The sequence below is a fragment of the Streptomyces paromomycinus genome (assembly GCF_003865155.1).
GTDB classification, from domain to species: Bacteria; Actinomycetota; Actinomycetes; order Streptomycetales; family Streptomycetaceae; genus Streptomyces; species Streptomyces chrestomyceticus.
This window is the reverse complement of record NZ_BHZD01000001.1, coordinates 7,208,207-7,265,877: the sequence shown is the minus strand read 5'-3', so window position 1 is coordinate 7,265,877 and position 57,671 is coordinate 7,208,207. Positions and strand designations below refer to the sequence as shown.

The window sequence follows — 57,671 nt, the reverse complement described above, 5'->3', positions numbered from 1 at the left end:
CGGCCGTTGTCCACGTCCAGGCAGGGGATGACTCGGACCGCCAGGGTCATGTGCTCGTGGCCTCTCTGAATGCTTCGAGTTCGACTTCGACCAGTACGCGCGAGTCGGCGAAGCCGGAGACCACGACCAGGGTCGCGGCGGGCCGTACGGCGTCGAAGAGTTCCTTGTGGGCGCGGGCCGCCTCGTCCACGTCCCGCGCGTGGGTCAGGTACATCCGGGTGCGGATGACCGAACCGGCCCCGAGCCCGAACGGCTCCAGGGCCACCAGCGCGTTGGAGAAGGCGACCTTCGTCTGTTCGTACGGGTCGCCCTCCCCGTACAGCACGCCGTCGACCAGTGGCATCGTGCCGGCGACCAGGACGCGGTCGCCGGCCGCCACGGCGCGCGCGAAGCCGATGATCTCTTCCCAGGGACTGTCGGTCTGCGCGCGCTCGATGGTCATGACGACACGGCCTCCAATGCCTCTTCCAGGGTGAACGCCTTGGCGTAGAGCGCCTTGCCGACAATGGCGCCTTCGACGCCTTCCGGTACCAGGGTGGCGATCGCGCGGAGGTCGTCAAGGGAGGAGACGCCGCCGGACGCGACGACCGGCTTGTCGGTCGCGGCGCAGACGCCCCGCAGCAGCTCCAGGTTGGGGCCCTGGAGAGTGCCGTCCTTGTTGATGTCGGTGACGACGTAGCGGGCGCAGCCCTCGGAGTCCAGGCGGGCCAGCGTCTCGTAGAGGTCGCCGCCGTCGCGGGTCCAGCCGCGGCCGCGCAGCGTGGTGCCGCGGACGTCCAGGCCGACCGCGATCTTGTCGCCGTGCTCGGCGATGACCTTGGCGACCCACTCGGGGGTCTCCAGCGCGGCCGTACCGAGGTTGACCCGCTTGCAGCCGGTGGCCAGCGCGGCCTCCAGGGAGGCGTCGTCGCGGATGCCGCCGGACAGTTCGACCTTGATGTCCATGCTCTTGGCGACCTCGGCGATCTGCGCGCGGTTGTCGCCGGTGCCGAACGCCGCGTCGAGGTCGACCAGGTGCAGCCACTCGGCGCCCGCCTGCTGCCAGGCCAGCGCGGCCTGCAGCGGATCGCCGTAGGACGTCTCGGAGCCGGACTCGCCGTGCACGAGGCGGACCGCCTGGCCGTCGCGGACGTCGACGGCGGGGAGGAGTTCGAGCTTGCTCATCGCGGAGGGTCCTAGAGGGTCTTGGTCCAGTTGGACAGCAGCTGGGCGCCGGCGTCGCCGGACTTCTCGGGGTGGAACTGGGTGGCCCACAGCGGGCCGTTCTCGACGGCGGCCACGAACGGCTCGCCGTGCGTGGCCCAGGTGACCTGGGGCGCGCGCATGTTGGGGTTGCCGACTTCCAGCTCCCAGTCGCGTACGGCGTAGGAGTGCACGAAGTAGTAGCGGGCGTCGGCGGGCAGGCCGTCGAAGAGGCGGGTGCCCTCCGGCGCCTGCACCGTGTTCCAGCCCATGTGCGGGACCACGTCGGCCTTGAGCGGGCCGACCGTGCCGGGCCACTCGTCCAGGCCCTCGGTCTCCACGCCGTGCTCGATGCCGCGCGAGAAGAGGATCTGCATACCGACGCAGATGCCCATGACGGGGCGCCCGCCGGACAGGCGGCGGCCGATGACCCAGTCGCCGCGGGCCTCGCGCAGGCCCTTCATGCAGGCGGCGAAGGCGCCCACGCCGGGGACGAGCAGGCCGTCGGCGTTCATGGCCTTGTCGTAGTCACCGGTGATCTCCACGTCGGCGCCGACGTGGGCGAGGGCGCGCTCGGCGGAGCGGACGTTGCCGAAGCCGTAGTCAAATACCACGACCTTCTTCGCGGGCGCGGTACTCAATTCCACACATCCAGACGGAGAATGCCGGCGACCAGGCACATCGCCGAGCCGATGCCCAGCAGGACGAGGACGCTCTTGCCCATGCCCTGCTTCCAGAAGGAGTAGAGCCCGCCGAGCAGGAAGAGGCCGAGGACGATGAAGACGGTGGACAGACCGTTCACAGCGCTCCCTTGGTGGACGGGAGGATGCCGGCGGCGCGCGGGTCGCGCTCGCTGGCGTAGCGCAGCGCGCGGGCCAGCGCCTTGAACTGGCACTCCACGATGTGGTGGGCGTTGCGCCCGTACGGGACGTGGACGTGCAGGGCGATCTGCGCCTGCGCGACGAAGGACTCCAGGATGTGCCGGGTCATCGTGGTGTCGTACGTGCCGATCATCGGCGCGATGTTCTCCGGCTCGGTGTGCACCAGGTACGGGCGGCCGGAGAGGTCGACGGTCACCTGGGCCAGCGACTCGTCCAGCGGGACGGTGCAGTTGCCGAAGCGGTAGATGCCGACCTTGTCACCGAGGGCCTGCTTGAAGGCGGCACCCAGCGCGAGGGCGGTGTCCTCGATGGTGTGGTGGGTGTCGATGTGCAGGTCGCCGTCGGTCTTGACCTTGAGGTCGAACAGACCGTGCCGGCCGAGCTGGTCGAGCATGTGGTCGTAGAAGCCGACGCCTGTCGACACATCGACCTGGCCGGTGCCGTCGAGATCGATCTCGACCAGCACCGAGGTCTCCTTCGTGGTGCGCTCCACGCGCCCAACGCGGTTCATCGGTTCTCCTTCAGTACTGCACGGACCGCGTCGAGGAACGCGTCGTTCTCGGCGGGGGTTCCCGCGGTGACCCGCAGCCAGCCCGGTACGCCGTTGTCACGGACCAGGACGCCCTGGTCGAGGAGGGCCCGCCAGAAGGCGTGCTGGTCCTCGAACGAGCCGAACTGGACGAAGTTGGCGTCGGAGTCGACCACCTCGCAGCCGGCCGCGCGCAGCTCGTCCACCAGCCGGTCGCGCTCCGCCTTGAGCTGTTCGACGTACTTCAGGAGCGTGTCGGTGTGCTCCAGCGCGGCGAGCGCGGTGGCCTGGGTGACGGCCGAGAGGTGGTACGGCAGGCGGACGAGCTGGACGGCGTCGACCACGGCGGGGTCGGCGGCCAGGTAGCCCAGGCGCAGGCCGGCGGCGCCGAACGCCTTGGACATGGTGCGCGAGACGACCAGGTTGGGGCGGCCCTCGATCAGCGGGAGCAGCGAGGGGCGGTGGCTGAACTCGCCGTACGCCTCGTCCACGACGACCAGCGCGCCGCCGGTGTCGGCGCGGGCCGCCTGCGCGGCCTCGTACAGCGCGAGAACCGTTTCGGCGGCGACGGCGGTGCCGGTGGGGTTGTTGGGCGAGCAGACGAAGACCACGTCGGGCCGCCGCTCGCCGATGGCCGCCACGGCCGCCTCGACGTCGATGGTGAAGTCGTCGTTGCGCGGGCCGGAGATCCAGCCGGTGCCGGTGCCGCGTGAGATCAGGCCGTGCATCGAGTACGACGGCTCGAAGCCGATGGCGGTACGGCCGGGGCCGCCGAAGGTCTGGAGAAGCTGCTGGATGACCTCGTTGGAGCCGTTGGCGGCCCAGACATGGGCCGTCGTGACCTCGTGGCCGCCGGTGCGCGTCAGGTAGGCGGCCAGTTCGGTGCGCAGCTCGACCGCGTCCCGGTCGGGGTAGCGGTTCAGCTCGCGGGCCGCCTCGGTGACCCGCTCGGCGATCCGCCGCACCAGCGGCTCCGGCAGCGGGTACGGGTTCTCGTTGGTGTTCAGGCGTACGGGGACGTCCAGCTGGGGCGCGCCGTACGGGGACTTGCCGCGCAGCTCGTCCCGGATGGGGAGGTCGTCGATCTTCGTCACGTGCTCGCTCACTTGCCCTGCGGGATCTTCCAGTCGAACCTGGCCTTCAGCGCCGCGCCGTGGGCCGGGAGGTCCTCGGCCTCGGCGAGGGTCACCACATGGTGGGCGACCTCGGCCAGCGCGTCGCGGCTGTAGTCCACGACATGGATGCCGCGCAGGAAGGACTGGACGGACAGGCCCGAGGAGTGGCAGGCGCAGCCGCCGGTGGGCAGGACGTGGTTGGAGCCGGCGCAGTAGTCGCCGAGCGAGACGGGCGCGTACGGGCCGACGAAGATCGCGCCGGCGTTGCGCACCCGGGCGGCGACGGCGGCCGCGTCGGCGGTCTGGATCTCCAGGTGCTCGGCGCCGTACGCGTCGACCACCTTCAGTCCCTCGTCCACGCCGTCCACCAGCACGATCGCGGACTGCTGCCCGCCCAGCGCGGTGCTGATCCGCTCGGTGTGCTTCGTGGCGGCCACCTGGGTCTTCAGCTCGGTCTCGACGGCGGCGGCCAGTTCGGCCGAGTCGGTGACCAGGACGGCGGCGGCCAGCGTGTCGTGCTCGGCCTGGCTGATCAGGTCGGCGGCGACGTGCGCGGCGTCGGCGGTGGCGTCCGCGAGGACCGCGATCTCGGTGGGCCCGGCCTCGGCGTCGATGCCGATCCGGCCCTTGAGCAGGCGCTTGGCGGCGGCGACGTAGATGTTGCCGGGGCCGGTGACCAGGTTGACCGGGCGGCACTCCTCGGTGCCGTACGCGAACATGGCGATCGCCTGGGCGCCGCCGGCCGCGTACACCTCGTCCACGCCGAGCAGGGCGCAGGCGGCGAGGATCGTCGGGTGCGGCAGGCCGCCGAACTCCGCCTGCGGCGGGGAGGTGACGGCGACGCCTTCGACGCCCGCCTCCTGCGCGGGGACCACGTTCATGACCACGGAGGACGGGTAGACCGCCAGGCCACCGGGTACATACAGGCCGACGCGCTCGACCGGGACCCAGCGCTCGGTGACCGTGCCGCCGGGGACGACCTTGGTGGTGACGTCCGTGCGGCGCTGCTCGCGGTGGACGATCCGGGCGCGCCGGATCGACTCCTCCAGGGCGGCCCGGACGGCCGGGTCCAGCTCCGCGAGCGCCCGCTGAAGCGCCTCGGCGGGCACGCGTACGCGCTCGATGGCGACCCCGTCGAACCGATGGGCGTACTCGATCAGCGCGGCCGTCCCACGATGGCGCACGTCCTCGCAGATGGGCCGCACCTTCTCCAGGGCGGCTTCCACGTCGAACTCGGCACGGGGCAGCAGGTCGCGCAGGGCGGCGCCCTCGGGGAGGGCGTCACCGCGCAGATCGATTCGGGAGATCACCCCTCCAGTGTCTCAGACCCGTTCCCGGGCCCGAGCGCCCGTATCAGTCGGTGATACACAGCACCGGGCCCGTACGGGGCCGGTCGGACCGCGAGCCCCGGCGCGCCGCGGACCGCCTCGAACCCGCCCTCACTTTCCGTGTTCACACGGTCACGCAGTGGGCATGTGGTTCGTACGGGCGTACGGAGTGACGGGGCGGACGCACGGGAGTCCGTACACGGCGGACGGGGCGGCAGGCGGCAGCGGGCGGGCGGCGTGCAGAAACGGTTGGACGCGGGCCCCGCGGACGCGGGACCGTACGGACCCGCTCGGGGGAGCGGTGAAAGGGGGAAGGCACGGTGGCCACGCCGGAGGAGGGCGACGCACCCGCGGCGCTGATGCTGAACCCTGCCGAGTGGAGCCTGTGGCAGGCGTTCCGCAACGGCAGTACCTGCGACCTGCGCACCGGCGACCCGGCCAGGGACGACCCGCACGGGCAGTTCCGGTGGGGCCCGGAGCGGCGGGTGCGCGCCCGTATCGTCGCGCTCCTGCTCCTGGAAGGGCCGCCCGCGCAGCCCGGACGGGTCTCCGCGCTGAAACTGGCGGGTGCGTACATCACCGACACTCTCGACCTTGCGGGCGGCACGATCAAGCCATTCGTGGAGCTGCGCGACTGCCGCTTCCAGAACGAGGTCGTCCTGCCCGAGAGCCGCTTCACCACTCTGCGCATGGTCGGCTGCGCGATCCCCCGGGTCGAGGCGGCCCGGCTGCACACCGAAGGCGACCTGCACCTGCCGCGCTGCGTCGTCCGCTCCGGCATCCGTCTGACGGACGCGCACATCGGTACGGACCTGCTGCTCAACCAGACGGTGGTGCACAAGGACCGGCAGGGCCGCTCGGTCATGGCGGACGGGCTCACCGTCGCCCAGGACCTCCAGGCCGAGATGATGGAGTCCTACGGCGAGCTGTCGCTGCGCGGCGCGACGATCGGCGTGTCGCTGAGTCTGCGCGGCAGCCGGCTGAGCAATCCGTACGGGCGGCGCGCCCTGAACGCCCCCCAGATGACGGTCGAGCGCACCCTGTACCTGACCGGCGCCGGCCTGGCCAGCTCGCCGTTCTCCAGCACCACCGCCACGCCCCCGTACGGCATCGCCCACACCCCCACCCGCGGCACCCGCATGCAGCGCTTCGAGTGCGAGGGCGGCATGCGGCTGGACGACGGGCGCTTCGGCGACGCCGTCGACTTCGAACAGGCCCGCTTCATCATGGAGGCCGACCAGGAGCTGTCGCTGCGCCGCATCCAGACGCCGGAGCTGCGCTTCCTGGGCGAGCGGCCGCAGCGCGGACGGGTCATCCTCTCCGGCGCGCGGGTCGTCAACCTGGTCGACAAGGCGGCGAGCTGGCCCGGCCTCGGCGGCCTGTGGATGGCGGGCTTCAACTACGAGACGCTCATCCCGCGCGGCCACTTCCCGCTGTCCCGGCGGCTGGAGTGGGTGGCCGCCGCCACGCCGGAGTACGCGCCGGAGCCCTACGAGATGCTCGCCACCGCCCTGCGCGGCAGCGGCGAGGACTCCGACGCGCGCGAGGTGCTGCTCGCCAAGCAGCGACGGCGGCGCGAGACGCTGCCGCTGGCCGCCAAGCTGTGGGGCGTCCTCCAGGACTGGACGGTGGCGTACGGCTACCGGCCGGGGCGGGCCGCGGTGTGGATGGCGATCCTGTGGGCCCTCGGCACGGTGTACTTCGCCCAGTCCCCGCCCCCGGCCCTCAAGCCCGGCGAGGCGCCGCCCTGGAACCCGTACCTCTACTCCCTCGACCTGCTGCTGCCGGTGATCGATCTCTACCAGGGCTCGTCGTGGAAACCGGACGGCGGCTCCCAGTGGGTCGCCGCGGTCATGATCCTGGCCGGGTGGGTGCTGGCGACGACGGTCGCGGCGGGCGCGTCGCGGCTGCTGCGGCGGCAGTAGCGGGGGTGCGGCGGGCGCGGGGGTGCGGAGAGCTGGGCCGGGGCGCGGGGGAGCCGAGCCGGGCGCGAGGGCGCGGGAAGCTGACCCGGGGCGCAGGGGCGCGGGCCCGGGCGCAGGGGCGCGCGGAGCGGGGCGGGGCACCGGGACCGGCGCGGTACCGCTCCGGCATCGGCCCGGCACCGGTCCGGCCCCGTTCAGGGGCTGATCCGAGGCCGTACGCCGCCAAAACAGGGCCCGCCCTCCCCTACCCCTCGCGTCCCGGATCGCGGGCCGCGAACCACTCCCGTCTCCACAGGCTCTAGGCTTACGGGCTGTGACCTCCGTGCGCCTACCGCTCTTCCCGCTGAACTCGGTGTTGTTCCCGGGACTCGTCCTCCCGCTCAACGTCTTCGAGGCGCGGTACCGGGCGATGATGCGCGACCTCCTCGCCCTGCCCGAAGACGAACGCCGCTTCGGGGTCGTCGCGATCCGCGACGGCCGCGAGGTGGCGCCCTCCGCCCCCGGCCTGCCGGACAGCACCGCGCTGCCCGCCGACGGTCCCGGCGCCGGTTTCGGCCCCAACCCGATCAGCGCCTTCCACACCGTGGGGTGCGTGGCCGACGCAGCCACCATCCGGGAGAAGAGCGGCGCCCCCGGTTCGGCCCTCGCCTCCGACGAGGGCGCCGAGGCCGCCGCGGACGCGGCGCTCTCCCCCGGCGCCGGGGCCGACGCCTCCGGGTACGAGGTGCTGGCCACCGGCACCACCCGCTTCACGCTGCTGTCGGTGGACGCCTCGGGCCCGTACCTGATGGGCGAGGTGGAGGAGCTGGCGGAGGCCGAGGGCGAGGGCGCCGGCGCGCTGGCCTCCGGTGTCGTACGGGCCTTCCGCACCTACCAGAAGCGGCTGGCCTGGGCGAACGAGCGCACGCTCGCCGGCGGCCAGGACCTGCCCGGCGAACCGTCGGTGCTGTCGTACCTGGTGGCGGCCGCCGCCGTGCTCGACATCCCGGCCAAGCAGCGGCTCCTGGAGGCGCCGGACGTCGCGGCCCGGCTCACGCAGGAGCTGAAACTCCTTCGCCAGGAGACCGCGGTGATCGGTAAGCTCCCGTCGCTGCCCGCGGTGGACCTGACCCGCCACCCGACCAGCCCCAACTAAGCGCGGGGGCATCGCCCCCTCCGCCACCCCGTACCCGTACCCGTACCGACGACCTTACGAGCGAGCCGAGGCGCGACGATCATGTCCAAGAAGCCGAAGCGGACCAAGCAGCCGAAGAACGGGAAGCAGCCCGCCGGCGCCGGCGGCACCCCGGCGACGGTCGCCCTCACCGAGGCGGGCGTCGACTTCACCCTCCACGCGTACGAGCACGACCCGGCCGCCGCCTCCTACGGCGAGGAGGCCGCCGAGGCGCTCGGGGTCTCTCCCGACCAGGTCTTCAAGACGCTGCTAGCCGAGGTGGACGGCGCGCTGACCGTCGCCGTCGTACCGGTCTCCGGCTCCCTCGACCTCAAGGCCCTGGCCGCCGCGGCCGGCGGCAAACGCGCCGCGATGGCCGACCCGGCCGCCGCGGAACGCAGCACCGGCTACGTACGCGGCGGCATCTCCCCGCTCGGCCAGCGCAAGCGCCTGCGTACGGTGCTCGACGCGTCGGCGGCCGTCCACGAGACGGTGTGCGTGTCGGCCGGCCGCCGCGGCCTGGAGGTCGAACTGTCCCCCGCCGACCTCCAGACGCTCACGGAAGCGACGCTCGCGGACATCGCGCGCGCCTGAGGGCAGCGCCCCACGCGCCGTACGCCCTGCCGCGCACGGCCGGATGTGCCCCGTACGCCCCGCCCGTCACGACGCCGGGCCTTTACGCCTGCCCCGTCCTCCGCTACGACCCGTGGAGGAGGTACGCCCATGTCGAAGAAGACCCGCAAGCGGAAGTGGCGCATCAAGAAAGGCAAGGCCAACCACGGGCGTCGGCCCGCCTGAGGGAGCGGACGGACCCGACGCGCGACGTGACCCCGTCGGCTGTCAGACGTCAGCCGTCCGAAGGCGGCGGGGTCTGCGGGGTCTGCGGGGTCTTCGGGCTCTGCGGAGGCTGCTGGCCTCCGGGGTACCACTCCGGCCGCGGCGGCTCCGGGTCGCGGGGGCCGAAAAGGCCGGTCAGGAGCAGGTGCGCGATCATGGCGCCGGCCGGCCAGGCGATCAGCGCGCCCTTGGCCTGAAGGCGCAGCGGCGCGTCGAACGGGACGCCCTTGCCGGCTTCCGTCGCGAGCTGCGCCAGGTCCGACGCCGGGCCCAGCCAGATGCCGAACCGCCAGGCCACCACGGAGCCGAGCAGCCCGCCCACCACCAGCGCCACCACCAGCGGGATGCCCCCGCCCCGGCGGAAGAGGAACGCGCCCGCCGCGCACACCACCCCGAAGCCGAGGGCCAGCAGGATGAACGTGCCGTCCCCGCCGATGGCCTCCTCGCCCTCGACGTGCTGGAGGTAGACGTTGCCGCTGCCGTCCGCGATCAGCGGGACGCGCGGCGCCAGCCACGCCCACAGGGCGCCCAGCAGCACGCCGCACACCGTCACCACGAGCGCGATCAGCGCGGCCTCGAACAGTTCACGGCGGAGCTCGGCCCGGTCCCGCACGGCGGACCCCCCGGAGGTCGGATGGTCGGACGTCGCCCCGGACGGACTGGCCCAGGGGTTGTACGCGTGCCCGGTCGCCCGGTCGTCGTGCGGCTGGTTCTCGTGCGGCTGCGGCGTCTGCGGTGCGGTCACCCTGTCATCGTGCCAGGTGGGCACGGTGCCGCTGTCGGCAGGACGGCCGTGCGGCCGGTTCCGGCCGGTCTGCCCGGCACCGTCCGCGGGGCCTTCGGAGGCCCCGGGCCCCGGCAGGCCGTCCGCCGGGTCCGTCACCGTACGGCCGCCCGGCGGTACGCCCAGGTCGCCACGGCCAGCGACAGGACGCCGACCGCCGCGCAGACCCCCAGGTCCGCCAGGACCGCCAGCCAGTCGGGGCGGGCGTCGAAGCCGCGCGCCAGGGCCTCGACCCCGTACGTGGACGGCAGCAGGTCCCGCGCGTACGAGATCGGCGCGGGCAGCCGGGCGGCCGGCAGCACGCCCAGCAGCAGGGCCGCCGACATGCCCAACTGGCCGCAGAGGGTGGCCAGTTCCGGGCGCGGCGCGAGCAGGCCCAGCGCCGCGCCGAGCCCGGCGAGGGCCGCTCCGGCCAGCGGGATCACCGCGATCAGCACCCACAGGTTCGTCATCGGCAGCTGGAACAGCAGACAGCCGGTGACGGCCGTGACCACGGTCCCCGGCGCGGTGAACGAGGCGTACGCGGCGGCCGCGCCGAGCACCACGGCGGCGGGCGGCACCGGCAGCGTGGCGTAGTGGTCGAGGCCGCCGCTGGCGCGCAGCTGCCCGAAGTACTGGGCCAGCAGGTTCAGCGCCACGAACGCCACGACCAGCACGCTGGAGCCGGCCACGACGGCCCGCGCGGCGTCGCCGCCGTCGACCACCCCGCGCATCAGGACCATGATCCCGACGGACTGGAAGGTGGCCACGAACAGCAGCGGGATCCGGGCGACCCGGGCCCGGGACAGCTGGGCCCGGTACACGGCGGCGAGCGCGGGCAGCAGCCGGGCGGCGGGCGCCAGGGGTGCGGCGGCCGGAAGGCCCGTACGCGACCCGGCGGCAGTCCCGGCCACCGCCGGTGCCACCGTCCGCGTCTCCGCCTCCGCCGTCTCCGCAGTCGCCTGCACCTGCTCCGCCGCCTTCGCCTGCGCCTCCGCGGGAACCACGCTCACGCCTTCACCAAGCCTTCCTCCGTACGGCCCCCCAGCGCGAGATACACATCTTCCAGGCTCGGCGTCGCGAGCGTGAAGTCGTCCAGCGCGGCGAAGGCCGGGCCCGCCGTCACGGCGGCCACCGCCTCCCGCGCCCGGTCCGGGGCCAGTCTCAGGGTCCAGCGCCGTCCGCTGGTCCGCGCGGCCTCGCCCAGGGCGGCCACCTCGGGCACGTCCAGCGGCGCCCGCTCCCGCCACACCAGCTCCAGCCGGACCTCTTCGCCCACCAGGTCCTTCAGCCCGCCGGGCGTGTCGCAGGCGATGACCTTGCCCCGGTCGATCACCGCGACCCGGTCCAGGACGCTCTCCGCCTCGATGACGTTGTGGGTCACGAGCAGCACGGTGGCGCCGCGTTCCGCCCGGCGCCGGTCCACGGCGGCCCACACGGCGCGGCGCGCCACCGGGTCCATGCCGGTGGTCGGCTCGTCCAGGACCAGCAGCGGCCGCTCGCCGACCAGGACGGCGGCGAAGCACGCGAGGCGGCGCTGGCCCCCGGAGAGCCGCTTGAGCGGGCGCCCGGCGAGGTCGCCGAGCCCCAGTTCCTCGACGACGGCGTCGCGCTCGGCGCGGGCCTCCCGGGCGGGCAGGCCGCGCAGCCGGCCGGTGGTCTCCACGGCGAGGGCGACCGTCATCTCGTCCAGGGCGCTGGACTCCTGGCCCAGGTAGCCGAGCAGGCGGGCGGCGCGCTCCGGATACCGGACGAGGTCGTGGCCCAGCACGGTGACACTGCCGGAGTCGGGGCGCAGCAGCCCGGTGAGCTGGCGGACCAGCGTCGACTTGCCGGCTCCGTTCGGCCCGAGCAGCCCGAAGATCTCCCCTTGGCGGACGTCCAGGCTGATGCCGTCACTGGCCCGTACGGCCGGCGCCCCCACCGCCCCCCGCCGCCCGCGTACCGCGGGGTACGTCTTGACCAGGTCGCGCACGGCACACACCGGCTCGCCGCACTCCACCCGCTTCGCACCCATCCTCACGAGCAACGAGCGTACGCGCTGCCGGGGCCGCGGCTGTCCGCACCCCCTGCCCGCGGCGGCCGCGGCACCCCGCTCCGCCCGTCGGCCAGGGGCCCGCCGCCTCCCGCCGGGCAGCGGCTGCCGCCTCCGCCACGAGGGCGCGGGCATCGCCACCGGGCGAGGCGCCCACCCGGGTGACCGGCGCCCGCGCGGGTGGCCGGCGCCCGCGCGGGTGGCCGGCGCCCGCCCCATCGCCCCGGGGCAGGGGCCCCCGTCCCCGGGCCGCCCCTACTCCCCCACCGGTACGTGCGACGCCGCCGTCCGGAGGTCGACTTCGCGCCAGAATCCGGCGCGGATCGCGTAGCGGTCGTGTTCGTCGATCTGGTCGTCCTTGTGGGCGAGCAGGCCGAAACGGGCGGCATAGCGGAGAAGTTCGCCGTCGATGCGGTGCGGGATGCGGGGGTACTCCGTGGAGATCTGCTGGAGGTGGGCCGTGTCGGAGAGCCGTTCCGTCCAGCGGCGGGCGAAGACCTGGCCCACTTCGAAGGGGTCGCCGCTGACGGCCGTGATGTCCTCCTCCCGGTCGGCCCAGCGCTGCTCGGCGCTGGTGAGCTGGGCGAGGGTCGGGAGCGAGGCCGTTTCGGGCGGTTCGCCGACCGGGCCGCCGCGCTCGACCCAGCCCTTGTCCGAGGACCAGCGCAGCGTCGCGCTGGGCACGGGCGCCGGGGCCGCGGGGGTCCCGCCCGGTCCGGCGCCGGGGCCCCGGTTCAGGTCGGCGAGGTCCTTCGGGGTGGGGACCGGGGTGCCCTTGCCGCCCGCCGGGCCGCCTTCGCCGTCCCGTTCGGCGGCGGTCCCCGGCCGGTCGCAGGCGCCCGTGGAGCCGGTCCGCCCCGCGGGGGCGGGCGCCGGGCGCGCCGCGCCGTTCGCGCCGTTGCGTTCCCGGGCGGCGGCCCGCTCCGCGTCGTGGGCGGCGGAGGCCGCGGCCGCGGCGGCCGCGACGGCGGACTCGGGCAGCGGCGCCGAGAGGATGGCGGCGATCTCGGGCCGCGGTACGGGCGGCGGCGCGCAGGGGCCGCCGAGCTCCTTCAGCCGTACGGCGCGGGTGATCCAGGAGCGGTCGAGCACCCGTCGCTCGTCGGCCTCGGCGACCAGGTCCTCCGACTGGTTGTAGTCGCCGTCGGCGGCCTGCACGGCCCACAGGTGCACGGCGACGCCGTGCTCCTTGGCCGACATCAGGCCGGGCAGCAGGTCGCCGTCGCCGGTGACCAGGACGATGTCGGAGCAGGCGCGGTTACGGGCCAGTTCGGTCAACTCCGCGTGCATCGCGGCGTCGACGCCTTTCTGCGCCCAGCGGCCGTCACTGCGGGTCAGCGCGCCCAGCCGGACGGTGACCCGGGGCATGACGCGCAGCCGCCGGTGCTCGGGCTGCGGTACGCGGTCGGGCGCGCCGTCGAACCAGTAGATGCGCAGCAGCGGCCGTTCGGTGTCGGCTTCGGCGCGCTGGCGCAGGCCCTGGATGAGGGCGGCGTGATCAACGGTGATCCGGGACCGGGTGGGCTCTCCGGCGAGCAGGCTCGCGGCGGCGCCCAGCAAGTATCCGGCGTCCACCAGGACGACGCAGCGATCCACGTTCCACCCTCTTTCCTGAGGTGCTGAAGTCGGACGCCCCCCGGCTCGGCCTGTGGCACGAGGTTTCCTCCTGCTTTACCTTCGAGTCTGCCCGACCGTACGGGGGTTAACTGCCCGAACTCGATCATCGGCGTGGCGGATTCGGCGTCCAGGGCGAACACAGCACGTGACGCGGCGCATGACGCACGGTAATTGTCCGAAATGCGCGCAGCAACGGTCCGTGTAAGCCTGGTCACGGCCCCGATCCCAGGATCCCCCTCAGGAGGCACGGTCATGGCCAAGAACAAGAATCGCGACCGTAATCAGCAGCAGAAGGGCGCTCAGGCCACCGAGCGCGGCCGGCAGGAAGCCGAGCGGTCGGCGATGGAGGCCCAGGCGTCGGCCCAGTCCGTGGAGGCGACCCCGCGCGACGTTGCCCGTAAGCACCAGCGCCGTTTTGGTCACAACTGACCTTCGCCGTACAGCAGTAGAGGGGCGCACCCGTGCGGGGTGCGCCCCTCTTGCGCGCTGTACGCGCCGGCGCTCCGGCGACTGCGGGAGAGCAGGCCCGGTCCGTCCCGGCGCGTGCAGCCGTGCCACCCGTCGGCCGCGAGACCGTGCCCGTGCCCGTCAGGACCGCTACTCGCGCAGACATCCGGTTTCCGCGCGCCCGCGGTGCCAGGGACCGGAGCCCCGGGCACCGCTCACCGGCTCAGCCCGCCAGGCAGGACGGTCCCAGCAGCACCTTCAGGTCACCGAAGAGCGACGGGTCCGGGGTCACCCGGTGCCGGTCCAGCCGGAGCACCGTCGTCTTGCGGGTCCCCTGGAGCTTGATCCGTACCTCGGTCGCGCCGCGGTGGCTGGTGAGCACCTCGCCCAGCTTCTCGACCAGCGGCGGGGTGACCTTGACCGTGGGGATCGTGATCGTCACGGGGGCGTTGGCGCCGGCCTCCGAGAGGTCGGGGACCATCATCTCCATGGCGACCAGCCGCGGGATGTCCTCCCGCTTGTCCAGGCGCCCCTTGACGAAGACGACGGTGTCCTCGACGAGTTGGGTGGAGACCAGCTGGTAGGTCGCCGGGAAGAACATGCACTCGATGGAACCGGCCAGGTCCTCGACGGTGGCGATGGCCCAGGCGTTGCCCTGCTTGGTCATCTTGCGCTGGAGGCCGGAGATGATGCCGCCGATGGTGACGATCGAGCCGTCCGAATAGTCACCGCCGGTCAGCTGGGAGATCGCCGCGTCCGCCTTGTCGGACAGTACGTGCTCCAGACCGAACAGCGGGTGGTCGGAGACGTACAGACCTAGCATCTCGCGCTCCTGGGCGAGCAGGTACGTCTTGTCCCACTCGATGTCCGAGAACTCGATGTCCAGCCCGAAGCCGGGGCCGTCGTCGGCGGTGTCGTCGCCCATCCCGCCGAAGAGGTCGAACTGTCCCTCAGCCTCCTTGCGCTTGACCTGCACCACGTTGTCGATCATGGACTCGTAGTGCGCGGTCAGGCCCTTGCGGGTGTGCCCCATCTCGTCGAAGGCGCCCGCCTTGATCAGCGATTCGGTGGTGCGCTTGTTGCACACGACCGCCTCGACCTTGTCGAGGTAGTCGGGGAAGGAGGTGTACTTCCCCTTGGCCTTGCGGCAGCGGATGATCGAGTCCACCACGTTCTGGCCGACGTTGCGGACGGCGGTGAGGCCGAAGAGGATCACGTCGTCGCCCTGGGCGGCGAAGTTCGCCAGCGACTCGTTCACGTTCGGCGGGAGCACCTTGATGCCCATGCGGCGGCACTCGTTGAGGTAGACCGCCGACTTGTCCTTGTCGTCGCGCACCGAGGTGAGCAGCGCGGACATGTACTCCGCCGGGTAGTTCGCCTTGAGGTAGGCGGTCCAGTACGTGACGAGTCCGTACGCGGAGGAGTGCGCCTTGTTGAACGCGTAGCCGGCGAACGGGACCAGGACGTCCCACAGGGCCTGGATCGCCTGGTCGCTGAAGCCGTTCTTACGGGCACCGGCCTGGAAGAGGACGAAGTTCTTCTCCAGCTCCTCGGGCTTCTTCTTGCCCATCACGCGGCGCAGGACGTCCGCCTCGCCGAGGGAGTACCCGGCGACGATCTGGGCGGCCTTCTGGACCTGCTCCTGGTAGACGATCAGGCCGTAGGTCAGGCCCAGGACCTCCTTGAGCGGCTCCTCCAGCTCCTTGTGGATCGGGGTGATCTCCTGGCGGCCGTTCTTGCGCTCGGCGTAGTTGATGTGCGAGTTCATGCCCATCGGGCCCGGCCGGTACAGGGCCGAGACGGCGGAAATGTCCTCGAAGTTGTCGGGCTGCATCTGGCGCAGCAGCGAACGCATCGGGCCGCCGTCGAACTGGAAGACGCCGAGGGTGTCACCGCGGCAGAGCAGCTCATAGGTCTTGGGGTCGTCCAGCGGGAGCTCCAGGAGCTCCAGCTTCTTGCCCTTGTTGGCCTCCACCATCTTGACGGCGTCGTCCATGATGGTGAGGTTGCGCAGGCCCAGGAAGTCCATCTTCAGCAGGCCGAGCGACTCGCACTGCGGGTAGTCCCACTGTGTGATGGTCACGCCGTCGGTGTGCCGCGTCCACAGCGGTGCGTGATCGACGATCGGCTCGCTGGACATGATCACGCCGGCCGCGTGCACACCCATCTGCCGGACCAGGCCCTCGACGCCCTTCGCGGTGTCGATGACCTTCTTCACGTCGGGCTCGTTCTCGTACATCCCCCGGATCTCGCCGGCCTCGCTGTAGCGCGGGTGCTGGGGGTCGGTGATGCCGGAGAGGTCGATGCCCTTGCCGAGGACGTCCGCGGGCATGGCCTTGGTGAGGCGGTCGCCCATGGCGTACGGATAGCCCAGCACACGGGCCGAGTCCTTGATCGCGTTCTTGGCCTTGATCTTGCCGTACGTACCGATCATGGCGACCTTGTCGGCGCCGTACTTCTCCGTGACGTACCTGATCACTTCGACGCGCCTGCGCTCGTCGAAGTCGATGTCGACATCGGGCATGGAGACGCGCTCGGGGTTGAGGAACCGCTCGAAGATCAGTCCGTGGGTGATCGGGTCGAGGTCGGTGATGCCCATGGCGTACGCGACGATCGAGCCGGCCGCGGAGCCTCGGCCGGGGCCCACCGCGATGCCGTTGTTCTTCGCCCACATGATGAAGTCCGCGACCACGAGGAAGTACCCCGGGAACCCCATCTGCAGGATGATGTCCATCTCGTACTCGGCCTGCCGCTGCCGGTCCTCGGGCACCCCGTCCGGGTAGCGGCGGGCCATGCCGCGCCGGACCTCCTCCTTGAACCAGGTGACCTCGGTGAAGCCCTCCGGTATGTCGAACTTCGGCATCAGGTCGCGCTTCTCGAACATGCCGGTGGTGTCGATCTGCTCGGCGACCAGGAGGGTGTTGCGGCAGCCCTCCTGCCAGGCGTCCGAGGAGTCGATGGCGTACATCTCGTCCGTGGACTTCAGGTAGTAGCCGGTGCCGTCGAACCGGAAGCGGTCGGGGTCCGAGAGGTTCTTGCCGGTCTGGATGCACAGCAGGGCGTCGTGGGCGGACGCCTCGTGCGCGTAGGTGTAGTGCGAGTCGTTGGTGACCAGCGGCGGGATGCCGAGCTTCTTGCCGATCTCCAGCAGGCCGTCGCGGACCCGGCGCTCGATCTCGATGCCGTGGTCCATCAGCTCCAGGAAGTAACGGTCCTTCCCGAAGATGTCCTGGTACTCGGAAGCGGCCTTCAAGGCCTCGTCGAACTGGCCGAGGCGCAGCCGGGTCTGGAGCTCACCGGAGGGGCAGCCGGTGGAGGCGATCAGACCCTCGGACCACTGGGAGATCGTCTCCTTGTCCATCCGGGGCCACTTCTGCAGCCAGCCCTCCTTGTACGCGTCCGAGGAGAGCTTGAAGAGGTTGTGCAGCCCGGTCTTGTTCGCCGCCCAGATCGTCTTGTGTGTATAACCACCCGAACCGGACACATCGTCGCGCTTCTGGTGCGGCTGGCCCCACTGGATCTTGCGCTTGGTGCGCCGCGACTCGGGCGCCACGTACGCCTCGATACCGATGATCGGCGTGACGCCGGCCTTCTGGGCGGAGTGGAAGAAGTCGTAGGCGCCGTGGAGGTTGCCGTGGTCGGACATGGCGATGTGGGTCATCCCCATCTCCTTGCACGCCTCGAACATGTCCTTCAGCCGCGCGGCGCCGTCCAGCAGCGAGTACTGGGTGTGCACGTGCAGGTGCGTGAAGGGCGGCTTGGCCACGGCGGAAGACCTCCGGAGACTCGGTACTGCGGGCACGCCGGCGCCTCGGCCCAGGGGGCCGGGCCACGGTGGGCGGAACGGGGACGGTCTCGAAGTCTACGACCCTCCGCCGACAACCTGACGGGGACGGCGGCTTGCCGGGGCGGGGCGCGGCGGGCAATGCCTCCGGGAGGACGGGCGGGCACTCGTGGGTAGCCTCGGCCGTTGGAAGAGGCGGTACACCCGTCCGCAGCACCTGCCCCAGGAGGCACCCCGCGATGTCGTCCCAGCTCGTCCCGGCGCCGGACGCCGCTCAGCGCGGCGAGGAGATCCTCGCCGTCTTCGACACCGCCTTCGGGGAGCTGCTCGCCGCCGACCCGGCGGCCTTCCGGGTCAAATTCCGGAAGATGGCCGCCTCCGCCTTCGCCTTCTACCGGGGCACGGCCTGCCTCTTCTACCACGACCTGCACGCCCAGGACGGCGGCCCGGGCAACGGTCCGTACGAGGACGAGCGCACCGGCCAGGTGTGGATCCACGGCGATCTGCACGCCGAGAACTTCGGCACGTACATGGACGCCACCGGCCGGCTGATCTTCAACGTCAACGACTTCGACGAGGCGTACGTCGGCCCCTTCACCTGGGACCTCAAGCGCTTCGCCGCCTCCGTCGCCCTGATCGGCTACGCCAAGGCGCTGAGCGACGAGCAGATCAGCGAGCTGGTGGGGATCTACGCCGCCGCCTACCGCGAGCGCATCCACGCCCTGGCCACCGGCGCCAAGGACGACGACGTGCCGCCCTTCACCCTGGACACCGCCGAGGGGCCGCTGCTGGGCGCGCTGCGGGTGGCCCGCTCGCTGACCCGCTTCGGCCTGCTGGACTCGATGACCGAGATCCGCGACTTCGAGCGCCGCTTCACCTCCGGCGGCGGCACGGTCGAGCTGGACGCCGCGACCCGCTACAAGGTCCTGGCGGCCTTCGACGGCTATCTGGAGACGCTGCCCGAGTCCAGCCTGACCCGCCCGGACTCCTACCGCGTCAAGGACGTGGTGGGGCGCCGCGGCATCGGCATCGGTTCGGCGGGCCTGCCCTCGTACAACATCCTGCTGGAGGGCACCAGCGACGCCCTGGAGAACGACGTCGTGATCTACATGAAGCAGGCGCAGACCCCGGCGGTCTCCCGGCACATCACCGATCCGCGGGTGCGCGGCTACTTCCGGCACGAGGGCCACCGCACGGTGATCTCGCAGCGGGCCCTCCAGGACCACGCCGACCCGTGGCTGGGCTGGACCGAGCTGGACGGCGCCGGCCAGCTGGTGGCCGAGATCTCCCCGTACGCGGTCGACCTGGACTGGTCGGACATCGACGACCTGACGGAGATCGCGGCGGTCGTCGCGGACCTGGGCCGGGCGACCGCGGCGATGCACGCCGCCGCGGACGACGAGAGCGGCCACTCCCTGGTGCCGTTCTCCACCGAGCGCGCCATCGACGCGGCCATCGCCGCCGACGAGGACGGCTTCGGCCGGCTGCTGGTGGACTTCGCGCACGCGTACGGCGCCCGGGCCCGCGCCGACCACCAGACGTTCGTGGACCTCTTCCGCAACGGCCGCATACCCGGTCTGTGAGCCGCGCCACGGGGCAAGGGGGCGGCCAGACGGCGAGGCGGCGTATTCGCGCCTCTTAGTGCCCACTTACACCGGATCATGGCAGACTCGCTGCAATGGACATCTCGGCGGCACACCTGCGGGCACTGCGCGCAGCGCTCTTCACGGCGCTGTGCGTGACGCTGTCCGCCGCGGGCCATGTGCTGCTGTCCCGGATGCCGCTGCCGCTGACCACCGTCGCCCTCCTGTCGGCCGCCGTGTTCGCCGTCGCGTACGCGCTGGCCGGCCGGGAGCGCGGCTACTGGCGCATCGCCGCCCTGCTCGTACCGCTGGAGCTGGCCGCCGACACGGTCTTCAGCGCCGGCCAGCACACCTGTTACGGGCGGGCCGGCGGCCCGGTCACCGGGCCGTTGCGGTCCCTGGGCGTGGATCTGCTGTGCGGCGGCGGTGATGTGGGCACTCCCCTGGCGCACCTGGCGCCGGAGGACCGGACGCCCGTCGCGACCTGGCTGCTGCTGCTCGCCGTGCACGTCGCCGTGGGGCTGCTCGCGGCGGCCTGGCTGCGGCGGGGCGAGGCGGCGCTGGCCCAGTTGCTGGGTGCGGTGACGGCGTTCGCGTTCCGGCCGCTGCTGCTGGCGGTGGCGGTCGTCCGGGCACTGCCCGTACCGCTCCGCCCGGCCGCCCGGCCCGCGCGTACGGAGCCGGCTCCGCGGGCCGTCCCGCTGCTCGTGCACTGCGTCGTACGGCGTGGACCGCCCTGCTCCCTCGCCGCGTAGCCTTCGGGCCGCGGCTTATGGACAGGCACCCGTTCACACCTTTCCCAGGAGCAGGACAGTCATGAGCAACCGCAACAGCCAGGCCAACAAGCAGGCAGCCCGCGAGCGGCTGCGCGTCGAGCGCGAGCGGCAGAAGAAGAAGGAGAAGGTCCGCCGACAGCTGACCGTCGGCGGTTCGATCGTCGCCGTGCTGGCCGTCGCGGGCGGCATCGGCGTCGCCGTGGCGAACTCGGGCGGCGGCGACTCGGGCGGCGGCTCCGCCAAGTGGGCCGACGCGGCGAGCGCCAAGCTGGTCCAGCCGGCCAACACCTCCGGCAAGAACGGCACGGAGATCATCGTCGGCAAGAAGGACGCCAAGCACACGCTGTCGCTCTTCGAGGACGCCCGCTGCCCGGGCTGCGCGGGCTTCGAGCAGAACGTCGGCGAGACGATCCAGAAGGACCTGAAGGACGGCAAGTACAAGGCCTCCATCCACCTGGGCACCTTCCTGGACAACAACCTCCAGGGCACCGGCTCCAAGAACGCGCTCAGCGCGATGGGCGCCGCGCTGAACGTGAGCCCGGACGCGTTCTTGAAGTTCAAGGAGGCGCTGTTCTCGAAGGAGTACCACCCGGAGGAGACCGGTCCGGACAAGTTCGCCGACAACAACTACCTGATCAAGGTCGCCGACACGGTGCCCGCCCTGAAGGGCAACGCCAAGTTCCAGGACGCGGTGAAGGCCGGTACGTACAACCGCTGGGCGATGGAGATGTCCGAGGCCTTCAACGGCTTCAAGGACGTCAAGAGCACGCCGACGGTCAAGATGGACGACACGGTGCTGGGCACCGACTCCGCGAACGGCAAGGTCGCGCCGTCCTCGCCGGACGCCTTCAACGACCAGGTCGACAAGGCGATGAAGGGCTGATCCGCCACCCCTCCCGGAGCCCCGGACCGGCCTCCCGGTCCGGGGCTTTGCCGTACGCCGATGCCAAATCTTGACCCGGCGGATCGCCGTGCTCATGGCAGACTCCGGGCACGAAGCGGACCGCGCGCCGCCGGGCACGGGGCACTGGGGACAGGGAGTCGGTAAGCACCATGAGCGACCGCAACAGCCAGGCCAACAAGCAGGCAGCCCGCGAGCGGCTGCGCGTCGAGCGTGAGCGGCAGAAGAAGAAGGAGAAGGTCCGCCGGCAGCTCGTGGTGGGGGCCTCGGTGCTCGGTGTCCTCGTCGTAGCAGGCGGCATCGGCTTCGGGATCATGAAGGCGAACGAACCCACCGGCTGGGAGGCGGCCAAGGAGGCCGACCTGGTCAAGCCCGCCAACACCAGCGGCAAGGACGGCACCGAGATCGTCATCGGCAAGCCGGAGGCGAAGGAGACCCTGGAGGTCTTCGAGGACATCCGCTGTCCGGCCTGCGCGGGCTTCGAGCAGAGCGCCGGCCCGGCCCTTTTGAAGGGCATGGAGGACGGCCGCTACAAGATCCGCTTCACCATGTACACCTTCATCGACGGCGGGCAGGGCGGCGAGGGCTCCAAGAACGCGCTCAGCGCGCTCGGCGCGGCCCTGGACGTCGGCCCGGAGGCGTTCCTCAAGTACAAGACCGCGCTGTACGCGGAGAAGAACCACCCCGAAGAGGCCGACGACGCCTACGCCAAGGACAAGAAGCTGATCGAGGTCGCCGATCAGGTGCCCGAGCTGAAGGACAACAAGAAGTTCCGGGCGGCGGTCGAGAACGGTACGTACGACCGCTGGACCATGGAGATGACCGCGCTCTTCGGCCGCAAGGGCGTGACCGGCACGCCGGCGTTCCTGCACGGCGACAAGAAGCTGAAGCTGCCGCCGGTCCCGCAGAAGCAGATGACCAAGGAGCAGTACCAGGAGCTGGCCACGGCCAACTTCAACAAGATGATCGACGACGAGTTCGGGCCCGCGAAGGACGCGAAGAAGTAGCCGCGGGGCCGGAGCACCGCCCCGGCGGACAGCGGTTTACGGGAGGGCGAACATCCTGCGCGAGCCCTCCCGTAGTGCGCTACTCGACAGTATGGTGATCGGCCGTGACCGATCATGACCAGATATCACGTCGCACCGCCGTCACGGCAGCGGCCGCCTCCGCCGCCCTGCTGCCCTTCGCCACCGCCACCCCCGCCCGCGCCGCCCGGACCGGTACGGACGCCCGGCCCCGTACGGACACCCAGGTCTTCCAGCACGGCGTGGCCTCCGGCGACCCGCTCCCGGACGGCGTCCTGCTGTGGACCCGGGTCACGCCCGAGCCCGGTGCGGTACCCGGCTCCGGCCGCGGCCCGGACACCACGGTGGACTGGGAAGTGGCGGCCGACCAGGACTTCGGCTCGGTGGTCGCGCGGGGAACCGCGACCACCACGGCCGCGGCCGACCACACCGTCAAGGCCGACGTACGCGGCCTGGCACCGGCCACCGCCTACTACTACCGCTTCACCGCCGCCGGCACCCACTCCCCCGTGGGCCGCACCCGTACCGCCCCCGCCCACGACGCGAAGGCCGGCAACATCCGCTTCGGCGTCGTCTCCTGCGCCAACTGGGAGGCGGGCTACTTCTCCGCCTACCGGCACCTGGCGGCCCGCCGCGACCTGGACGCGGTGCTGCACCTCGGCGACTACCTCTACGAGTACGCGACCGGCGGCTTCCCCGCCTCGAAGAAGGTCGTACGGCAGCACTCCCCCACCCACGAAATCATCACGCTCGCCGACTACCGCACCCGGCACGGCGTCCACAAGACCGACCCCGACCTCCGGGCCCTGCACGCCGCGCATCCGATGATCGCGATCTGGGACGACCACGAGTTCGCCGACAACGCCTGGTCCGGCGGCGCCGTGAACCACACCCCCGGCACCGAGGGCGACTGGGCGGCACGGGTGGCCGCCGCCAAGCGCGCCTACTTCGAGTGGATGCCCGTACGGACCTCCGTCGCGGGCACCACCTACCGCAGGCTGCGCTTCGGCAAACTCGCCGATCTGCACCTGCTCGACCTGCGCACCTTCCGGGACGAACAGGCCAAGCCGGGCAGCGGGAAGGTGGACGACCCGGACCGTACGATCACCGGGCGCGCCCAGCTGGACTGGCTCAAGGCCGGACTGGAGCGCTCGGACACCGCCTGGCGGCTGGTCGGCACCTCCGTGATGATCTCCCAGGTCGCCTTCGGCTCCGTACCGGCCCACCTGCTGGCGCCGCTCGCCGAACTCCTCGGCCTGCCCAAGGAGGGTCTGGCGGTCAACACCGACCAGTGGGACGGCTACACCGACGACCGGCGCGAACTGCTGACCCACCTGCGCGACCGCGGCATCGGCAACACCGTCTTCCTCACCGGCGACATCCACATGGCGTGGGCCAACGAGGTGCCGGTGAAGGCCGCGACCTACCCGGCCACGCCGCCGGTCGCCACCGAGTTCGTGGTCACCTCGGTCACCTCCGACAACGTGGACGACTTCCTGCACGTCGCCCCGCACACCGTCTCGCTGGTCGGCGTCGCCGCGGTCCGGGCCGCCAACCGCCATGTGAAGTGGCTGGACATGGACTCGCACGGTTACGGCGTCCTGGACGTCAGCGCCGAGCGCACGCAGATGGACTACTTCACCGTCTCCGACCGGACCGACCCGCACGCCACCACCGCACTGGCGCGCTCCTACCGGACCCTGTCGGGGACCCAGCGGGTGGAGCGGGTCCGGCAGCCGGTGCGCTGACCCGCTCCGCGCCCCCTGTACGGCCTGTGTACGGCCTCTGCACGGCCGCTACAGCCTTTACAGCGAGTCGAGGAAGCCGAGGGCGACCTTCCAGGCGCTCTCGGCGGCCTCCTCGTCGTAGTCCGGCAGGTCCGGGTCGGTGAACAGGTGCCCGGCGCCCTGGTAGCGGTAGACCTCCACGTCCGCGCCGGCCCGCCCCATCCGCAGGTACCAGGCGTTCAGCCAGTCGTGCGGCTCGAACGGGTCCGGGTCGGCGACGTGCAGCTGGACGGGCAGCTCGTCGACCGCCGCGTCGTCGGCGATGTCCGAGGTGCCGTGCATCAGCAGCAGGCCGCGCGCCTTCTCGTCACCGAGGGCGAGGTTCTGGGCGACCGCGCCGCCGAAGGAGAAGCCCGCGTAGACCACACCCCGGTCGGAGTACGGCGCGGCGGCGGTCACGGCACGGACCAGCAGTTCGTCCTTGCCGATCTCGTCCTTGATCGCCACACCGTCCTCGACGGTGTCCGCGGTCCGCCCGTCGAAGAGGTCCGGTACGACGACCTCGTGACCGGCCGCACGCAGCCGGTCGGCGGCGGCGTGCACCGCGGGCCGCAGGCCGCACACCGAATGGAACAGAACCACCGTCGAGGGTTTCGCGGACGGCGCGGACGGCGAGGCGGACGAAGAGGCCACTGCATTCACTTCCCTGTCATTGGATCGCACTTCCCCCATCGTGCCAGTTACGGTCAGTAGGTACCGGCACGAAGCTGACCACACCTAGGAGGACCGGAAGTGTCCATGGAGGACGTGCTTCGTCCGCTCATCGTCGTAGGCGGCTCCATAGTCGTGACGCTCTTCCTGGGCTGGCTGGCCGACCTGGCACTGCGCCGGGCCGACACGGCCCGCCCGGACACGCCACTGTGGGGCCTGCTGCGGCGCTGCCGCGTCCCCCTGCAGGTGGTGCTGGTGACCGCGCTGCTGCGCGGCTTCTACGACAGAACGGGTCTGGCGTTCATCGAGGACCACGAAGCGGGCCTCGGCCAGATTCTCTCCCTCGTCCTGATCGCGGCCACCGCCTGGCTCGCCATCCGGGCGTCGGCGGCCATCGTGGAGTCCTCGTACTCCCGGTACGCGGCGGGCGCGCGGGACGCGGCCCGGGTCCGGCGGGTCCGTACCCAGGTCACCCTGATCCAGCGGGTGGTCACAGCGATCGTCATCGTCGTCGCCGCGGCCTCGATGCTGCTGACCTTCCCGAAGATGCAGACGGTCGGCCAGTCCATGCTGGCCTCGGCGGGACTGGTCGGCATCGTGGCCGGTGTCGCCGCGCAGTCCACCCTCGGCAACCTCTTCGCCGGCCTGCAGATCGCCTTCGGCGACATGGTCCGCATCGGGGACACGGTGGTCGTGGACAAGGAGTGGGGCACGGTCGAGGAGATCACCCTGACCTTCCTGACCGTACGGACCTGGGACGAGCGGCGGATCACCATGCCCGTGTCCTACTTCACCAGCAAGCCGTTCGAGAACTGGTCGCGCGGCGGCGCGCAGATGACCGGCACGGTCTTCTTCCACCTCGACCACGCGGCCCCCGTGGAGAAGATGCGGGAGCGGCTGCACGAGATCCTGCAGAACAGCACCGACTGGGACGGCCGCGGCTGGAGCCTGGTGGTGACCGACACCACACCGACCACCATCCAGGTACGCGCCCTGGTCACCGCCCGGGACTCCGACTCCATCTGGTCGGTGCGCTGCGAGGTCCGCGAGCGGATGATCGACTGGCTGCGCGCGGAGCACCCGTACGCGCTGCCGAGGGTGGTCACCGCCGCCGCTCCCGACGGCGGGGAGGACACCGCCCGGCTGGCGTCGGCGGACGGGGAGCGGCGCCCGGGCACCCTGGACAAGGGACCGGGTCTGGACGGCTGACGGCACTGGGGGCGGGGTGCGACCGCAGTGACCGCACCCCGCCCTCGTGGCCGCACGGCCTTCCGCTCGCCGCCTCCCGGCCCTACGGCAGCGGAGCGCCCCGCAGGCTGCGCATGTCCAGCTGGCGCAGCACCCGGTCCACGATCTCCGGATCGGCGCCCGGCTCGCTGCGCGCCGCCAGCACCTCGTGGCGGGCGGCCGAGAGCATCTCGCTCTGGATGCTCTGCACCTTCTTCATCCGGGTGATGCGCTTCTCGAAGTGCTCCCGCCGGTCGTCGTCCACGATGTCCGGCGCGATGCGCGCACCCATGTCGTAGGCGCGCCGGGCGAGCTGCTCGCTGATCTCCTCCGGCAGCTCCTCGACCTCCAGGATCTCCTTCAGGCGCCGCTTGGACGCCTTGATCACCCGGAGCGCCAGCTCGTGCTCCAGCTTTTCCTCGGCCTCCGAGTCGGCCTTCACCCGCAGCTTCTTGACCAGGGTCGGCAGTGACAGGCCCTGGACGACGAGCCCGGAGAGCACCACGGCGAAGGCGATGAACAGGATCTCGTCACGGGCCGGGAAGTCCCCGCCGCCGTCGATCGTGTACGGGATGGCCAGCGCCAGCGCGACGGACGCCACCCCGCGCATCCCGGACCACCACATGATCACGGTCTCCCGCCAGCTCAGCGGGATGTCCTCGTCGAAGTCGCGGCGCTTGTGCATCCGCTTGGCCAGCCAGGCGGCGGGCAGCAGCCACAGCAGCCGGACGCCCACCACGACCACCACGACGGCGGCGCCGATGCCGAGCATCTCGCCCCAGCGGCCGGCGGCCACCTTGATGACGTTGTGCAGTTCCAGGCCGATCAGCCCGAAGGCGACACCGGTGACGAGGGTGTCGACGATCTCCCAGAAGGTGTAGCCGGCCAGCCGGCCCATCACGTCGTCGGCGTCCACCGCGTACTCGGCGAGGAACAGCGCGGTGGTCAGCACCGCCAGCACGCCGGAGCCCTCGAACTCCTCGGCGAGGACGTAGGCGACGAACGGCACCAGCAGCGTCAGGCCGATCTGCAGCGTCGGGTCGCCCAGCAGGCCCATCAGCTTGTTGGTGACCCAGCCCAGCACCAGGCCGACCGCTATCGCGACCACCGCGGACAGCACCAGCGAACCGACCGCGCCGGGCACCGAGAAGGAGCCGCTGACGGCCGCGGCGAGCGCGACGTGGTACAGCACGATCGCGGTGACGTCGTTGAACAGCCCCTCGCCCTCCAGGATGGAGACCATGCGGCGGGGCAGCCCCAGCTTGCCCGCGACGGCGGTCGCGGCGACCGGGTCCGGCGGCGCGACCAGGGCGCCGAGCACCACGGCCGCGGCGATCGGCATGCCGGGGACGATGGCGTGCGCGACGGCGGCGACGGCGGCCGTGGTCGCGAAGACCAGGGCCACCGCCAGCAGGAAGATGGGCCGGATGTTGGCCGTGAACTGCCGCCAGGAGGTGCGCTGCACGGCGGCGTAGAGCAGCGGTGGCAGCACCAGCGGGAGGATGAACTCCGGCGGTACCTCCACGTTCGGCACGAACGGCAGCAGCGCCAGCACCGCGCCCGCGAGCGTCATCAGGACCGGCGACGGCAGGCCCAGCCGGTCACCGACCGGGACCATGACCACGGCCCCGAGAAGTAGGACGAACATCAGGGCCAGCTGGTCCACGGTGGCTGCACTCCGGGGTCGGGATCGATCACGTTCCGCCCCAAGCCTGCCATGAAGCGCACAAAAACCGCTCGGACGAGCGGTCCGGCCGCTCGGCCGTCCGGCCTACCCGCGCACGGCGCGTACCGCCGTGTCCCGTACCGCCCGGCCGGAGCCCCCGGCTCAGGCGCTCTCGGCCCGCACCCGGTCCAGGGCGCGCTGGAGATCCTCGGGGTAGGCGCTCTCGAACTCCACCCACTGCCCGTCGGCCGGGTGCTCGAAGCCCAGCCGCATCGCGTGCAGCCACTGCCGGGTGAGGCCCAGCCGCTTGCCGAGCGTCGGGTCGGCGCCGTAGGTCAGGTCGCCGACGCACGGGTGACGGTGCGCGGACATGTGAACCCGGATCTGGTGCGTACGCCCCGTCTCCAGCTTGATGTCCAGCAGGCTGGCCGCCCGGAACGCCTCGATCAGGTCGTAGTGGGTGACCGACGGCTTGCCGTCGGCCGTCACCGCCCACTTGTAGTCGTGCTGCGGATGCCGGCCGATGGGGGCGTCGATGGTGCCGCTCATCGGGTCCGGGTGGCCCTGCACCAGGGCGTGGTAGCGCTTGTCGACCGTCCGCTCCCGGAACTGCTGCTTGAGCAGGGTGTACGCGCGCTCGGACTTGGCCACCACCATCAGGCCGGAGGTGCCGACGTCGAGACGGTGCACGATGCCCTGGCGCTCGGCGGCGCCGGACGTCGAGATACGGAAGCCCGCGGCGGCCAGCCCGCCGATGACGGTGGTGCCCGTCCAGCCGGGGCTGGGGTGCGCGGCGACGCCGACCGGCTTGACGATCACGACGATGTCGTCGTCGTCATGCACGATCTCCATGCCCTCGACCGGCTCGGCGACGATCTCCACCGGCGGCGCGGCCTGCGGCATCTCCACTTCCAGCCAGGCACCGCCGTGCACCCGCTCGGACTTCATGACTTCGGCGCCGTCCACCCGGACCTTCCCGCCGGCCGCCAGCTCGGCGGCCTTCGTACGGGAGAAGCCGAACATACGGGCCAGCGCGGCGTCGACGCGCTCGCCCTCCAGGCCGTCCGGTACGGGCAGGGTGCGGATCTCGGGAATCGTGCTCACATCACCGAGTATGTCAGCCCGCGGTGACACTCCCGCCGGCCCCGGTCGCCCGGGGCCCGCAGCCCGTACGGCACGGGCCCTCAGTCCTCGTGGACCGTACCGTCAGTCCTTGTGGACCGTGCCGTCCGGGTCCAGGCCGCGGAAGGACAGGATGACGATCAGGATGCCACCGCAGACGATCGCGGAGTCCGCGAGGTTGAAGACCGCGAAGTGGGCGGGGGCGATGAAGTCCACCACCGCGCCCTCGAAGACGCCGGGCGTACGGAAGATCCGGTCGGTGAGGTTGCCGAAGGCGCCGCCCAGCAGCAGGCCGAGCGCGATGCCCCACGGCAGGCTGTAGAGCTTGCGGGCGATCCGGATGATCACCACGATCACGATCGCCGCGATGATGGTGAGGAAGATCGTCAGCGCCTCGCCGATGCTGAAGGCGGCGCCACGGTTGCGGATCACCTCCAGGCGCAGCAGCGACCCGATCACCTCGATGGGGGCGTGGTGCTCCAGCTTCGCGACCACCAGCGCCTTGCTGCCCAGGTCGAGGAGGTAGACCACGGCCGCGACCAGGAACAGCGTGCCGATCCGCCGCTTGCCCCGGCCCTTGGCCCGCGCCGCGGCGGCACCGGCCTCGCCACCGTCCGCGTTACCGTCCCGGTCCTCGTCCGGCTGCCGCTCCCGCGACGCCGTCCCCTCGGCTCCGGGCACCGCCGCCGTCCCCGGCTCGGATTCCGGCCCGGTCTCCGGCGTACCGGTGATGCGCTCCGCCTCTGCCACGTTGTGAGCCCCTCAGCCCGTCGAGTCCCGCACGCCAGGCCGCCCCCGGCTGAGCACGAGGGTACGGCACAGGCGTACGGACACCGCGGGTACGGTCCCCTCGGCCTCGGGTGATTCATCCGGAGCCCGCCACCGGCCACGTGTCCCCACCGCCCCCGCCGGCCCCCGGCACCACCCGCTCGCCCTCCTCTCCTACCTCCTCTCCTGCCTCTGCTTGCACTCCACGCACAGCGTCGCCCGGGGGAACGCCTGCATCCGGGCCTTGCCGATCGGCTTGCCGCAGTTCTCGCACAGGCCGTACGTGCCCGCGTCCAGACGCTCCAGCGCGCGTTCGGTCTGGAGCAGCATCTCGCGGGCGTTGGAGGCCAGCGCCATCTCGTGTTCGCGGGTGATGTTCTTGCTGCCGGTGTCGGCCTCGTCGCCGGTGCCCTCGCCGGTGTCCCGCATCAGCCCGGCGAGCGCGTCCTCGGACGCCGTGATCTCCGCACGCAGCCGCTCCACCTCGTCGAGCAGTTCCGTGCGGGCCTCGGCGACCTCCGCCGGTGTCCAGGGGTCCTCCCCGGGCCGTACGGCCAGCTCGCCGGGGGCGGCCGCGGCGCGCGCCTTGGGCACCGGGCTCCCCGCCGTCCCGTCCTGCTCCGCCTCGGCGGCCGGTGCCCCGCCCGGAGTCTGCTTCTCCACCACCGTCTTGGCTCCCGTCTTCTTCGCGGGCACCGCCTTCTCGGCAGGTGCGGTCTTCTTGGCCGCCTTCTTCGCGGTGGCCTTCCGGGGCGCGGCCCCGCCGTCCGCAGGAGACTCCCCGGCCCCCCGCTGCACCGCCTTCTTCCTCCCCGCGCCCTTGCCGCCCGGCGTCTTCTCGGCCTTCTTCCCGGCCGCGGGCGGGTGCTCCGGCTCCTCCGCCGGGGTGTGCGGCACGGCCTCCGCGCTCATCGCCGTGGCGGCGGACACCTGCTTCTTCGCCGCGGGTCCCGGCTTGTCGGCCGCGGCCTTCCCGGCATCCGCCGTGCTCTTCTTCGCGGCGGTCTTCTTCGCCACCATGGCCGCGACCCCTTCACGTATGTGATCATGCTCGCGAATCGTGACCGGAACGATAAATCGCCTCAAGGCACGCGGCAACGGGACGCACCGCCCTTTCCGGCCCGGTCTCCCCCCACGGCAGCCGGGTCTTCATCCGTTGTGCCCCCCTGCCCGCCCGGTAATCCGCCAGCCCACGGCCCGCGCGGAGCCCGCCGCCGGGCGCCCCGCGCGCGGGGCGCCGACTCCCGCGCCCTGCGTATCGCCATTCGGGTCACCCCCTCGGCGCCCGCTACCTCACTCGGCGCAGCCGGTGAAACCAGGTCGGTCCGCACCTCGGGTGCCCCGTACACTGGCCCCAGCGAAAGGCGCGGACGGGACGAGTAGCGTCGTACGCAGCGATGAGCGATCCGGGGACGGTGCGAGCCCGGAGGCGTGCGCGACGTGAAGATCACCCCAGAGCCGCCGGAAGAACGTCCACGGGCGGCCAGCAAGCGGCCCGCGGGTCAGTAGAACCGGCCTCGCGACCCCAATGAGGGGGCGGTGGAGCGCACACCGCCAAGGAGGGTGGTACCGCGGGAGCCCAGGCTCTCGTCCCTTCGGACGGAGAACGCAGCAGGTGTCCGCCGGAGGAACGCCCCGATGTCACAGCCTCAGTACCGCCAGGTACCCGCCCAGGTAGACCTGCCCGCCCTTGAGCACGCGGTGCTCGATTTCTGGCGCGAGCAGAAGATCTTCGCCCGTACCCTCCAGCAGTCCGAGGGACGCCCCGAGTGGGTCTTCTACGAGGGCCCGCCGACCGCCAACGGCATGCCTGGTGCCCACCACATCGAGGCCCGCGTCTTCAAGGACGTCTTCCCCCGCTTCCGCACCATGCGCGGCTACCACGTCGACCGCAAGGCCGGCTGGGACTGCCACGGCCTGCCGGTCGAACTGGCCGTCGAGAAGGAACTGGGCTTCAACGGCAAGAAGGACATCGAGGCGTACGGCATCGCCGAGTTCAACGCCAAGTGCCGCGAGTCCGTGACCCGCCACACCGACGCCTTCGCCGACCTGACCACCCGGATGGGCTACTGGACGGACCTGGACGACCCGTACCGCACCATGGACCCCGACTACATCCAGTCGGTCTGGTGGTCCCTCAAGCAGATCTTCGACAAGGGCCTGCTGGCGCAGGACCACCGCGTCGCCCCCTGGTGCCCCCGCTGCGGCACCGGCCTGTCCGACCACGAGCTGGCCCAGGGCTACGAAACCGTCGTCGACCCCTCGGTCTTCGTCCGCCTCCCCCTCACCTCCGGCCCGCTGGCCGGCCAGGCGGCCCTCCTGATCTGGACGACCACCCCCTGGACCCTGATCTCCAACACGGCAGTCGCCGCCCACCCCGACGTCACCTACGTCGTGGCCACCGACGGCCAGGAAAACCTGGTCGTCGCCGAGCCCCTGCTCGAAAAGGCCCTCGGCGAGGGCTGGACCACGACCGGCCGGACCTTCACCGGCCGCGAGATGGAGCGCTGGGCCTACCGCCGCCCCTTCGACGTGGTCGAGCTGGAAGACGCCAATTTCGTCGTCAACGCCGACTACGTCACCACCGAAGACGGTACGGGCCTGGTCCACCAGGCCCCGGCCTTCGGTGAGGACGACCTCAAGACCTGCCGCGGCTACGGCCTGCCGGTCGTCAACCCGGTACGCCCCGACGGCACCTTCGAGGAGGGCCTCGCCCTCGTCGGCGGCCAGTTCTTCAAGAAGGCCGACGAACATCTCGTCGCCGACCTCGACGCGCGCGGCCTGCTCTTCCGGCACCTCGCCTACGAGCACAGCTACCCGCACTGCTGGCGCTGCCACACCGCGCTCCTCTACTACGCCCAGCCGTCCTGGTACATCCGCACCACCGCGGTCAAGGACGCCCTGCTGCGCGAGAACGAGGGCACCAACTGGTTCCCCGAGTCGGTCAAGCACGGCCGCTTCGGCGACTGGCTCAACAACAACATCGACTGGGCCCTGTCCCGCAACCGCTACTGGGGCACCCCCCTCCCCATCTGGCGCTGCGCCGAGGACCACCTCACCTGCGTGGGCTCCCTGGCCGAGCTCACCGACCTCACCGGCACCGACCAGTCGGGCCTCGACCCGCACCGCCCCTACATCGACGCCGTCACCTTCCCCTGCCCCACCTGCCAGGGCACCGCGACGCGCGTCCCCGAGGTCATCGACGCCTGGTACGACTCCGGCTCCATGCCCTTCGCGCAGTGGGGCTACCCGTACAAGAACAAGGAACTGTTCGAGAAGCGCTACCCCGCGCAGTTCATCTCCGAGGCCATCGACCAGACCCGCGGCTGGTTCTACACCCTCATGGCCGTCGGCACCCTCGTCTTCGACAAGTCCTCCTACGAGAACGTGGTCTGCCTGGGCCACATCCTCGCCGAGGACGGCCGCAAGATGTCCAAGCACCTGGGCAACACCCTCGACCCGATCCCGCTGATGGACCAGCACGGCGCCGACGCGGTCCGCTGGTTCATGGCAGCGGGCGGCTCCCCCTGGGCAGCCCGCCGGGTGGGCCACGGCACCATCCAGGAAGTCGTCCGCAAGACCCTCCTGACCTACTGGAACACGGTCGCCTTCCAGGCCCTGTACGCCCGCACCGCCAACTGGGCCCCCAGCGCCGAAGACCCCACCCCGGCCGACCGCCCCCTGCTGGACCGCTGGCTCCTGTCCGAACTCCACGCCCTCACCCGGGACGTGACCGACGCCCTCGAAACCTTCGACACCCAGCGCGCCGGCAAACTCCTCTCCTCCTTCGTCGACGACCTCTCCAACTGGTACGTACGCCGCTCCCGCCGCCGCTTCTGGCAGGGCGACAAGGCGGCCCTGCGCACGCTCCACGAGGTCATCGAGACCGTCGCCCGGCTGATGGCCCCCATCACCCCGTTCATCGCCGAACGCGTCTGGCAGGACCTGGTCGTCCCGGTCACCCCCGACGCCCCCGACTCGGTCCACCTCTCCACCTGGCCCGAGGCCGACCACTCCGCGATCGACCCGGAACTGTCGAAGCAGATGGCCCTGGTACGCCGCCTGGTCGAACTGGGCCGCGCCACCCGCGCGGAGTCCGGCGTCAAGACCCGCCAGCCCCTCTCCCGCGCCCTGGTGGCAGCCTCCGGCTTCGAGTCGCTCTCCCCCGAGCTGCGCACCCAGATCACCGAGGAACTGAACGTCTCCACCCTCGCCTCCCTCTCCGAGGTGGGCGGCTCCCTGGTGGACACCACGGCCAAGGCCAACTTCCGGGCCCTCGGCAAGCGCTTCGGCAAGGGCGTCCAGGCCGTGGCCAAGGCCATCGCCGCAACCGACGCCGCAGCCCTCTCCCTCGCCCTGCGCGAAGGCACGGCGACCGTCACCGTCGACGACGAGACGCTCCCCCTCTCCCCCGACGAGGTCATCATCACCGAGACCCCGCGCGAGGGCTGGTCGGTGGCCTCCGACGCGGGCGCCACCGTGGCCCTCGACCTGGAGATCACCCCCGACCTGCGCCGCGCCGGCCTGGCCCGCGACGCCATCCGCCTCATCCAGGAGGCCCGCAAGAACAGCGGCCTGGACGTGGCCGACCGCATCACCCTCCGCTGGCAGACCCCCGACGAAGAGGTCCGCACCGCCCTGACCGACCACCGGTCCCTCATCGCGGACGAGGTCCTGGCCACCGACTTCGCCCAGGGCGAGGCCGACGACACGTACGGCCAGGCATTCGAGGACGAGGCCCTCAACCTGACGTTCCGCCTCAAGAAGACCGAGGCGTAGCCACCACATACGGCAACGGCCCCCGACGCACCAAGCGTCGGGGGCCGTTCCCGTACCAGCACTTTGGGCGTTTCCAGGCCACACCAGCCTAATACAGACCGAAAGTCGCCCGACGGCCAGGGCTCGGGGGTACGCAGGGGTCTCCCCGCAGGCAGTCCGCACGCTGGCCAACGCCCGGGATTCACTGAAGCTAAAGGATGCTGAGGAGTGACCCCGGAGTGCCCCCGAGCCCCCCACCACCGGGCCAATCGCGCAAGACGCGCACCCCCACCGAGCCGGGTCGCAGGCCGCAGGCCAAAAAAGAACCGGGCCCCCGGGGATAACCCCAGGGGCCCAGCCCTGATTGCCGACCACGCACTACACGCGACGACTACGCGCGCAGCGCGGCTCCGCTCAGTTGTCGTCCTCGTCGATGAGGAACCCACGCATCGGCGACGGCGCCTGCTGCATCGGCTGCTGCCCCTGCGGCCGCACCGGAGCCATCGGCTGCGTCATCGCCGGCGACATCTGCTGCTGCCCGCCGTACGACGGCGCGCCGCCCGAGCCACCACCGTGACCGCCCATCGACTGCCCGCCCCCCATGGAGTGGTTCCCACCCATGGAGCCCGCACCGGCCGAAGCCATCGACGGCGACGGCGGCAGCGAGGCGGTCGCCGGCGTCCGCGGCGGCGCCAGCGAGTCGTCGGCCTGGTTCTCCAGCTGGCGCAGCTGGCTCTCCAGGTAGGACTTCAGCCGCGTACGGTACTCGCGCTCGAAGCCGCGCAGGTCCTCGACCTTGCGCTCCAGCGTGGCGCGGGCCGACTCCAGCGACCCCATCGCGACGCGGTGCTTCTCCTGCGCGTCCCGCTCCAGCGCATCCGCCTTCGCACGGGCGTCCCGCTCCAGACCCTCCGCACGCGACCGCGCCTCACCAACGATCTTGTTGGCCTCGGAACGGGCCTCCGCGATCGCCTGGTCGGCGGTCTGCTGCGCGAGCGAGAGCACGCGAGCGGCACTGTCACCGCCCGGCCCCTGCCCCGGCTGGGGCAGCTGCGGGCCGCCGTGCCCACCGGGACCGCCCATCGGGCCGCCCAGCGGACCACCGGGCCCCATCGGGCCGGGGCCGTGCGGGCCCTGGGGCCCAGGGCCGTGGCCACCGGGCCCGGCCGGGAGCTGCGGGGCTCCTCCGGTCAGCTGCGGTGGGCCGCCCAACTGCTGCTGTTGCTGCTGTTGCTGCGGCGGCACCGGCTGCGGTCCGGATATGGCGGCGGGCACCGGAGCGCCGGGCCTGCCCTGCTGGTGCTGCTGCCCCTGGTCCTGCTGCTGCTCCTGCTGCTTGCGCATGTTCTGCTGCTGGTTCTGCGCGGCGGCACGCGTCGCGGCGGCCAGCTTGGCGCGCAGGTCCTCGTTCTCCCGCAGCAGACGGGTCAGTTCGGCTTCGACCTCGTCGAGGAAGGCATCGACCTCGTCCTCGTCATAGCCTTCTCGGAGGCGGACGGTCGTGAACTGCTTGTTCCGCACGTCCTCGGGGGTCAACGGCATCTCTACTTCACCTCAACGTAGTCGTCGGCAATCGGCAAGACCGTATCGTTCACACCAACAACACCGTTCTCACGACGGTGATCAGGATGTAGACGATGATCATCAATACGAAGAAGGACAGATCGAGCGCCACGCCCCCGAGACGCAGCGGCGGAATGACCCGCCGCAAGAGCTTGAGTGGCGGATCGGTGACAGTGTAGGCGGCCTCCAGAACGACCACCATTGGCTTGCCGGGTTGCCATGAACGGGCGAACTGGAAGACATAGTCCATCACCAGCCGGAAGATCAACACGATGAGGAAGCAGTACAACGCGATGTAGATCACCTGTCCAGCGATGCTCATCCGCGGTGTCCTCTCCCCTTGCCATGCTGTCGTGTTGGGCGCTTTCGGCCCGGTGTGCCCGGTGTTGCGTCTCAGCTCTGGTTGAAGAACCCGCCCTCTGCGATGCGGGCCTTGTCCTCCGCCGTGACATCGACGTTAGCAGGCGACAACAGGAACACCTTCTGCGTCACCCGCTCGATGCTGCCGTGCAGGCCGAAGACGAGACCGGCTGCAAAGTCGACAAGTCGCTTCGCGTCCGTGTCGTCCATCTCCGTGAGATTCATGATCACCGGAGTGCCCTCACGGAAGTGTTCCCCGATGGTACGGGCTTCGTTGTAGGTCCGGGGGTGCAGCGTCGTGATGCGGTAAGGCTCCCGCTCGGACACAACCTTGGGCATGATCACCGGTGCGTTCTTCTCCAGATTCGGACGGTCGGGTGTGATGGACGCCACGGGGGCGATTCGGGCGGGTCGTCCGCTTTCGGCAGCCAGAGGGGCGGACTCACGCTGAGCGGGCGGCTGGGCGACTCGGACGGGTTCGTCCCGTTCCGGGTGCGGCTCGGTGGGTACTTGGGTCTGCTGTCGCCGCCCCCGTTCGGGCTCCGGGTCAAGCTCGGGCTCGAACTCGTCGTCGGGGTCGAACCCCCGGCCGTCGTACCCATCGTCCTCCACGAGGCCGAGGTAGACCGCCATCTTGCGCATCGCGCCGGCCATTCTCTGCGTCCTCCGCTCTGTGGTGGATCGGCTCCGTCACCAGGTGCCTTGAATCCACGCGGTCTGCCCTCCTTTTGGGGGCAATGACCATATTTTGTGCTGTGGTCCGACTTGCTTGGCGACGTTACCCGAGCCGTGGTCGGACTCCGAGTACCGCAGTGCCGACGCGCACATGTGTCGCCCCGGCAGCCACGGCTTCATCGAGGTCCGCGCTCATCCCTGCCGACACCATGTTCGCAGCAGGATGGTTCACGCGCAGGCCGGATGAGATTTCCATCAAACGCTCGAAAGCGGCACCGGGACGGCCGGCATAACGGCCGGTCAGCGGAGCCACCGTCATCAGACCGTCCAGACGCAGCCCTTCGGCGGCCGCGACGGCGTCGGCGAGCGCGGCCACCCCGGCCGGGGCGACCCCGCCGCGCTCCCCCGTCGCCCCCCGGGTGTCACCCGACTCGGCGTCAAGTGCCACCTGGAGCAGGCAGCCCAGCTCGCGGCCGGCCCGTACCGCTTCCTTCGACAGCGCGGTGACCAGCCTGGCGCGGTCGACCGACTGCACAATATCGGCGTAATTGGCCACAGACCGCACTTTGTTGGTCTGCAACTGACCGACGAAATGCCAGGTAAGGGACAGATCCGAGCAGGCCGCGGCCTTCGGTGCCGCGTCCTGGTCACGGTTCTCCGCCACCTCGCGGACGCCGAGTTCCGCGAGCAGCCGCACGTCGCTCGCCGGGTAGGTCTTCGTGACCACGATGAGGGTCACGTCCTCCCGTGCGCGGCCGGCCTTGTCGCACGCGGTGGAGATTCGTTCCTCCACGCGCGCCAGGTTGTCCGCCAGTTCGGTCCTACGATCCGTCACAGCTCAGCATCCCAGCCATACATAGCTCGCGAGCCGCCCGGTGACGCGGTCCCGCCGGTACGAGAAGTGGTCCGCCGACTCCAGCGTGCAGATGTGGGAATGCTCACCCATCTGGACGCCGTGCGCGGCGAGTTGGGCACGGACCCCGGCGGCCATGTCCACCGCCGGCGTGCCCCACGAGGTGGTGGCCCAGGCTTCGGGCACCACCGCGGCGACCTCGGCGCGCATCGCCTCGGGCACCTCGTAGCAGCGTCCGCAGACCGCGGGGCCGGTACGGGCGACGATACGGGCCGGGTCGGCGCCGAGCGCGGTCATCGCCTCGACGGTCGCCGGGACCACCCCGGCCACCAGGCCCGGACGTCCCGCGTGCGCGGCGCCGGTGACCCCGGCGACCGGGTCGGCCAGCAGCACCGGGGTGCAGTCGGCGGTCAGGACGGCGAGGGCCAGGCCCCGGCGGGCCGTCACCACCGCGTCCACGCAGGGGATCTCGGCGCCGTCGCGCCAGGGGCCGTCGACCACGGCCACGTCGCGGCCGTGCACCTGGTTCATCCACACGACCGAGGCCGGGTCCAGACCCAGCGCCTTGGCCGCCAGTTCACGGTTGGTCCGTACCGCGCCGGGGTCGTCACCGACCGCGCCCCCGAGGTTCAGCTCGGCATACGGAGCGGCGCTCACCCCGCCCCACCGGTCGGTGGAGGCGAAGTGCGCGCCGCTCGTGTCGTTCGTCAGCACCGGGTGCTGTTGCCCTATCACGTCGGGACTTCGGTCACTTCAGGAAGTCGGGGACGTCCAGTTCCTCGGCCGCGGTGTCCGAGTACGGACGGGCCGGCGGAACCTGCGGCGAGGCGGTCGGGGGCGGCGGCACCTCGCCGAGCGGGGACGGGTCGGCCGGGACCGGCTCCTCGTCCCGTACCGGCACCGAGCCCAGGCTGCCGAAGGACGACGGCCGGGACTCGGCCTGCGGGGCCGGGCGGCTGGGGGCCGGGGCCGGTTCCTCGCGCTTGCCGTTGTTCTGGCTGCCGAGCACGGTCTGCTGACGGGCCGGCGGCTGGCCGCCGTCGAAGCCCGCGGCGATGACGGTCACCCGGACCTCGTCGCCGAGCGCGTCGTCGATGACCGCACCGAAGATGATGTTCGCCTCGGGGTGGGCCGCCTCGCTGACCAGCTGCGCGGCCTCGTTGATCTCGAAGAGACCGAGGTCCGAGCCGCCGGAGATGGAGAGCAGCACGCCGCGGGCGCCGTCGATGGACGCCTCCAGGAGGGGCGAGGAGATCGCCATCTCCGCGGCGGCCACCGCGCGGTCGTCGCCGCGCGCCGAGCCGATGCCCATGAGGGCCGAGCCGGCCTCCGACATCACGGACTTGACGTCGGCGAAGTCGAGGTTGATCAGACCCGGGGTGGTGATCAGGTCGGTGATGCCCTGGACACCCGACAGCAGTACCTGGTCCGCGGACTTGAACGCGTCGAGCACGCTCACCTGGCGGTCCGAGATGGACAGCAGTCGGTCGTTGGGGATCACGATGAGGGTGTCGACCTCGTCGCGCAGGCCGGCGATGCCGTCCTCGGCCTGGTTCGCGCGGCGACGGCCCTCGAAGGTGAACGGGCGGGTGACCACACCGATCGTCAGGGCGCCGAGCGAGCGGGCGATGTTGGCGACGACGGGGGCGCCGCCGGTGCCGGTGCCGCCGCCCTCTCCCGCGGTCACGAAGACCATGTCGGCCCCCTTGAGGACCTCCTCGATCTCCTCGCGGTGGTCCTCGGCCGCCTTGCGGCCGACGTCTGGGTTGGCGCCTGCGCCCAGACCACGGGTGAGTTCCCGGCCGACGTCCAGCTTGACGTCGGCGTCGCTCATCAGCAGGGCCTGTGCATCGGTGTTGATCGCGATGAACTCGACGCCCTTGAGCCCGACCTCGATCATCCGGTTGATGGCGTTCACGCCACCGCCGCCGATGCCGACGACCTTGATGACTGCGAGGTAGTTCTGCGGTGCTGCCACGTCGAAGGCCTCTCGCCTCGAGTTACGTGTCGCCGCCGCACCGGGGTGCGGACGTCGACTGATGCCGATGGGACGGTTCGTAGTGCCGACCCGAACCCTAACGCTGAAGTTTAGGGTTACCAGTGCCTGTGTTCCTGGGACTCTTTGGAACGAGACACTAAGTCGACAAGTGGCGCACGTTCAACGAACACGCCGAACCTCCCGTTTTTCTTTTCACCCTATGTGATCACCCATAGTGGTAGCCATCCAGGGTGCTGGCCTGCGGGTACACACGTCAACTCCCCGACACCGCAGGAGCGGTGGGGACACTCACGTCGAAGTGGCGCGCGTCACGCGCCGCTTTCAGGGTCGCGGCGAGCACCTTGGCCTTCGCCGTACTGCGTTCGTCACTCCCCCAAACGACGGTACGGCCGCCCGTCAGCTTCAGGGTGATGGCGTCGAAGGAGCGCACCTCGACGGTGCGAACGTCCTGGTGGAGCGCCTTCGGCAGGGCGGTGACGACGGTGCCGGCCGCGCGCCGGAGCCGGTCGGCGCCGAACCGCCGCAGTCCGGGACTGTCACGTACGGCCATTTCCAGAAGCGGGACACCCTTCGGGGCGGCGGCGACCGTGGCGAAACGCGTCCCTTCAGCGTCCACTTCGACGAACTTTCCGCCCGTTTGAATAAGGAGTTCCGGCTGCCTTTCGGTCACTTTCAGGCTGACCGTGTGCGGCCAGGAGCGCCTGACCACAACGGACTTCACCCGCGGAAGTTTCGCGCGCACCCGGTCGGCGACGGCCTTCTTGTCCACCGAGGCGAGCGGGGTGTCCATCGGTACCGCGGCGGCCCGTACGACCTCATCGACCGTCAGCACGCCCGTACCGCTCACCTTGACGGCTTCCGTGCGCAGCCAGGTGGAGCCGTACAGGGACCAGGCGCCGAAACCGGCCAGCAGCACCGCGCCGGCCAGTGCGATGATCAGAGTGCGCCGGGGCGGCACTGTGAAGTGGACCCGCAGGCCGGAGCGCCCACCCGAGGAGCCGGATTCGCCCCGCTTTGCGGGCTTTTTTCCCCCTCCCCCGCTGCCGGACCCGGAGTTGCCGGCCTTCCCGGACGAGGGCGGGCCGGAGCGCGCGGACTTCTTCTCCCCGCGTCGGGCGGTCGTCGGTCCGGCCACGCTCCCTCTCCTTCCGGCCGCCGCCCCGGGGCTCGCCCCGGGGCAGTACGGCCGTACCGTCCGTCAGCGGCCGGCGACCGCCTCGTACACCATCCCGACCAGCAGTTCGTCCGCGTCCCGGCGGCCGAACTCGGACGCCGCGCGGGACATCTCGTACAGCCGGTGCGGGTCGGCGAGCACCGGGAGCACCTGGCCCTGCACCCACTCCGGCGTCAGCTGCGCGTCGTCGATCAGCAGGCCGCCGCCGGCGTTGACCACCGGCTGGGCGTTCAGCCGCTGTTCACCGTTGCCGATGGGCAGCGGTACGTAGGCGGCCGGGAGCCCGACGGCGGACAGTTCGGCGACGGTCATCGCGCCCGCGCGGCAGAGCATCATGTCGGCCGCGGCGTACGCGAGGTCCATCCGGTCCACGTACGGTACCGGTACATACGGGGGCATTCCCGGCATGTTGTCCACATGCGGCATTTCGTTCTTCGGGCCGACCGCGTGCAGCACCTGGATGCCGGAGCGCTGGAGCGCCGGCACGGCGGCCTGGATGACCTCGTTGAGCCGCCGGGCGCCCTGCGAGCCGCCGGAGACCAGCAGCGTCGGCAGGTTGGGGTCCAGCCCGAAGGCGGCCCGCGCCTCGGGGCGGACCGCCGCCCGGTCCAGGGTCGCGATGGAGCGGCGCAGCGGGATGCCGACGTACCGGGCGTCCCGCAGCTTGCTGTCCGGGGTGCTGACCGCGACGTACTTGGCGTACCGCGAACCGATCTTGTTGGCCAGCCCGGGGCGGGCGTTGGCCTCGTGCACGATGATCGGCACCCCGCGCCGCTTGGCGGCCAGGTACCCCGGCAGCGCGACATAGCCGCCAAAGCCGACCACGCAGTCCGCCTTCGTGCGCTCCAGGATCTGCTCGGCGGCCTTGATCGTGCCGCGCAGCCGCCCCGGGACGGTGATCAGTTCGGGCGTGGGCTTGCGCGGCAGCGGTACGGCCGGGATCAGCCCCAGCTCGTAGCCCCGCTCCGGCACCAGCCTGGTCTCCAGCCCCTTCTCCGTGCCGAGTGCCGTGATCCCCACGGTCGGGTCCTGCCTGCGCAGGGCGTCCGCGAGGGCGAGCGCGGGCTCGATGTGGCCGGCGGTCCCCCCACCGGCGAGTACGACATGCACCGAAATTCACCGCTCTCCGGACGGTCGCTTCTTGACGCGCCGTCTCATCGTCTTCCGTCTCACCCCAGCCAGTTTCCTGCCGAAAACAGGCTGCCGCATGGCCAGTGCCGCCCGCGCAGCGGGCTCGTCACGCGCGAAGGCGATCAGCAGACCGATGGCGAACATCGTCGGCAGCAGGGCGGAACCTCCGAAGGAGAACAGCGGCAGCGGGACCCCGGCGATCGGCAACAGACCGAGCACCGCACCGATGTTGATCACGGCCTGGGCCGTGATCCAGGTGGTCACGCCTCCCGCTGCGTACCTCACGAAGGGATCCTCCGTGCGTCCGGCCACGCGGATACCCGCATAGCCTAGAGCCGCGAAGAGGGCGAGCACCGACAGCGTCCCCGCAAGCCCCAGTTCCTCCCCGGTGATGGCGAAGATGAAGTCGGTGTGCGGTTCAGGGAGTTCACCCCATTTTTCCATACTGGCGCCGAGCCCCGAACCGAAGAATCCGCCGGAGGCCAGCGCGTAGATGCCGTGCACGGCCTGCCAGCACTGGTCCTGCGGCCCGGGGTCGGTCGCGCCGATGCAGGCGAGCCGGGCCATCCGGTTGGCGCTGGTCTTGATCAGCAGCGCCCCTATGACGACGGCCGCGCCGAGCACGCCCACGAAGAGCCGGGTGGGGGCGCCGGCCAGCCACAGCAGGCCGAACAGGATCGCGGTCAGGATGATCGCGGTGCCCATGTCGCCGCCCAGCATGATCAGCCCGAGCAGCAGGAAGGCCACCGGGATCAGCGGCACCAGCAGGTGCTTCCACTGGGCGAGCAGCTTCTTGTCCTGCTTGCGCGCCAGCAGGTCGGCGCCCCACAGGACCAGCGCCAGCTTGCCGAACTCGCTGGGCTGCATCTGGAAGGGGCCGCCCAGGTTGATCCAGTTCTGGTTGCCGTTGACCGCGACCCCTATCCCGGGGATCTGCACCAGGGTCATCAGGAAGACCGAGACGGCCAGCAGCGGATAGGCCAGCGTACGGTGCAGCCGGACCGTCATCCGGGCCGCCACCAGCATCAGGATGCCGCCGAGCACCGCCGCGAACAGCTGCTTGCGGAAGAAGTACGTCGGTGCCAGTCCGAGCTGGAGGGCCTTGATCTGGGAGGCCGAGTAGACCATCACCAGGCCGAGCACCGTGATCAGCAGACTGCCGCCGACCACCAGGTAGTAGGCGGTCAGCGGCCGGTCCCAGCCCCGGCGGACCTGGGTGTACAGGCCCCGCGGGCCGCGGCCGGCGCCGCCGCGCGGCAGGCGCGGGCCGGAGCCGGGGCGCCGTGCCGGGCGCGGCGGCGCGGCCTTCGCCGATCGGGCCGTCATCCTCGTCCCCTCCACGGGTGCGCTGCGCCGTGCGTCCTCGACGGCGGCGGGGACGTACGGACTACTGTTCCTGTGCGGCCAGCGAGCGGACCGCGTCGGCGAAGGCCTCGCCCCGCTTGTCGTAGTTCAGGTACATGTCCATCGAGGCGCAGGCCGGGGCCAGCAGGACCGTATCGCCCGGCCGGGCCAGGCGCGCTGCCTCCCGTACGGCTTCGGACATCGCCCCAGTGTCGGTCCGGTCGAGGTCGACCACCGGGACATCCGGGGCGTGTCGCGCCAGGGCCTCCCGAATGAGCGCCCGGTCGGCGCCGATGAGGACCGCGCCGCGCAGCCGGCCGGCGGACTTCTGGACCAGCTCGTCGAAGGTGGCGCCCTTGGCCAGGCCGCCGGCGATCCAGACGATGTGCTCGTACGCCGCCAACGACGCCTCGGCGGCGTGGGTGTTGGTGGCCTTGGAGTCGTCCACGTACGCGACCCCGGAGACGTCCGCGACGTGCTCGATGCGGTGCGCGTCCGGGTGGAAGGCGCGCAGGCCGTCGCGTACGGACTGGGGGCGCACGCCGAAGGCGCGGGCCAGGGCCGCCGCGGCGAGCGCGTTGGCGATGTTGTGCGGGGCCGCGGGCGTCACGTCCGAGATCTCGGCGAGTTCCTGCGCGTGCTGCTGCCGGTTCTCGACGAAGGCCCGGTCGACGAGGATGCCCTCGACGACGCCCAGCTGGGAGGGGCCCGGGGTGCCGAGGGTGAAGCCGATGGCGCGGCAGCCCTCCTCGACGTCGGCCTCCCGCACCAGGTCCTCGGTCACCTGGTCGGCGACGTTGTAGACGCAGGCCACGGTGTTGCCCTCGTAGATCCGGCCCTTGTCGGCGGCGTACGCCTCCATGGAGCCGTGCCAGTCGAGGTGGTCCGGGGCGAGGTTGAGGACCGCGGCGGAGTGGGCGCGTACGGAGGGCGCCCAGTGCAGCTGGTAGCTGGAGAGCTCGACGGCGAGGACGTCATAGGTACCGGACGGCTCCAGCACCACGTCCACCAGCGGCACCCCGATGTTGCCGACGGCCGCGGTGCGCAGCCCTTCGGCCTCCAGGATGGCGGCCAGCATCCGTACGGTCGTGGTCTTGCCGTTGGTGCCGGTGACCGCGAGCCAGGGCGGGGAGTCCGGGCCGCGCATCCGCCAGGCCAGCTCCACGTCGCCCCATACAGGGACGCCGGCCGCCTCGGCGGCCTGGAAGAGCGGGCTGGTGGGCTTCCAGCCAGGGGTGGTGACGACGAGGTCGGTGCCCTCGGGAAGCGTGTCGCCGTCGCCGAGGCGGACGGTGATGCCCAGCTCCTCCAGCGGCGCGGCCTGGGCCCGCTCCCGCTCGCCGTCGCTGCCGTTGACGACGGTGACGACGGCGCCGAGGCCGGCCAGGGCGCGGGCGGCGGGAACGCCGCTCACGCCGAGACCGGCCACGGTCACGTGCTGTCCGGCGAGGTCGAGGCCGGTCACTTGGCGGCCTGCCAGCCGCCGTAGAAGAGGCCCAGGCCGACGATCACGCACATGCCCTGGATGATCCAGAACCGGACCACCACAAGGACTTCGGACCACCCCTTGAGTTCGAAGTGGTGCTGCAGTGGCGCCATCCGGAAGACCCGCTTGCCGGTGAGCCGGAAGGACCCGACCTGGATGACCACGGACATGGTGATCAGGACGAAGAGGCCGCCGAGGACGGCCATCAGCAGCTCCGTACGGGAGCAGATGGCCAGCCCGGCCAGCGCGCCGCCCAGGGCCAGCGAGCCGGTGTCGCCCATGAAGATCTTGGCGGGCGAGGTGTTCCACCACAGGAAGCCGAAGCAGGCGCCCATCAAGGCCGAGGCGACGACCGCGAGGTCGAGCGGATCGCGTACCTCGTAACAGGCGGGCCCGGCGCTGATCGCGTTGGCGCACGACTCCTGGTACTGCCAGATGCCGATGAAGGTGTACGCGCCGAAGACCATCACCGAGGCGCCGGTGGCCAGGCCGTCCAGGCCGTCGGTGAGGTTCACGCCGTTGGACATCGCCAGGATCATGAACAGCGCCCAGATGACGAAGAGCACCGGGCCGATCTGCCAGCCGAAGTCCTGCGTGAAGGAGAGCCGGTCGGAGGCCGGGGTCTGGCCGCGCATGTCCGCGAACTGCAGCGAGAGCACCGCGAAGGCGATACCGACGATGAGCTGGCCGGCCATCTTCGCCTTGGCCCGCAGGCCCAGCGAACGCTGCTTGACGATCTTGATGTAGTCGTCCAGGAAGCCCACCAGGCCCATGCCGGCCATCAGGAACAGCACCAGCACACCGGAGAAGGTGGGATTGCTGCTGGTGATGACCTTGGTCAGCGCGTACGCGATGAGCGTGGCCAGGATGAAGGCGATGCCACCCATGGTGGGCGTACCGCGCTTGCTGTGGTGGTCGCGCGGGCCGTCGTCACGGATGAACTGCCCGTAGCCCTTCCTGGCCAGCAGCTTGATCAGCAGCGGGGTGCCGATCAGCGTCAGGAAGAGACCGATCATTCCGGAGAAGAGGATCTGCTTCATCGGGTGGCGGCTCCGCCCTCGACACCGGCGTCGCCCAGCAATGCCGCGGCGACCCGTTCCAGGCCGACCGACCTGGACGCCTTCACCAGCACGACGTCACCCGGCCGCAGCTCGCTGCGCAACAGGTCGACCGCCGCCTGCGCGTCGGACACGTGCACCGACTCCTCACCCCACGAACCCTCGTTCTTGGCGCCCATGTCGAGCCAGGCCGCTTCCCTGCCGCCGACCGCCACGAGCTTGCTGACGTTGAGCCGGACGACCAGGCGCCCGACCGCGTCGTGTTCGGCGAGTGACTCCCCGCCGAGCTCGGCCATCTCACCGAGCACCGCCCACGTACGGCCTCCCGTTTCCTTGGAGGCTTCGCCCATCGCCACGAGCGCGCGGAGCGCCGCCCGCGTGGATTCCGGGTTCGCGTTGTAGGCGTCGTTGACGACCGTCACACCGTCCGCGCGCTCGGTGACCTCCATCCGCCAGCGGGAGAGCGTGCCGGCTTCGGAGAGCGCCACGGCGATCTCGTCCACGGGCATGCCCGACTCATGGGCGACGGCGGCCGCGGCAAGCGCGTTCGACACGTGGTGCTCACCGTACAGCCGCATGGTCACGTCGCTGCACCCGGAGGGTGTGTGAAGCGTGAAGGTGGGCTGCCCGAGCGCCGTGAGCCGGACATTCTCGGCACGTACGGCGGCTTCCGCGGACTCGCCGAAGAAGACCGTACGGGCCTTCGTACGGGAGGCCATGGCACGGACGTACGGGTCGTCCGCGTTGAGCACGGCGACACCGCCCTCGGCCGCGGTGGGCAGCGCCTCGACCAGTTCGCCCTTGGCCTGCGCGATCTGCTCGCGGCCGCCGAACTCGCCGATGTGCGCGGAGCCCACGTTGAGGACCACGCCGATGCGCGGCGGGACCAGCTCCGCGAGGTAGCGGATGTGGCCGACACCGCGGGCGCCCATCTCCAGGACGAGGAACCGGGTGTCGTCATCCGCGCGCAGCGCGGTCACCGGCAGCCCGATCTCGTTGTTGAGGTTGCCCACCGGGCACACGGTCGGCCCGAGCCGCCCCAGCAGCTGGCCGATCAGGTCCTTGGTGCTGGTCTTGCCGGCCGAGCCGGTGAGCCCGACGACGCAGGCGCCCAGCCGGCCGACGACGGCGCGGGCCAGCGCCCCGAGGGCGGCGACCACGTCGTCCACGACGATCGCGGGGACGCCGACGGGACGGGCGGCCAGGACCGCCGCCGCGCCCGCCTCGACGGCGCGCGCGGCGTAGTCGTGGCCGTCCACGCGTTCGCCGGCGAAGGCCGCGAAGAGGCTGCCGGGGCGCACCTCACGGGAGTCGAACACGACCGGGCCGGTGACCTGGGCCGCCGGGTCCGGTATGTCGTGCTGCTGCCCGCCGACGATGGTCGCGATCTCGGCGAGGGACAGGGAGATCACTTCTCACCCCCGGCCGTGGGCAGGTCGTGCCGTTCGAAGGGTTTTGCGCGCATGGCGGTGTGTCATCCCTGGTGGTTCGGCTGCTGCGAGTTCAACGAAGCCTCGATGGCCTCGCGCAGCACCTGACGGTCGTCGAAGGAGCGGACCACTCCGGCGATGTCCTGGCCCTGCTCGTGGCCCTTGCCCGCGACGATCACGGTGTCGCCGGGTTCGGCGCGGGCGACGGCGGCCGCGATGGCGGTGGCCCGCTCCTCCTCGACCAGCACGGTGCCGCGCTCGTGGACGGGCACCTCGGCGGCGCCCGCCAGCATGGTGGCGAGGATCGCGAGGGGGTCCTCGCCACGGGGGTTGTCGGAGGTCAGTACGGCGGTGTCGGCGAGGCGGGCGACCGCCGCGCCCATCGGCTTGCGCTTGTGCGGGTCGCGGTCGCCGCCGCAGCCCAGCACGGCGTGGATACGGCCGCCGGTGACCTTGCGCAGGGCGCGCAGGACCGATTCGACCGCGTCGGTCTTGTGGGCGTAGTCCACGACGGCGAGGTAGTCCTGGCCCGCGTCGATCCGCTCCAGGCGGCCGGGGACGCCGGGCACCGCGGCGACGCCGTCGGCGGCGGTCTGCGGGTCCACCCCGGCCACGACCAGCGCCGTGATCGCCGCGAGCGCGTTGGCGACGTTGAACGGGCCCGGGAGGGGCGAGGCGGCCCGTACGGACACGCCGTCGGGGCCCAGCACGGTGAAGGTGGAGCCGAGCGCGCCGACCTCCACGTCGGCGGCGCGCCAGTCGGCGTCCGGGTGGCCCTCGGCGGAGAACGTGGTGACCGGCACCTCGGACTCGCCGGCGGCCAGCCGCTTGCCGTACTCGTCGTCGAGGTTGACCACGCCGGCCTTGCTGCGCGCCTTGGTGAACAGCTGCGCCTTGGCCTGGAAGTAGTCCTCCATCCCGGAGTGGAACTCCATGTGCTCCGGGCTGAGGTTGTTGAAGATCGCGACGTCGAAGACGCAGCCGTCGACCCGGCCGAGGACCAGCGCGTGGCTGGAGACCTCCATCGTCACCGCCCGCACGTCGCGCTCGCGCATGACGGCGAACAGGGCCTGGAGGTCGGTGGCCTCGGGCGTGGTGCGCTCCGACTTCAGGCGCTCGTCGCCGATCCGGGACTCGACCGTACCGATCAGGCCGGTCAGGCCCGCCCGGCGCCCGCCGCCGTCCCCCCGCGAAGCGGCCTCGCGCTGCTCCTCCTGGGCGGCCTGCTCGGCCGCGGCGCGCAGGCCGCCGTCGATGAGGTACGCGGTGGTGGTCTTGCCGGAGGTGCCGGTGATGCCGATCTGCAGGAGATCGCTGCCCGGGTCGCCGTAGATCGAGACGGCCAGCGCCCCCATCCGGGCCCGCGGCTCGTCCACGACCAGGACGGGCAGGCCCGTCGCGGCGGCGCGCTCGCGGCCCGCCGGGTCGGTCAGGACCGCGGCGGCACCGAGGTCGGCGGCCTGGTTGGCGAAGTCGGCGCCGTGGAAGCGGGCGCCGGGCAGCGCGGCGTAGACGTCGCCGGGGCGCACGGCCCGGGAGTCGTGGGTGATGCCGGTGACGGCGGCGTCGGCGGCATCCGCCACGGCCGGCACCGAGGTGCCCAACTGCTCGGCGAGGTCCGCGAGAGGGGTGGCGCGGACCCGCTCTGGGCGGGGCGCTCCCGGAAACTTCCCGGGGGCGTCCTTCTGGGCGTGGTGGGACTGATCAGCGTGTGACACGGCGGTGAGCGTACCGGGCGCGGCGGCCTCGGGGCGAAGTGAGGGCCGAGTGCGGGAGCGGTTCCCGGGGTCGGGGGTGATGGTCGTCACGGCGGTGCTGCCTCGTTTTCATTCGCCTGGCTTGAAGGTGACGGGCAGGCGCGGGGGCTGGGCGCCGCTCGGCGGGACCTGGAGCGTCTTGAGCGCGAACTCCATGACCTGCTGGTAGATCGGGCCGCACACCTGGCCGCCGAAGTAGCTCCCCCTGGTCGGATTCTGGACGGCGCAGTAGACGGTGATACGGGGCTGGTCGGCGGGCGCGAAACCGGCGAAGGAGGCGGTGTAGCCGTGGTAGCGGCCGGTTTTCGGGTCCACCCGGTTGGACGTGCCGGTCTTGCCGCCGACGCGGTATCCGTCGATCTTCGCCTTGGCGCCGGTGCCCTCCTTGTCGTCGACCACCGATTCGAGCATGGTGGCCAGCGTCCTGGCGGTCTTCTCGCTCACCACCCGGCTCTTGGGCGGCTGCGGTGCGGGCCGGTAGCGGCCGTCCGGGCCCGTGGTGCCCCTTATGAGCGTGGGGGCGATGCGTTCGCCGCCGTTGGCGATGGCGGAGTAGACCGAGGCGGCCTGGACGGCGTTGAGCGACAGGCCCTGCCCGAAGGGGATCGTGTACTGCTGCGAGGTGCTCCACTTCTGCGGCGGGGCCAGCAGGCCCGGGGTCTCGCCGGGGAAGCCGAGTCCGGTGGGCTGTCCGAGCCCGAACTTGCGCAGGTAGGAGTGGAGCACCCGGTTGGCCTCCTGGCGGGTCCTGCCGAGCTGTTCGGTGGCCAGGATGGTGCCGATGTTGCTGGACTTGGCCAGGACGCCGTTGAGGGTCAGGTGCCAGGTGGGGTGGTCGATGTCGTCCGCGAAGTTGCGGTCGCCGCGGTGCAGCCGGTTGGGGACGGTGACCCGGGTGGCGGGGGTCGCCACGCCCTCCTCCAGGACGGCGGCCATCGACATGAGCTTGCTGGTGGAGCCCGGTTCGAAGGCATCGGTGAGAGCGGCGTTGCCGAGCGCTTCCGGGTCGGCCTTCGAGATGTCGTTGGGGTCGAAGCCGGGGGCGTTGGCCAGGGCCAGGATCTCGCCGGTCTTCGTGTCCTGCACGACGACGTAGCCCCGGTCGGCCTGCGACGCGGCGACCTGCTTGGTGATGGCCTGCTGGGCCATCCACTGGATGTCGCGGTCCAGGGTCAGCTCGACATCGGTGCCCGGCACCGCCGGGTGCTCCTGGGCGCCCGCGGTGGGGACCCGCCGGCCGCCGGACTGGGCGTAGACCAGCTTGCCGTCCTTGCCCGCCAGCTGCCGGTCGAGCCGGGCCTCCAGGCCGCCGCCGCCCCGGCCCTCGCTGTTGACGAAGCCGAGCACCCCGGAGGCGAGGTCCTTGTTCGGGTAGACGCGCTTGCTGTGCTTGTCCGCGAAGATCCCGACCAGGACGTTGGGGCGGCGCTCGCTCCTGGGCTGCTTGGCCGCCTTGGCGTCCAGCTGCTTGCGCAGGTCCTTGATCTGCTTCCAGACCTGCGGGGTCTGCTGCCGGGACAGCCGTACGTAGCGGGAGCCGGGCGTGGCGAGCTTCTTGGCCAGGGCGGCGCGGTCCTCGTGGAGGATCGGCGCGAGCAGGGCGGCGGCCTGCCGCGGGGCGTCCTGGATCTTGATCTTGTCGGGCGCGAGCAGGCTGGGGTCGGCGGTGATGTCGTACGCGTCGACCGTGGTGGCCAGGTCCACGCCGTCCCGGTCGGTGATCGCGCCCCGTTCGGCGGCCAGCTTGACCGGGACGTACCGGTTGACGTTGGCCTTGGCCGCGTACGCGCCGGCGTCCACGGCCTGCACCTGGAACAGCCGGACGACGAAGACCAGCAGGATCAGCGCCAGGCCGAGGGAGACCAGCCGCAGCCGGGGGCGCGGGCTGCCCAGGCGCAGGGTCGGCGTGCGGGGGCGGGGGGCGCGCTTGGTGGTGGTGGGGCGCGCGGAGGCGGGGCGTTTCTGAGCTGTGGGGCGGCTCTGGGCCGTCGCGCGCTGGGGGCGGCTGCCCCCGCCGCTTCCGCCGCTCTGGCCCGGGCCGCCGCGGGCCTGGCCGGTGCGGCCGCCGGCCGGGGTGGGGCGGGGGACGCGGCGGCGGGGGTCCGGGGGGCTGGTGGCCTTGGAGCCGGGGGCGGAACGGGGGCCGGAGCCGGTACGGGAAGGGGTGCCGGAGGACGGACTCGTGCCGGAGCCGCTGCCGGTCTTACGGGGGGTCTGGGGGGTGGGCTTCGATCCGGTGGGCTTGGAGCCGGTGGGCTTGGAGCCGGTGGGCTTGGAGCCGGTGGTCCTGGAGGGAGCGGGGGGCTTGGCTCCGGCGGCCTTGGCGCCGGGGGCCTTGGGTCCGGAGGCTCTGGGTCCGGAAGCGCGGGAGCCGGATGCGCCGGGACCGGATGTGCCGGGACCGGAACCTCTCGAACCGGAGCCCGAGCCGGAGCCGCTGCTGCCGCTGCTGCCGGATCGCGGGCCCTTGGGGTCGGTCATGCGACGCCCTCCTCCGGTGCGGTCCTACGGGCGAGGGGGGCGCACCCGTAGGCGGGCTCGGGCGCGGGCGCTACGGCCACAGCTCCGGACAGAGCCGCGGCCCCGGACAGGGCTTCGGCGTTCTCGTACGTCACGGGTCACCTGCCGGAAGTCGTCGGAGCGGAGCCGGCTGCCGCGCCGTGGGCCGGGCGCGCCGGTCCGGCCGCCCGCCGGCCGTCGGCCCCGGCGCCGGGCAGGGGACGGCCGGGTGCGGAGAGGGCGGGGAACGGGTGGTCGGGCAGCGGCTGGTCGGGCAGCCCCGCGTCCGGGGCGACGGGCGCGGCGGACGGCTGCGGCCCGGCGGACGGCCGGGGCCCGGGGACCGGCGCGGCGGCGTGGCCCGGCGCCGTCCGGGGGCCCGGCACGGTGGAGCCCGACGGGGTGCGCGCGCTCATCGGCCCCGAGCCGCCCGGGGCCGCGCTCGGCTTGCCGCGTACCGTGCCGTCCGGCTCCAGGAAGGCCGGGCTGCCGCCCGGGACCATGCCCAGCTCGCGGGCGCGCTCGTCCAGCGCGCCCGGCGCCGAGTAGGCGTCCACCTCCTGCTGGAGGGCCTGCTGCTCGTCCGTCAGCTCGTTGGTTCGTTTCTCCAGCTTGCTCAGTTCGAAGGAGCCCTGGTTGAGCGCGGAATTGAGCAGCAGCAGCGTGATCAGGCCGGAGCCGAGGAGCACGACCACGAGGAGCACGAACGGCGTACGCGCCGCCGTGCCCCCCGCTCCGGAGGCGAACAGGCCCGAGAGCCGGCCCGCCCCCGGGCGCGTGCGCCCCGGCCGGTTCACGCGATGTCCTCGCGGATGCGCTCGACGCCGCGCAGCCGGGCGGGGGCCGCGCGCCGGTTCTCGGCGATCTCCTCCTCGGTCGGCAGCTCGGCGCCGCGGGTGAGCAGCTTCAGGCGCGGCTGGTACTGCTCGGGGACGACGGGCAGGCCGGGCGGCGCGGTGTTGGCCGCGCCCGCCGCGAAGACCTGCTTGACGATCCGGTCCTCCAGGGACTGGTACGACAGCACGGCGATCCGGCCGCCCACCGCGAGGGCCCGTACGGCGGCCGGCACGGCGTTCTCGACGGCGGCCAGTTCGGCGTTGACCTCGATGCGCAGCGCCTGGAACGTGCGCTTGGCCGGGTTGCCACCGGTGCGCTTGGCGGCCTGCGGCAGGGCGTCGCGGATCAGCTCCACCAGGCGCGCGCTGTGCGTGAAGGGCTCCTTGGCGCGCTCCTTCACGACGGCCTCGACGATCCGCTTGGCCTGCTTCTCCTCGCCGTACGCGCGCAGGATGCGGACCAGTTCGCCGGGCGGGTAGGTGTTGAGGACCTCGGCTGCGCTCATGCCGGTCGTCTGGTCCATGCGCATGTCGAGCGGCGCGTCCTGCGCGTACGCGAATCCGCGGTCGGCCTCGTCGAGCTGCATCGAGGAGACACCGAGGTCGAACAGGACGCCCTGGACGCGCGGGATGCCGAGGCGGGCCAAGACCCGCGGCAGCTCGTCGTAGACGGCGTGCACGAGGGTGGCGCGGTCCCCGTAGGGCGCCAGGCGCTCCCCCGCCAGCTTCAGGGCCGCCGGGTCGCGGTCGAGGGCGACCAGCCGCGCTGCCGGGAACGTGGCGAGCAGCGCCTCGCTGTGCCCTCCGAGGCCGAGCGTGCAGTCGACGACGACCGCGCCGGGCTCGGCGAGCGCGGGGGCGAGCATGTCCAGACACCGCTGGAGCATGACGGGTACGTGGCGATCGTTGCTGCTCATGCGCCTTCCGATGGGGTGGGCGGCAGGTGGGTCCCCCCGGCCGCTGGCTGGGGGAATGCCGCACGTACCGCTTGGTCCCCGCCCGCTCTGAAGGGGAAGTGGCCCTCCGACGACGGGGAAGTGCCGTCGGCGGACCGGTTGGAGCGGGAGGAGGCCGAGCCGTACGTGCAGATCGCACGCGAAAGATTCGGGATCCGAGGAGAGCGTCACGCCTCCCACTTCGCGCCACTTTAGTCCACTGCCGCGCGGGGTCAATCAACCGGTTCCGCGCGTCCCGCACCGCCCGTCCGGGGGTTTTCGACGGATTTCCGAGCGACTCCGGAGGGCCGTGGGACCACCCGGCCCGAGTAGCCGACCGAGGCCCGCGGCGCGGGCGAAAAGGCCGCTTTCACCCGATCGGCGGCACCCCATGGGGGCGTGTGGAAAACCTCACAAGACGCCACTGTGCCCCCTATGCCCGTCCCCACGTGCAGCCTTACCGGCCGGTGCCCCTTACCGTGTTGCTATGTCGATACCTGCCTCGCAGCCGCTGCCCCCCTCCGCCGACAGCGCCGTGGCCCCCGCGGGCGGCACGGTCACCGACCGCCTCGTCGAAGCCAACAGCAAATACGCCGCCGCCTTCACCGATCCGGGCATGGACGCCCGGCCCGTCCTCAAGGTCGCCGTCGTGGCATGCATGGACGCGCGCCTCGACCTCCACGCCGCGCTGGGCCTGGAGCTCGGCGACTGCCACACCATCCGCAACGCGGGCGGCGTCGTCACCGACGACATCATCCGCTCCCTGACGATCAGCCAGCGGGCGCTGGGCACCCGCTCGGTCGTCCTCATCCACCACACGGGCTGCGGGCTGCTCAGCCTGACCGAGGACTTCCGCCACGACCTGGCGGCCGAGGTCGGGCAGCGCCCCAACTGGGCGGTCGAGGCGTTCAAGGATCTCGACGAGGACGTCCGGCAGTCCATGCAGCGGGTCCGGACCTCGCCGTTCCTGCTGCACACCGACGATGTGCGGGGATTCGTCTTCGATGTGACGACGGGTCTGCTGCGGGAGATCGACCCGCGGTAGGCACCGGAATACCGGAAGTCCACGGCCGCGGGGCCCTGCTCCGCGGCCGTGGCGCCGTGTCCGGGACCGTGATGCCGTGTCCGGGACCGTGATGCTGTGTCCGCGGCCGTGGCGCCGTGTCCGGGGCCGTGCATGGTCGGGACCGTGGTGGCCTGGCCGGGGCCGTGGTCGCGCGGCCCGTCGGGTGAGTTATCCACAGGCCATGACGCGAAGCGGCACGGGCGGCGAGAATGCGTGAGTGACGTCGTCGCGGCCGTGCGGCCGGGGCGGCGCGCAGGGCGGGGAGGGCCGGTCCGTACGGAGGACGTGTGCCCGCAATGGGGTACCCGTGCTCCCCGGAGCGCGGGGCAAGGGCCGAGGAGGGCCGGGTGACGACCTATGACGAGCAGGCGAGCCTTGGAGGTCACCCCGCGCGGCCGGAGCCGGGCGCGCGGGGAGATCTGACCACCACGGCGGAGCGGGTCCGCAGGTCGGTGGAGGCCGTGATCGAGGGCAAGCCCGAGGTCGTACGGCTCTCGCTGACCGTGCTGCTCGCGGAGGGCCATCTGCTCATCGAGGACGTGCCGGGCGTGGGCAAGACGATGCTCGCCAAGGCGCTGGCCCGGTCCATCGACTGCTCGGTGCGGCGCATCCAGTTCACCCCCGACCTGCTGCCGTCGGACATCACCGGCGTGAGCGTCTACGACCAGCAGCGGCGGGACTTCGAGTTCAAGCCCGGCGCGGTCTTCGCCCAGATCGTGATCGGTGACGAGATCAACCGCGCCTCGCCCAAGACCCAGTCCGCGCTGCTGGAGTCGATGGAGGAGCGCCAGGTCACGATGGACGGGCAGACCTACGAACTGCCCGCGCCCTTCATGGTCGTCGCCACCCAGAACCCGGTCGAGATGGAGGGCACCTACCCCCTGCCGGAGGCGCAGCGGGACCGTTTCATGGCGCGGGTCTCGATCGGGTACCCGAGCCCGGAGGCCGAACTGCAGATGCTGGACGTGCACGGCGCCGCCTCTCCCCTGGAGGAGCTCCAGCCGGTCGCGCACGCCGACGAGATACTGAAGCTGATCGACGCGGTGCGCGCGGTCCATGTCGCCGCGCCGGTCCGCAGATACGCGGTGGACCTGGTGGCCGCCACCCGCACCCACCCCGAGCTGCGGCTGGGTGCCTCGCCGCGGGCGACGCTGCACCTGCTGCGCGCGGCGAAGGCGTCGGCGGCGCTGGCCGGCCGGGAGTACGCCCTCCCCGACGACGTGCAGGCGCTCGCGGTGGCGGTGCTGGCACACCGGCTGCTGCCGACCGCGCAGGCCCAGTTGAACCGCCGTACGGCCGAGCAGGTCGTCGTCGAGATCCTGCGCCGTACACCGGTCCCCGACCCCTCGGCTCAGCAGTGGCCCCGGCCGCACGCGCAGCAGCCGCCCGGCGCCCGGGGGTACTGATGACGGGCGGGGGGACCGAGGAAGCTCCGGAGCCCGGCGGGCTGCGGACCGCTCTCGCGGGGCTGACGACACGCGGCCGGTCCTTCCTGGCGGCGGGCGTGGCCGCCGCCGTGTGCGCGTACGCCCTCGGGCAGACGGACCTGCTCCGGGTCGGACTGCTGCTGGCCGTGCTGCCCCTGGTGTGCGCGTTCGTGCTGCACCGCACCCGCTACCGGGTCACGGGACGCCGGACCCTCTCCCCCGCCCGGGTGCCGGCCGCCGCCGAATCGCGGGTGCTGCTGCGGGTGGAGAACGTCTCGCGGCTGCCCACCGGTGTGCTGATGCTCCAGGACCGGGTGCCGTACGTGCTCGGGCCGCGGCCCCGGTTCGTCCTGGACCGGGTGGAGGCGGGCGGCCGCCGCGAGGTGTCCTACCGAGTCCGCTCCGACCTGCGGGGACGGTATCCGCTGGGGCCGCTGCAGCTGCGGCTGTCCGACCCGTTCGGCATGTGCGAGCTGACCCGTTCCTTCAGCGACGAGGACACCCTGACGGTGGTGCCGAGGGTCGAGCCACTGCCGCCGGTGCGGCTCACCGGAGAGGCTTCCGGGTACGGCGACGGGCGGCAGCGGGCGCTCGCGCTGGCCGGCGAGGACGACGTGATCCCCCGCGGCTACCGCCACGGCGACGATCTGCGCCGCGTCCACTGGCGTTCCACCGCGCGCTACGGCGAGCTGATGGTCCGCCGGGAGGAACAGCCGCAGAAGGCGCGCTGCACGGTCCTCCTGGACACGCGGCGCACGGCCCACCAGGGCTCCGGGCCGGACTCCGCGTTCGAATGGGCGGTGTCGGGCGCCGCGTCGACGGCGGTCCATCTGCTGGAGCGCGGCTTCTCGGTGCGCTTCCTGACCGACACGGGCACGTCCGTACCAGGCCCGGACGGAGGCGGCGGCTGGGCGGGCGGCACCGAGTCCGCCGACACCGTGGGGCTGCTGCTGGACACCCTCGCCGTGGTGGAGCACTCCGCCGAACCGGGCCTGGCCCGGGCCTACGACGTGCTGCGCGGCGGCAACGAAGGGCTGCTGGTCGCCTTCTTCGGCGACCTGGACGAGGAACAGGCCGCGGTCGCCGGGCGGATGCGGCAGCGCAGCGGGACGGCGGTCGCGTTCGTCCTGGACGGCGACGCCTGGTCGCGGGGCGCGGACGGGCCGCGGTCCAGCGCCGGCGAGGCCGGGCGGCCGCTCGCCGAGCGCCTGCGGATGCTCCGTGAGGCGGGCTGGAAGGCACTGCCGGTCTCGCCGGGCGATGCGCTGACGGCACTGTGGCGGCAGGCGGACCAGGTGGCGGGCGTACGCCAAGGCCCCTCGGGCGGTGGCGGGCCTGCCCCGGCGGACGGCCCTTCCACCGGGCCCGGCCCCGGACCGGCCGGGCCGGTCGCGGCACCGGGAAGCGGAGTGACGACATGAGCGGGCGAGCGAGGCTGACGGTGTGCGCGGCGGTGGCGACGCTGTGCGCGTCCAGTGCGCTGCTGCCACTGGTCGAACCGGTCGGCTGGATGATGCAGGCGGCCGTCCTGCTGGTGATCGTGTCCTGCGCGGGCGGGCTGGCCCGCCGGGTGCCGCTGGCCCGGCCATTGACCGTCGCGGCGCAGGCCGTGGTGGCACTGCTGCTGCTCACCGTGCTCTTCGTGAACGACCAGGCGATCGGCGGGGTGCTGCCGGGGCCCGACGCGTTCCGGGAGCTCGGCGAACTGACGCAGGAGGGCGTCGCCGACGTCAGCCGCTACGCCATACCGGCGCCGGTCACGGCGGGCATCCGCCTGCTGCTGGTCGGCGGGGTGCTGCTGGTCGGCCTCGTGGTGGACACGCTGGCCGTGACGTACCGCAGTGCGGCGCCCGCCGGACTGCCGCTGCTCGCGCTGTATTCGGTGGCGGCGGGTCTCTCCCAAGGCGGCGCGGGCTGGCTGTGGTTCCTGATCGCGGGAGCCGGCTATCTGCTGCTGCTCCTGGCCGAGGGCCGGGACCGGCTCTCGCAGTGGGGCCGGGTGTTCGGCGGCCGGGTCCCCGGCGGACGGCCGCCGGTCGCCAAGGGGCAGAGCTACGCCTCCACCGCGAGCGGCCCGGCGTACGCCCCGGTCCGTACAGGCCGCCGGATCGGCGCGCTGGTGCTGGGCGTCGCCCTGGTGGTGCCCGCGGTGCTGCCGTCCCTCGGCGGCGGGCTGCTGGGCCCGGCCGTGGCCGGCCGCGGCGCGGGCGGCGGCACC

The 57,671-nt window shown here is 72.0% G+C and carries 49 protein-coding genes (2 of these 49 running past the window's edge); 15 read left to right on the top strand and 34 right to left on the bottom strand.

What is annotated here, in order from left to right; all coding sequences use genetic code 11:
* The 8 genes in view from hisF to hisD are tightly spaced (at most 11 nt apart) and all read right to left on the bottom strand, a layout consistent with a single transcriptional unit that may run on beyond the window.
* Positions 1-50, bottom strand: partial view of an imidazole glycerol phosphate synthase subunit HisF gene (gene hisF, locus OEIGOIKO_RS31345; RefSeq protein ID WP_125056857.1) — the start only. It extends 706 nt beyond the left edge of the window; 50 of the gene's 756 nt are visible here — the first part of the coding sequence; its start codon is at positions 48-50; its stop codon lies off the left edge, out of view.
* Entirely contained in the window at positions 47-442 is a 396-nt protein-coding gene (locus tag OEIGOIKO_RS31340; protein WP_031003947.1) for a RidA family protein, read from the bottom strand. Before OEIGOIKO_RS31340 ends, hisF begins: the two co-directional genes overlap by 4 nt.
* Positions 439-1,164, bottom strand: a complete 726-nt coding sequence (gene priA / locus OEIGOIKO_RS31335) for a bifunctional 1-(5-phosphoribosyl)-5-((5-phosphoribosylamino)methylideneamino)imidazole-4-carboxamide isomerase/phosphoribosylanthranilate isomerase PriA (protein ID WP_125056856.1) — start codon at positions 1,162-1,164, stop codon at positions 439-441. The genes OEIGOIKO_RS31340 and priA overlap by 4 nt, the downstream gene beginning before the upstream one ends.
* An 11-nt stretch (positions 1,165-1,175) precedes the next feature.
* A complete protein-coding gene (hisH, locus tag OEIGOIKO_RS31330; protein ID WP_125056855.1) occupies positions 1,176-1,829 on the bottom strand; it encodes an imidazole glycerol phosphate synthase subunit HisH in 654 nt (217 codons plus the stop codon).
* Entirely contained in the window at positions 1,820-1,984 is a 165-nt protein-coding gene (locus OEIGOIKO_RS41900) for a hypothetical protein (protein ID WP_030679859.1), read from the bottom strand. Before OEIGOIKO_RS41900 ends, hisH begins: the two co-directional genes overlap by 10 nt.
* The gene (gene hisB, locus OEIGOIKO_RS31325) at positions 1,981-2,574 is read right to left on the bottom strand and encodes an imidazoleglycerol-phosphate dehydratase HisB (protein ID WP_003984418.1); all 594 of its coding nucleotides are present in this window, start codon (positions 2,572-2,574) and stop codon (positions 1,981-1,983) included. The genes OEIGOIKO_RS41900 and hisB overlap by 4 nt, the downstream gene beginning before the upstream one ends.
* Positions 2,571-3,686, bottom strand: coding sequence for a histidinol-phosphate transaminase (locus tag OEIGOIKO_RS31320; RefSeq protein WP_125056854.1), 1,116 nt, complete (start codon positions 3,684-3,686; stop codon positions 2,571-2,573). Before OEIGOIKO_RS31320 ends, hisB begins: the two co-directional genes overlap by 4 nt.
* Positions 3,687-3,694: 8 nt before the next feature.
* Positions 3,695-5,017: a histidinol dehydrogenase gene (gene hisD, locus OEIGOIKO_RS31315; RefSeq protein ID WP_125056853.1), complete on the bottom strand. Its 1,323-nt coding sequence runs from the start codon at positions 5,015-5,017 to the stop codon at positions 3,695-3,697.
* 377 nt (positions 5,018-5,394) lie between these two features.
* On the opposite strand from hisD, the gene OEIGOIKO_RS31310 reads away from it, so the two are divergent.
* From OEIGOIKO_RS31310 to ybaK, 3 genes are all read left to right on the top strand, one after another.
* Positions 5,395-6,960 carry a hypothetical protein gene (locus OEIGOIKO_RS31310; RefSeq protein ID WP_050510420.1) on the top strand — a complete coding sequence of 522 codons (1,566 nt, stop codon included), beginning with the start codon at positions 5,395-5,397 and terminating at the stop codon, positions 6,958-6,960.
* Between the two features lie 313 nt (positions 6,961-7,273).
* A complete protein-coding gene (locus OEIGOIKO_RS31305; RefSeq protein WP_125056852.1) occupies positions 7,274-8,095 on the top strand; it encodes an LON peptidase substrate-binding domain-containing protein in 822 nt (273 codons plus the stop codon).
* Between the two features lie 81 nt (positions 8,096-8,176).
* Positions 8,177-8,707, top strand: coding sequence for a Cys-tRNA(Pro) deacylase (gene ybaK / locus OEIGOIKO_RS31300; RefSeq protein ID WP_125056851.1), 531 nt, complete (start codon positions 8,177-8,179; stop codon positions 8,705-8,707).
* 253 nt (positions 8,708-8,960) lie between these two features.
* Here ybaK and OEIGOIKO_RS31295 read toward each other — a convergent pair whose 3' ends face one another.
* The 4 genes from OEIGOIKO_RS31295 to OEIGOIKO_RS31280 form a co-directional block, all read right to left on the bottom strand.
* The gene (locus tag OEIGOIKO_RS31295) at positions 8,961-9,695 is read right to left on the bottom strand and encodes a hypothetical protein (RefSeq protein ID WP_246177651.1); all 735 of its coding nucleotides are present in this window, start codon (positions 9,693-9,695) and stop codon (positions 8,961-8,963) included.
* 134 nt (positions 9,696-9,829) lie between these two features.
* Entirely contained in the window at positions 9,830-10,639 is an 810-nt protein-coding gene (locus tag OEIGOIKO_RS31290; RefSeq protein WP_246177650.1) for an ABC transporter permease, read from the bottom strand.
* Between the two features lie 83 nt (positions 10,640-10,722).
* Positions 10,723-11,730 carry an ABC transporter ATP-binding protein gene (locus OEIGOIKO_RS31285; protein ID WP_125059194.1) on the bottom strand — a complete coding sequence of 336 codons (1,008 nt, stop codon included), beginning with the start codon at positions 11,728-11,730 and terminating at the stop codon, positions 10,723-10,725.
* Between the two features lie 273 nt (positions 11,731-12,003).
* The gene (locus OEIGOIKO_RS31280; RefSeq protein WP_125056850.1) at positions 12,004-13,344 is read right to left on the bottom strand and encodes an NYN domain-containing protein; all 1,341 of its coding nucleotides are present in this window, start codon (positions 13,342-13,344) and stop codon (positions 12,004-12,006) included.
* A 273-nt stretch (positions 13,345-13,617) separates the two neighbouring features.
* Here OEIGOIKO_RS31280 and OEIGOIKO_RS41895 point away from each other — a divergent pair, with 273 nt between their 5' ends.
* Positions 13,618-13,794: a hypothetical protein gene (locus OEIGOIKO_RS41895; protein ID WP_170251929.1), complete on the top strand. Its 177-nt coding sequence runs from the start codon at positions 13,618-13,620 to the stop codon at positions 13,792-13,794.
* A gap of 241 nt (positions 13,795-14,035) precedes the next feature.
* On the opposite strand, the gene dnaE is transcribed toward OEIGOIKO_RS41895, so the two are convergent.
* Positions 14,036-17,578: a DNA polymerase III subunit alpha gene (gene dnaE / locus OEIGOIKO_RS31275; RefSeq protein WP_125056849.1), complete on the bottom strand. Its 3,543-nt coding sequence runs from the start codon at positions 17,576-17,578 to the stop codon at positions 14,036-14,038.
* Between the two features lie 257 nt (positions 17,579-17,835).
* On the opposite strand from dnaE, the gene OEIGOIKO_RS31270 reads away from it, so the two are divergent.
* The 5 genes from OEIGOIKO_RS31270 to OEIGOIKO_RS31250 all read left to right on the top strand — a co-directional run bounded on the left by OEIGOIKO_RS31270 (position 17,836) and on the right by OEIGOIKO_RS31250 (position 23,629).
* Positions 17,836-19,179 carry a DUF2252 domain-containing protein gene (locus OEIGOIKO_RS31270; RefSeq protein ID WP_125056848.1) on the top strand — a complete coding sequence of 448 codons (1,344 nt, stop codon included), beginning with the start codon at positions 17,836-17,838 and terminating at the stop codon, positions 19,177-19,179.
* A gap of 95 nt (positions 19,180-19,274) precedes the next feature.
* On the top strand, positions 19,275-19,934 hold the full coding sequence (locus OEIGOIKO_RS31265) for a hypothetical protein (protein WP_125056847.1): 660 nt from the start codon (positions 19,275-19,277) through the stop codon (positions 19,932-19,934).
* A 61-nt stretch (positions 19,935-19,995) separates the two neighbouring features.
* Positions 19,996-20,838: a thioredoxin domain-containing protein gene (locus OEIGOIKO_RS31260; RefSeq protein WP_125056846.1), complete on the top strand. Its 843-nt coding sequence runs from the start codon at positions 19,996-19,998 to the stop codon at positions 20,836-20,838.
* Positions 20,839-21,008: 170 nt separating this feature from the next.
* Positions 21,009-21,863: a thioredoxin domain-containing protein gene (locus tag OEIGOIKO_RS31255; RefSeq protein WP_125056845.1), complete on the top strand. Its 855-nt coding sequence runs from the start codon at positions 21,009-21,011 to the stop codon at positions 21,861-21,863.
* A 104-nt stretch (positions 21,864-21,967) separates the two neighbouring features.
* The gene (locus tag OEIGOIKO_RS31250; protein ID WP_125056844.1) at positions 21,968-23,629 is read left to right on the top strand and encodes an alkaline phosphatase D family protein; all 1,662 of its coding nucleotides are present in this window, start codon (positions 21,968-21,970) and stop codon (positions 23,627-23,629) included.
* A 57-nt stretch (positions 23,630-23,686) separates the two neighbouring features.
* On the opposite strand, the gene OEIGOIKO_RS31245 is transcribed toward OEIGOIKO_RS31250, so the two are convergent.
* The gene (locus OEIGOIKO_RS31245; protein WP_125056843.1) at positions 23,687-24,340 is read right to left on the bottom strand and encodes a dienelactone hydrolase family protein; all 654 of its coding nucleotides are present in this window, start codon (positions 24,338-24,340) and stop codon (positions 23,687-23,689) included.
* 66 nt (positions 24,341-24,406) lie between these two features.
* On the opposite strand from OEIGOIKO_RS31245, the gene OEIGOIKO_RS31240 reads away from it, so the two are divergent.
* Positions 24,407-25,528: a mechanosensitive ion channel family protein gene (locus OEIGOIKO_RS31240; RefSeq protein ID WP_246177649.1), complete on the top strand. Its 1,122-nt coding sequence runs from the start codon at positions 24,407-24,409 to the stop codon at positions 25,526-25,528.
* Positions 25,529-25,610: 82 nt separating this feature from the next.
* On the opposite strand, the gene OEIGOIKO_RS31235 is transcribed toward OEIGOIKO_RS31240, so the two are convergent.
* The 4 genes from OEIGOIKO_RS31235 to OEIGOIKO_RS31220 all read right to left on the bottom strand — a co-directional run bounded on the left by OEIGOIKO_RS31235 (position 25,611) and on the right by OEIGOIKO_RS31220 (position 30,122).
* Complete coding sequence (locus tag OEIGOIKO_RS31235) at positions 25,611-27,212, bottom strand: Na+/H+ antiporter (RefSeq protein WP_125056841.1); 1,602 nt, start codon at positions 27,210-27,212, stop codon at positions 25,611-25,613.
* A 162-nt stretch (positions 27,213-27,374) separates the two neighbouring features.
* Positions 27,375-28,316, bottom strand: a complete 942-nt coding sequence (locus OEIGOIKO_RS31230) for an RluA family pseudouridine synthase (protein WP_125056840.1) — start codon at positions 28,314-28,316, stop codon at positions 27,375-27,377.
* A 102-nt stretch (positions 28,317-28,418) separates the two neighbouring features.
* On the bottom strand, positions 28,419-29,084 hold the full coding sequence (gene lspA / locus OEIGOIKO_RS31225) for a signal peptidase II (RefSeq protein ID WP_125056839.1): 666 nt from the start codon (positions 29,082-29,084) through the stop codon (positions 28,419-28,421).
* 192 nt (positions 29,085-29,276) lie between these two features.
* Positions 29,277-30,122 carry a TraR/DksA family transcriptional regulator gene (locus OEIGOIKO_RS31220; protein WP_125056838.1) on the bottom strand — a complete coding sequence of 282 codons (846 nt, stop codon included), beginning with the start codon at positions 30,120-30,122 and terminating at the stop codon, positions 29,277-29,279.
* 618 nt (positions 30,123-30,740) lie between these two features.
* On the opposite strand from OEIGOIKO_RS31220, the gene ileS reads away from it, so the two are divergent.
* Positions 30,741-33,881 carry an isoleucine--tRNA ligase gene (gene ileS, locus OEIGOIKO_RS31215; protein WP_125056837.1) on the top strand — a complete coding sequence of 1,047 codons (3,141 nt, stop codon included), beginning with the start codon at positions 30,741-30,743 and terminating at the stop codon, positions 33,879-33,881.
* A 393-nt stretch (positions 33,882-34,274) separates the two neighbouring features.
* Here the strand turns inward: ileS and OEIGOIKO_RS31210 are convergent, their stop codons facing one another.
* The 16 genes from OEIGOIKO_RS31210 to rsmH all read right to left on the bottom strand — a co-directional run bounded on the left by OEIGOIKO_RS31210 (position 34,275) and on the right by rsmH (position 52,942).
* Complete coding sequence (locus tag OEIGOIKO_RS31210; RefSeq protein ID WP_125056836.1) at positions 34,275-35,402, bottom strand: DivIVA domain-containing protein; 1,128 nt, start codon at positions 35,400-35,402, stop codon at positions 34,275-34,277.
* 49 nt (positions 35,403-35,451) lie between these two features.
* On the bottom strand, positions 35,452-35,745 hold the full coding sequence (locus OEIGOIKO_RS31205) for a YggT family protein (RefSeq protein ID WP_031003980.1): 294 nt from the start codon (positions 35,743-35,745) through the stop codon (positions 35,452-35,454).
* Positions 35,746-35,816: 71 nt separating this feature from the next.
* Positions 35,817-36,437: a cell division protein SepF gene (locus tag OEIGOIKO_RS31200; protein ID WP_030024677.1), complete on the bottom strand. Its 621-nt coding sequence runs from the start codon at positions 36,435-36,437 to the stop codon at positions 35,817-35,819.
* 124 nt (positions 36,438-36,561) lie between these two features.
* The gene (locus OEIGOIKO_RS31195; RefSeq protein WP_125056835.1) at positions 36,562-37,293 is read right to left on the bottom strand and encodes a YggS family pyridoxal phosphate-dependent enzyme; all 732 of its coding nucleotides are present in this window, start codon (positions 37,291-37,293) and stop codon (positions 36,562-36,564) included.
* A gap of 3 nt (positions 37,294-37,296) precedes the next feature.
* Positions 37,297-38,046: a peptidoglycan editing factor PgeF gene (gene pgeF, locus OEIGOIKO_RS31190; protein WP_371858986.1), complete on the bottom strand. Its 750-nt coding sequence runs from the start codon at positions 38,044-38,046 to the stop codon at positions 37,297-37,299.
* Positions 38,047-38,059: 13 nt separating this feature from the next.
* On the bottom strand, positions 38,060-39,289 hold the full coding sequence (gene ftsZ / locus OEIGOIKO_RS31185; protein WP_125056833.1) for a cell division protein FtsZ: 1,230 nt from the start codon (positions 39,287-39,289) through the stop codon (positions 38,060-38,062).
* A 274-nt stretch (positions 39,290-39,563) separates the two neighbouring features.
* A complete protein-coding gene (locus OEIGOIKO_RS31180; protein ID WP_174857248.1) occupies positions 39,564-40,445 on the bottom strand; it encodes a cell division protein FtsQ/DivIB in 882 nt (293 codons plus the stop codon).
* A 63-nt stretch (positions 40,446-40,508) separates the two neighbouring features.
* Complete coding sequence (gene murG / locus OEIGOIKO_RS31175; protein WP_030024673.1) at positions 40,509-41,594, bottom strand: undecaprenyldiphospho-muramoylpentapeptide beta-N-acetylglucosaminyltransferase; 1,086 nt, start codon at positions 41,592-41,594, stop codon at positions 40,509-40,511.
* A gap of 6 nt (positions 41,595-41,600) precedes the next feature.
* Positions 41,601-42,941: a putative lipid II flippase FtsW gene (gene ftsW / locus OEIGOIKO_RS31170; RefSeq protein ID WP_031003985.1), complete on the bottom strand. Its 1,341-nt coding sequence runs from the start codon at positions 42,939-42,941 to the stop codon at positions 41,601-41,603.
* A 61-nt stretch (positions 42,942-43,002) separates the two neighbouring features.
* The gene (murD, locus tag OEIGOIKO_RS31165) at positions 43,003-44,424 is read right to left on the bottom strand and encodes a UDP-N-acetylmuramoyl-L-alanine--D-glutamate ligase (RefSeq protein WP_125056832.1); all 1,422 of its coding nucleotides are present in this window, start codon (positions 44,422-44,424) and stop codon (positions 43,003-43,005) included.
* Positions 44,421-45,485: a phospho-N-acetylmuramoyl-pentapeptide-transferase gene (mraY, locus tag OEIGOIKO_RS31160; protein ID WP_125056831.1), complete on the bottom strand. Its 1,065-nt coding sequence runs from the start codon at positions 45,483-45,485 to the stop codon at positions 44,421-44,423. Before mraY ends, murD begins: the two co-directional genes overlap by 4 nt.
* Positions 45,482-46,915 carry a UDP-N-acetylmuramoyl-tripeptide--D-alanyl-D-alanine ligase gene (locus tag OEIGOIKO_RS31155; protein WP_125056830.1) on the bottom strand — a complete coding sequence of 478 codons (1,434 nt, stop codon included), beginning with the start codon at positions 46,913-46,915 and terminating at the stop codon, positions 45,482-45,484. The genes mraY and OEIGOIKO_RS31155 overlap by 4 nt, the downstream gene beginning before the upstream one ends.
* Positions 46,916-46,977: 62 nt before the next feature.
* The gene (locus tag OEIGOIKO_RS31150; protein ID WP_125056829.1) at positions 46,978-48,741 is read right to left on the bottom strand and encodes a Mur ligase family protein; all 1,764 of its coding nucleotides are present in this window, start codon (positions 48,739-48,741) and stop codon (positions 46,978-46,980) included.
* Positions 48,742-48,759: 18 nt separating this feature from the next.
* A complete protein-coding gene (locus OEIGOIKO_RS31145; protein WP_246177648.1) occupies positions 48,760-51,171 on the bottom strand; it encodes a peptidoglycan D,D-transpeptidase FtsI family protein in 2,412 nt (803 codons plus the stop codon).
* Between the two features lie 137 nt (positions 51,172-51,308).
* The gene (locus tag OEIGOIKO_RS43175; protein ID WP_246177647.1) at positions 51,309-51,986 is read right to left on the bottom strand and encodes a cell division protein FtsL; all 678 of its coding nucleotides are present in this window, start codon (positions 51,984-51,986) and stop codon (positions 51,309-51,311) included.
* On the bottom strand, positions 51,983-52,942 hold the full coding sequence (gene rsmH / locus OEIGOIKO_RS31135) for a 16S rRNA (cytosine(1402)-N(4))-methyltransferase RsmH (RefSeq protein ID WP_125056828.1): 960 nt from the start codon (positions 52,940-52,942) through the stop codon (positions 51,983-51,985). The genes OEIGOIKO_RS43175 and rsmH overlap by 4 nt, the downstream gene beginning before the upstream one ends.
* 505 nt (positions 52,943-53,447) lie before the next feature.
* Between rsmH and OEIGOIKO_RS31130 the strand changes: the two genes are divergently transcribed.
* From OEIGOIKO_RS31130 to OEIGOIKO_RS31115, 4 genes are all read left to right on the top strand, one after another.
* Positions 53,448-54,005, top strand: a complete 558-nt coding sequence (locus OEIGOIKO_RS31130) for a beta-class carbonic anhydrase (protein WP_125056827.1) — start codon at positions 53,448-53,450, stop codon at positions 54,003-54,005.
* Between the two features lie 368 nt (positions 54,006-54,373).
* Positions 54,374-55,432, top strand: a complete 1,059-nt coding sequence (locus tag OEIGOIKO_RS31125; RefSeq protein WP_246177645.1) for an AAA family ATPase — start codon at positions 54,374-54,376, stop codon at positions 55,430-55,432.
* On the top strand, positions 55,432-56,874 hold the full coding sequence (locus OEIGOIKO_RS31120; protein ID WP_125056826.1) for a DUF58 domain-containing protein: 1,443 nt from the start codon (positions 55,432-55,434) through the stop codon (positions 56,872-56,874). The genes OEIGOIKO_RS31125 and OEIGOIKO_RS31120 overlap by 1 nt, the downstream gene beginning before the upstream one ends.
* On the top strand, positions 56,871-57,671 hold the beginning of the coding sequence (locus OEIGOIKO_RS31115; RefSeq protein ID WP_125056825.1) for a transglutaminase TgpA family protein. Its footprint extends 1,734 nt past the window's final position; the window shows 801 of its 2,535 coding nt (coding positions 1-801); the start codon lies at positions 56,871-56,873; the stop codon falls past the right edge of the window. The genes OEIGOIKO_RS31120 and OEIGOIKO_RS31115 overlap by 4 nt, the downstream gene beginning before the upstream one ends.

Coding starts and splice junctions, on each gene's coding strand:
- OEIGOIKO_RS41895 (WP_170251929.1), top strand. CDS start 13,618: ATGGCCAAGAACAAGAATCGCGACCGTAATCAGCAGCAGAAGGGCGCT.
- OEIGOIKO_RS31265 (WP_125056847.1), top strand. CDS start 19,275: ATGGACATCTCGGCGGCACACCTGCGGGCACTGCGCGCAGCGCTCTTC.
- ileS (WP_125056837.1), top strand. CDS start 30,741: ATGTCACAGCCTCAGTACCGCCAGGTACCCGCCCAGGTAGACCTGCCC.
- OEIGOIKO_RS31245 (WP_125056843.1), bottom strand. CDS start 24,340: ATGGGGGAAGTGCGATCCAATGACAGGGAAGTGAATGCAGTGGCCTCT.
- rsmH (WP_125056828.1), bottom strand. CDS start 52,942: ATGAGCAGCAACGATCGCCACGTACCCGTCATGCTCCAGCGGTGTCTG.
- OEIGOIKO_RS31205 (WP_031003980.1), bottom strand. CDS start 35,745: ATGAGCATCGCTGGACAGGTGATCTACATCGCGTTGTACTGCTTCCTC.
- OEIGOIKO_RS31310 (WP_050510420.1), top strand. CDS start 5,395: ATGCTGAACCCTGCCGAGTGGAGCCTGTGGCAGGCGTTCCGCAACGGC.
- priA (WP_125056856.1), bottom strand. CDS start 1,164: ATGAGCAAGCTCGAACTCCTCCCCGCCGTCGACGTCCGCGACGGCCAG.
- OEIGOIKO_RS31200 (WP_030024677.1), bottom strand. CDS start 36,437: ATGGCCGGCGCGATGCGCAAGATGGCGGTCTACCTCGGCCTCGTGGAG.
- OEIGOIKO_RS31270 (WP_125056848.1), top strand. CDS start 17,836: ATGTCGTCCCAGCTCGTCCCGGCGCCGGACGCCGCTCAGCGCGGCGAG.
- hisB (WP_003984418.1), bottom strand. CDS start 2,574: ATGAACCGCGTTGGGCGCGTGGAGCGCACCACGAAGGAGACCTCGGTG.
- OEIGOIKO_RS31255 (WP_125056845.1), top strand. CDS start 21,009: ATGAGCGACCGCAACAGCCAGGCCAACAAGCAGGCAGCCCGCGAGCGG.
- OEIGOIKO_RS31260 (WP_125056846.1), top strand. CDS start 19,996: ATGAGCAACCGCAACAGCCAGGCCAACAAGCAGGCAGCCCGCGAGCGG.
- OEIGOIKO_RS31120 (WP_125056826.1), top strand. CDS start 55,432: ATGACGGGCGGGGGGACCGAGGAAGCTCCGGAGCCCGGCGGGCTGCGG.
- OEIGOIKO_RS31145 (WP_246177648.1), bottom strand. CDS start 51,171: ATGACCGACCCCAAGGGCCCGCGATCCGGCAGCAGCGGCAGCAGCGGC.
- ftsW (WP_031003985.1), bottom strand. CDS start 42,941: ATGACGGCCCGATCGGCGAAGGCCGCGCCGCCGCGCCCGGCACGGCGC.
- OEIGOIKO_RS31340 (WP_031003947.1), bottom strand. CDS start 442: ATGACCATCGAGCGCGCGCAGACCGACAGTCCCTGGGAAGAGATCATC.
- OEIGOIKO_RS31240 (WP_246177649.1), top strand. CDS start 24,407: ATGGAGGACGTGCTTCGTCCGCTCATCGTCGTAGGCGGCTCCATAGTC.
- mraY (WP_125056831.1), bottom strand. CDS start 45,485: ATGAAGCAGATCCTCTTCTCCGGAATGATCGGTCTCTTCCTGACGCTG.
- OEIGOIKO_RS31220 (WP_125056838.1), bottom strand. CDS start 30,122: ATGGTGGCGAAGAAGACCGCCGCGAAGAAGAGCACGGCGGATGCCGGG.
- OEIGOIKO_RS31130 (WP_125056827.1), top strand. CDS start 53,448: ATGTCGATACCTGCCTCGCAGCCGCTGCCCCCCTCCGCCGACAGCGCC.
- OEIGOIKO_RS31285 (WP_125059194.1), bottom strand. CDS start 11,730: ATGGGTGCGAAGCGGGTGGAGTGCGGCGAGCCGGTGTGTGCCGTGCGC.
- ybaK (WP_125056851.1), top strand. CDS start 8,177: ATGTCCAAGAAGCCGAAGCGGACCAAGCAGCCGAAGAACGGGAAGCAG.
- OEIGOIKO_RS31210 (WP_125056836.1), bottom strand. CDS start 35,402: ATGCCGTTGACCCCCGAGGACGTGCGGAACAAGCAGTTCACGACCGTC.